Below are 57671 nucleotides of genomic sequence, written 5' to 3' on the forward strand. Positions count from 1 at the left end.
ATGTGCAGCACGTCGAACTCGCCCGTGCGCACCCACCGCCGCACCCGCGCGGCCGACAGGAAGCCGAACGACATCCTGGCCACCGACCCGTTGTACGGCACCGGCATGGCCCGGCCGGCGCCCGTCACGTACGGCGGCAGCTCGTCGTCGTCGGCCGCCGGCGCGATCACCGACACCTCGTGCCCCTGCGCGATCAGCGCCTGGGCCAGGTCGTCGATGTGCTGCTTGACCCCTCCCGGCATGTCCCACGAGTAGGGGCAGACGATGCCGATCCTCATCGCGCGAGGTCTTCCAGCCAGAGCCGCTGCAGCATGTGCCAGTCCTCCGGGTGCTCGGAGATGCCCTTCTCGAACACGTCGGTCAGCCCCTGCGCCACCGCCGCGACCTTCTCCTGCCGGGTGCCCTCGGCCGGGACCGGGACCTCCTCGTGGATGTGGATGCCCCAGTCGTCGCCCACGTTGTAGAGGATGGCCGGGAGCAGCGCGGCCCCCGTCTGCACGGCCAGCAGCGGCGGCCCGGCGGGGACCTTGGTGGTCGCGCCGAAGAAGCGCACCTCGACGCCGCCCTTGGTCAGGTCTCGCTCGGCGGGCAGGCACACGACGCCGCCCTTGCGCACGCGGGTGGCCAGCGTGCCGAAGTTGTGCCCGTCGCCGCCGGTCAGCGGCAGCACCTCCATGCCGAGCCCCTCGCGGAAGGCGACGTACCGGCGGAACAGCGACTCCGGCTTGAGCCGCTCGGCCACGGTCGCGAACGGGTGGCCCACCCCCACCAGCCAGGCCCCCGCCTGGTCCCAGTTGCCCATGTGGGGCAGCGCCAGCACCACGCCTCGCCCGGCCGCCACGTTGGCGTGGACGTGCTCGGCCCCGATGGTGTGGCTGCGGCGCACGATCTCCTCGACGTCCATCGACGGCAGCCGGAAGATCTCGTGGAAGTAGCGGAAGTACGAGCGCATGCCGGCTTTGCTGAGCTCGCGCATCTCGCGGCTGCCCGCGTCGAGCCCGGTCACCCTGGCCAGGTTGGACTCCAGCCGGCGCACGGACTTGCCCTGCCTGCTCCAGACCCGGTCGGCCAGGAAGCGGAAGACCGCGGCCGTCGGGCGCTCGGGCAGCAGCGGCACGAGCTTCCAGCCCGCCGCGAACCCCGCGGCCACGACCCGATCGCCGAAAGACGTCTTGTCGCTCATCTCTCCCTCGTCTGCCGGTAGACGGCCACCACGCGCTGCCCCACGGTGAACACGCTGGCCGCCGCGAGCAGCCACATGCCCACAGGAAGAATGTACGGAACGCCGAGCCCCGCGAAACAGGCCGCGACGAGCGCCACGACCAGCCGCTCCGGCCGCTCGGCCAGCCCCACGTCGGCCGTGAGCCCGAGCCCCTCCGCCCTGGCCTTGGCATAGGACACCAGGGAGCCCGCGATCAGGCAGACCAGCGTCACGGCGGCCATGAGCGTGTCGTGCACGGAGATGAAGTAGAGGATCAGGCCGGCGAAGATCGCCGCGTCGGCCACCCGGTCGAACGTCGAGTCGAGGAACGCGCCCCAGGTGGAGCCGCCCTTCCCGCCGAGCCGGGCCACCACGCCGTCGAGCAGGTCGAACAGCACGAACACGGTGATCACGAGGGCGCCCCAGGTCAGCAGGCCCAGGGGAAAGAAGAGCAGGGCGGAGACGACCGTGCCGAGGGTGCCGATCGCCGTGACGGCGTTCGGGCCGATCCCGCGGCCGACGAGGGCCCTGCCCAGCGGGGTGAGTATCCGGGTCATGGCCGGGCGCAGGAGTTTGAGCATCGCCGTCCGATCGTAGGCCATGGAACGCCTGACAACTTTCTTTGCCCCATCCCCCTTGTGATATCCGCCACAGGGGTATTTGGTGAACACACCGCGTCCATGCGGTTTCCAGACACCCTCCGCTTGGGCGCGGTCGTTGGAATATCCGGCGACGCGGGAGGCTGATGTGGCAGAGAAGAACACCGGTGGCGCTGCGGGAGCCGCGGGCAGGGCACCCACGGCCGACAGGGCGGATGCGATACGCAATGTCGTGCTGGTCGGCCACTCAGGAGCGGGCAAGACGACCCTCGCCGAGCAGCTGCTGGCCGCGACCGGCACCGTCCAGCGCGTCGGCCGCGTGGAGGACGGCAACACGGTCAGCGACTTCGACGAGGTCGAGGTCCGGCAGCAGCGATCGGTCAACCTCGCCGTGGCACCGCTGGTCCACAACGGTATCAAGATCAACCTGCTCGACACCCCCGGTTACGCCGATTTCGTGGGCGACCTGCGCGCGGGGCTGCGCGCGGCGGACGCCGCGCTGTTCGTGGTGTCGGCCTCCGAGGGGGTCGACGGCCTCACCCAGATGCTGTGGGACGAGTGCGCCCAGGTCGGCATGCCGCGGGCGGTGGTGATCACCAAGATCGACCACCAGCGGGCCGAGTTCGACGAGGTCCTCGCGACGTGCCAGGACGTCTTCGGCGACGGCGTCGCGCCCCTTTACCTGCCGGTCATCACCAACGGCCATGTGAACGGCCTGATCGGGCTGCTGTCGCAGAAGTTCTACAACTACGCCACGGGCGCCCGCACGGAGAAGGAGCCGGGCGCCGAGTACGCGGCGCAGATCGAGGAGCGCCGCGGCGAGCTGATCGAGGGGATCATCCAGGAGAGCGAAGACGAATCGCTCATGGAGCGCTACCTCGAAGGCGAGCCCATCGACACCAAGGTCCTGGTGGAGGACCTGGAGAAGGCCGTCGCGCGCGGCAGCTTCTACCCGGTGCTGTGCAGCGGGCTCGGCGTCGGCGCGCTGGAGATCCTCGAGCTCATGACGCAGGGCTTCCCCTCGCCCCTCGAACACCCCTTGCCGGAGATCACCGACCTGTCCGGCAAGCCGGTCAAGGGCATCGCCTGCGACCCCGACGGCCCGCTCGTGGCCGAGGTCGTCAAGACCACCAGCGACCCGTACGTGGGCCGCATCAGCCTCGTACGCGTCTTCTCGGGCACGTTGCGCCCCGACATGACCGTGCACGTGTCCGGGCACGGCCTGGCCGAGCGCGGGCACGAGGACCACGACGTGGACGAGCGCATCGGCACCCTGACCTGCCCGCTGGGCAAGCAGCAGCGCCCCGCGGCCAAGGGCACGGCGGGCGACATCGTGGCGGTGGCCAAGCTGTCGCGGGCCGAGACCGGCGACACCCTGTCGGAGGTCGAGCACCCGCTGCTGATGACCGCCTGGGCCATGCCCGACCCGCTGCTGCCCGTGGCGATCAGGGCCAGGTCCAAGGCCGACGAGGACAAGCTGTCGCAGGCCCTGGCGCGGCTGGTGGCCGAGGACCCGACCCTGCGCCTGGAGAACAACGCCGAGACCCGGCAGCTCGTCCTGTGGTGCATGGGCGAGGCGCACACCGACGTGCTGTTCGACCGCCTGTCCAAGCGCCACGGCGTCGAGGTGGAGCGGGTCGGGCTGCGGGTGCCGCTGCGCGAGACGTTCGGCGGCAAGTGCCAGGCGATGGGCCGCAACGTCAAGCAGACCGGCGGCCACGGCCAGTACGCGATCTGCCACCTCGAGGTCGAGCCGCTGCCGTCGGGCGGCGGGTTCGAGTTCGTCGACAAGATCGTGGGCGGCGTGGTGCCGCGGCAGTTCATCCCGTCGGTGGAGAAGGGCGTGCGGGCCCAGATGGAGCGGGGCGTCGTGGCCGGCTACCCGATGGTGGACGTGCGCGTCACCCTGTACGACGGCAAGGCCCACTCGGTCGACTCCTCCGACATGGCCTTCCAGATCGCCGGCCAGCTCGCGCTGAAGGAGGCGGCGTCGAAGGTGTCGACGCTGCTGCTGGAGCCGGTGGACGAACTGTCGGTGCTCGTCGCCGACGACTACGTGGGGTCGGTGATGTCCGACCTGTCGTCGCGGCGCGGGCGGGTGCTCGGCACGGAGCCCGTCGGCACGGGACGTACGCTGGTCAAGGCCGAGGTGCCCGAGCTGGAGATCACCCGGTACGCCATCGATCTGAGATCCATGTCACACGGCACCGGGACGTTCCAGCGGACCTTCCTGCGCTACGAGCCCCTTCCGCCGAACCTGGCGAGCAAGGTGGCCGACACCGCGGACTGAGGTCCGGAACGAGGCTGGACGGCGCCGGGAGGGCTTTGCTCCCTCCCGGCCCAGCCATGGCTTTTTGTCACAGAAGCATCACGAGTCGATTTCTTTTTTTCGTACCGAGCATCCCGCGGCAACTGCCACACTGGGTGGCATTATGCGAACTGGACGCCCACTCCTAGCCGCTGCTGCTCTCGCGGTCGTGACCACCTCCGCCGCCTACGTGTTCGGCCCCGGAGCCGGGGAGAGCCCAGCAGCGAGCAAGAAGAAGACGGCCATCGCCGCCGCACCCGCCGCGGCCTGCACGGCCGACGCCCGCTATCCCAAGCGCGAGCTGCGCGGGGTGTGGATCGCCACCACCCAGAACATCGACTGGCCCTCCAAGACGGGGCTCTCGCCCGACCGCCAGCGGGCCGAATACGTGAAGATCCTCGACGGCGCCGCCAAGCGCAACCTCAACGCGGTCTTCGTCCAGGTCCGGCCCGCCTCCGACGCGCTGTACAAGTCGTCGCTGGAGCCCTGGACCCAATATCTGACGGGCACGGCCGGCAAGGACCCCGGCTGGGACCCGCTGCCGTTCCTCATCGACGAGGCGCACAAGCGCGGCATGGAGTTCCACGCCTGGTTCAACCCCTACCGCGCCTCCTACGGCGACAGCGCCGCCAAGCTGCCCGCCGGCCACCCGGCACGCAAGCACCCCGACTGGACGATCAAGTACGGCGGCCGCCTCTACTACAACCCCGGCCTGCCCGCCGTCCGCGACCACGTGACCAAGGTCATCACGGACGTGGTGTCCCGTTACGACATCGACGGGGTGCACTTCGACGACTACTTCTACCCGTACCCGGCGGCGGGGCAGAAGTTCGACGACGCGGCGGCGTTCGCGAAGTACGGCGACGGCAAGAAGCTCGCCGCCTGGCGGCGCGACAACGTCAACACGCTCGTCGCGCAGGTCGACAAGGCCGTCCACGACACCAAGGGGTACGTCAAGTTCGGGATCAGCCCCTTCGGCATCTGGCGCAACAAGTCGAACGACCCGACCGGCTCGAACACGTCGGGCATGTCCGCGTACGACTCGATCTACGCGGACGCGCGCGCCTGGATCAAGTCGGGCACCGTCGACTACGTGCTCCCGCAGCTCTACTGGCCGCGCGGCCACAAGCTGGCCGACTACAACACGCTGGCGGCCTGGTGGTCCGACGAGGTCAAGGGCACCGACGTGCACCTGTACATCGGCCAGGGGCTCTACCGGGTGGGGGCCAAGGACGACCGCGCCTGGACCAAGCCCGGCGAGCTGTCCGCCGAGGTGGGCGTGAACCGGGATCACAAGCAGGTGAAGGGTGAGGTCTACTTCAGCGCCAAGAACCTGCTGGACAACCCCATCGGGTCCGTGGACCGCGTCGCCAAGAACCACTACTCCCGCCCCGCCCTGCTGCCCCTGATCAAGGGGCTGGGCGGCTCCGCCCCTCCCGCCCCGGCCGGGCTCAAGGCCGCCGGCTCCCAGCTGTCCTGGAAGCCGTCCCAGGGTGCGCGGGCGTACGCGGTGTACCAGGTGCCCAAGTCCGGCAAGGACTGCCACGGCACGGACGCCCGCAACCTGGTCGCCGTCGTGACCAGCCCGTCGTTCGCGGCCACGCCGGACGCGACGTACGTGGTCACGGCCGTCGGCCGCCTCGGCCACGAGAGCAAGGCCGCCAAGGTGAAGACCCCGGCCCCGTAAGGGCCCGATCCCGGGGACCGCGCACCATCCGCCGCAAATCCGAACGACGCACGTGATACATGCACCGCATGAGAGGGTAGTCGGGTCCGGTGGCGCCGGAACATGATCTTGCTCTACCGTGCCACGGAACCATCGATCACGGAAGGTCATCGGGATGAGGCGCGCGCTAGTCGTGCTGGCCGTGCTGGTCGGTCAGGTCCTGCTCGGCCAGGGGCTGTCCGCCGGTCCGGCCCAGGCAGCGAAAGACGCGAGCTCGGGCCGGGTCGCGCTGATCGGCGTGTCCGGCCTGCACTGGAACGACATCACCCAGGCTGACTCCCCCAATCTGTGGGAGCTGGCGAGGTCCAGCGCGATCGGCTCGCTGTCCGTACGTACCGTCGGCGGCGTGACCTGCCCCTACGACGGCTGGCTGACCGTGTCGGCCGGCACCAGGTCGGCGGCCGGATACAGCTGCGGCGCGCCCCCCATGCCCGAGCAGCAGGGCGCGGGCGCGGTCATCCCCGGCTACCGCTACCTCATCGACGTGGCCGGGCAGCGCAACGCGGGCACGCTGGGCGAGGCGCTGAAGGCGGCCGGGCAGTGCTCGATCGCCATCGGCCCCGGCGCCGCGCTGGGCCTGGCCGACCGGCAGGGCGCGGTCCAGGAGTACCGCTCCTCCCCGCTCCAGGTCCGCACGCCTGACCTCGAACGGTGCCGGATGATCGCCATGGACGTGGACGATCTCGTCCGCCCCTACCTGGCCGGCGGCAAGCTGCCCAAGGTGCCCGACCAGCTCAGCGCCGCCGAGCGGCGGGAGGCGCTGCGGCTGGCCGACGCCAAGGCGGGCGCGCTGCTGTCGGTCCTGCCCGCCGACACGGCGGTACTGCTCGCGGGCCTGTCCGACCACGGCTCCGTGCCCCACCTGCGGGTGGCCGCGCTGCGCGAGCCCGGCGCGCAGGGCCACCTGCTCGGCGCGGCCTCCACCCACCGCGAGGACATCTCGATCCTGCCCGACCTGACCTCCACCGTCCTGACCAAGCTCGGGGTGCCGGTCCCGAGCACCGTGGTCGGCGTCCCGCTGCAGGTCGGCGGGCCGGGCGCGACGTTCGCGCGGCTCCAGCGGGCCGACGCCACCGCGCAGGCCATCCGTTCGATCAAGGGCATCTACTTCACGGCCGTGGCCGTGCTGCAGGTGCTGTTCTACGTGGTCGCGTTCCTGCTGCTGCGCCGCCGCAAGGGCCTGGCCCCGGTACGTTTCGCGGCCGTCGCCCTGGCCGCCCTGCCCGTCTCCAGCTACCTGGTCAACCTGCTGCCCTGGTCGAGCCTGCCGCAGCTGGTGGCCGGGGTGCTCGGGTGGGCGGCGGTCGTCACGGCGGCGGCGTTCGCGGGGCCGTGGCGGCGCCGGCCGCTGGGCCCGCTGGCGGTGGTGGCCGGGATCACCGCGCTGACGCTGGCGGGCGACCTGCTGACCGGTACGACGTTGCAGCTCAACAGCATCATGGGCTACAGCGCGGACGTCGGGGCCCGCTACTACGGCCTGGGGAACATCCCGTTCGCGCTCCTGGCCACCGGCACCCTGCTGGCCACCACGGTGATCGCGCACCGGTGGCCGGGCAAGGTGGGGCTGGCCGCGATCGTGGGGCTGGGGACGTTCGCGATGGTGCTCGGCGGGTCCGGGATGGGCAGCGACTTCGGCGGCGTGATCGCGTTCGTGCCGGGCATCGCGGTGACCGCGCTGCTCCTGGCGGGCAAGCGGGTCTCGCTGGTGAAGCTGGGCGCGTTCCTGGTGGCCGGCGGGGTGATCGTGATGACGTTCGCCTGGCTCAACTACCTGAAGCCGGCCGACGAGCAGACGCACCTGGGCAGGTTCGTGGGGCAGGTGCTGACCGGGGAGGCGTTCGACGTCATCCTGCGCAAGCTGCAGGCCATGCTCGCCACCCTCCTCAGCCCCAACCTGATGCCGATCGTGATCGCGGCCGCCGCCTTCCTCGTGTACGCGATCCTGCGCCCCGAGCAGGCGTCGGCCGGGGTGGTGCCGGCCGCCTTCGAGCACTCGCCGGCGCTGCGCGCCGGGCTGATCGGCACGCTTGTGAGCGGCGTGATCGGGATGCTCGTCAACGACTCGGGCGCGGCGGTGCTGTCCATGGCCCTGGCGCTGGCCGTGCCCCTGCTGCTGGCCACCGGCATCGGCGTGCTGCGGCGCGACCGCGAGCCGGTCGCCGGCCCCGTGTCGTCGGACTTAGCGACCGCGACGAAGTGACGCCCCCTCCTGGGTCCTCCTGAGCGGGTCAGTCCCAGGCGTCGGCGAGCAGCTGGCGGGTGTCGCGGAGCAGCTGGGGCAGGACCTTGGTCTGGGCGACGACCGGCATGAAGTTCGTGTCGCCGCCCCACCTGGGCACCACGTGCTGGTGCAGGTGGGCGGCGATGCCGGCGCCGGCGACGTGGCCGAGGTTCATGCCGACGTTGAAGCCCTGCGCCCCGCTGGCCTTGCGCAGCGCGCGCAGCGACTTCTGGGTGAACTCCCCCAGCTCGACCAGCTCGGCCGGCTCCAGCTCGTCGTAGTCGGACACGTGCCGGTAGGGGACCACCATCAGGTGGCCGGAGTTGTACGGGTAAAGGTTGAGCACGGCGTAGACCGTCTCGCCCCTGGCGACGATCAGGCCGTCCTCGTCGCTCATCTTGGGGATCGCGTCGAACGGGCACCCGTCGTCGGGGCCGCTGCCCGTCGGTTTGTTCTCGCCCTTGATGTAGGCCATGCGATGCGGGGTCCACAGACGCTGGAAGTTGTCGGGGGACCCTGCCCCTGCCTGATCGTGCATATCTAGCAGCATAGGACCACGGACAAACGGCCCGCTCTTCCGGCACAATCCCAAGCACCGCCTTGAGGAGGCCGCGATGAGCGACGCTTTAGCCGAGCACGACGCCCTGCCGACCGCCCACCCCACCCCGCCCACCGACACCCCCGACCCCGCCGACGACCCGGTCGAAGAGTCCGGCCCCACGTCCAGCAGCGTGCCGCTCCCGGAGACGCCCTCCTTCGGCGCCGTCGTCAAGGGCCGGATCAAGGTCGCCGACGAGGTGGTCGAGAAGGTCGCCGCCCTGGCGGCCCTTGAGGTCACCGGTGTCGCCGATCTCGGTGGCGACCTGGCGCGGGCCTTCGAGTCCGTACGCGACCGCATCGGCATCGGCTCCCGGCGCGCCAACCAGGGGGTGAGCGCGCAGATCCAGGACCGTCAGGTGGCCGTGAGCGTGACCATCGTGGTGGAGTACGGCCACGTGGTGATGGATGTCGCCTCCGAGGTCAAGACGAACGTGGCCAGGACCGTCAGCCACATGCTCGGGATGCGGGTCGCGGAGGTCAACGTGACGGTCGACGACGTCCGCCTCCCGGGCGAGCCCCGCCCCCTCCCCCGCGACACCCCCGACGACGACGACCCCTCCACCCCCTGACACCCCACCGGAGCGGCAACCGCAGACCGCCCCACCCGACGCGCTGTGGGGCGATCGGCGCGCGGCCACACGACGGGTCCTCGGGGCAACCGGGCCCTCCCCCGAGGCGATCAAGCGCGCCCAGACGACGGCTCGCACGGCGATCGACCCTCCCCGCGCCAGGACGTCTCAGGGAGCGTCAGGCGCTCACAGCCGGCGATCCGTAGAACGCCCCGGCCAGGTTGTACGTGAAGCCCTCCGGCCGCGTAGGGCGGACCTTAGGGTGTGGGCCATGAGCGATCAGCTGGAGCCCATGCCCGACGACTGGCAGCGCGCCCTCGCCATCGTGGCGCACCCCGACGACCTCGAGTACGGCTGCGCCGCCGCCATCGCCACCTGGACCGACCAGGGTCGCGAGGTCGCGTACCTGATCGCCACCAGGGGCGAGGCGGGGATCGACACGCTCGCCCCCGCCGAGGCCGGGCCGTTGCGGGAGCGGGAGGAGCGGGCCAGCGCGGCCGTCGTCGGGGTGACGAGCGTGGAGTTCCTCGACCACCCCGACGGCGTGATCGAGTACGGGACCGCGCTCAGGAAGGACGTCGCCGCCGCCATCCGCAGGCACCGGCCCGAGCTCGTGATCACCCTGAACCCGGACGACACCTGGGGCGGGACGTACTGGAACAGCCCCGACCACCGCGCCGTGGGCCGGGCCGTTCTGGACGCGGCCGGGGACGCGGGGAATAAGTGGATATTTCCGGATACGGAGGCGGAGCCCTGGAACGGCGTCCGCTGGGTCGCCGTCGCGGGCAGCGACTCCCCCACCCACGCCGTGGACGTCACCGACGGCCTGGAGCGCGGCGTGCGCTCGCTCGTGGCGCACCGCGCCTACATCGAGGCGCTCACCGACGAGGATCCCGAGTCGTACGCCCGCGACCTCATCGAGGGCTTCGCCCGCGAGGCGGCCGGGCGCTTCGGCGGCCGCCCCGCCATCACGTTCCGCCTGTTCACCCGTTAAACCCGGCCCAGCCGGCCAACGGAGAACGGCGGAGCCGGAAGGCTCCGCCGTTTCGCCATCGGATCAGACCTGGACGCGGCGCTCCACGGCGTTGACGATCTCGGCCACGGCCTGCTCGATCGGGACCCCGTTCTTCTGATCGCCGCTGCGGTAGCGGAACGACACCGCGCCGTTGGCGATGTCGTCGTCACCGGCCAGCAGCATGAAGGGCACCTTGCCCTTCTGCGCGTTGCGGATCTTCTTCTGCATCCGGTCGTCGGAGGCGTCGACCTCGATCCGGATGCCGCGCTCGCGCAGCTTCTTGGCGACGTCCTGCAGGTAGGGCACGTGCGCGTCGGCGATCGGGATGCCCACCACCTGCACCGGCGCGAGCCAGGGCGGGAAGGCGCCCGCGTAGTGCTCGGTGAGCACGCCGAGGAAGCGCTCGACGGAGCCGAACAGCGCCCGGTGGATCATGACCGGCGTCTGCCGGCTGCCGTCCGCCGCCTGGTATTCGAGGCCGAAGCGCTTGGGCTGGTTGAGGTCGAGCTGGATGGTGGACAGCTGCCAGGTGCGCCCGATCGCGTCCTTGGCCTGGACGGAGATCTTGGGGCCGTAGAAGGCCGCGCCGCCCGGGTCGTCGACCAGCTCCAGCCCCGACTCGGTGGCCACCTGGTAGAGCGCCTCGGTGGCCTCGTCCCACTCGGCCGGGTCGCCGATGAACTTGTCGGAGTCGTCACGGGTGGACAGCTCCAGGTAGAAGTCCGGCAGACCGAAGTCGCGCAGCACGCTGAGAACGAACCTCAGCAGCGACTTGATCTCATCGGACATCTGCTCCCGGGTGGTGTAGATGTGCGCGTCGTCCTGCGTCATGCCGCGCACCCGGGTCAGGCCGTGGACCACGCCCGACTTCTCGTAGCGGTAGACCGAGCCGAACTCGCACAGCCGCAGCGGCAGCTCGCGGTAGGAACGCCCGCGCGCCCGGAAGATCAGGTTGTGCATCGGGCAGTTCATCGGCTTGACCCGGTATTCGATGCCCTCCAGCTCGAAGGCCGGGAACATGTCGTCGGCATACCAGGGCAGGTGCCCCGAGGTCTCGAACAGCGACGACTTGGTGATGTGCGGCGTGTTGACGAACTCGTAGCCCGCCTCCGCCTGCCGCCGGCGCATGTAGTCTTCCATCTCCTTGCGGATGATGCCGCCCTTGGGATGGAAGATCGGCAGGCCGCTGCCCAGCTCCGGCGGGAAGCTGAACAGGTCGAGCTCGACGCCCAGCTTGCGGTGGTCGCGCTTCTCGGCCTCCTCCAGCAGCTTGAGGTAGTCGTCCTGCTTTTCGCGGGACTCCCAGGCGGTGCCGTAGATGCGCTGGAGCTGCGGGTTCTTTTCGCTGCCGCGCCAGTAGGCGCCGCCCGAGCGCATGAGCTTGAACGCGGGGATCGACCGGGTGGACGGCACGTGCGGGCCGCGGCACAGGTCCTTCCACTGCAGCTCGCCGGTCTTGGGGTCGAGGTTGTCGTAGATGGTGAGCTGCCCGGCCCCCACCTCGACCGACTCCTCGTCGGCGGCGCCGCCCTTGAGCCCGATCAGCTCCAGCTTGTACGGCTCAGCCGCCAGCTCCGCGCGCGCCTCGTCGTCGGAGACGGGCCGGCGGGAGAACAGCTGCCCCTGCTTGACGATCTCCCGCATGCGCTTCTCGATGCGCTTGAGATCGTCGGGGTGGAACGCCTGCGTGACGTCGAAGTCGTAGTAGAACCCGTTTTCGACGGGCGGCCCGATGCCCAGCTTGGCCTCGGGGAACAGCTCCTGCACCGCCTGCGCCATGACGTGGGCGGTGGAGTGGCGGACGATGGCCCGGCCGTCGGCGCTGGAGACCTCGACCGGCTCGACCGCGTCGCCCTCGGACAGCGGCTGGGCCAGGTCACGAAGCTCGCCGTTGACCCTGGCCGCGATGACCGTGCGGCCGTCGGCCTCGAGTGCGTCGCCGGCCGTCGTGCCGGCCGCGACCACACGCTCGGCTCCGGCGAGGGTGATGCGTAGCTCGGCTGACACGGTGACTCCCTTGGATCGCGCCCCGGCGCTCGACACCGGAGCTGCTTCGTTGGTGAACACCGATGCTATCGCGGGTGAAACCCCAGCTTTGTCAGGTCCTGCCGGGTCCCGTGGAACACGTTGCGGTCGATCGGGCTGTGGACGTACTGATGGATGGCCCAGCCCCGCCAGGGCGGCGGCACCGCGGGCTCGCCGCGCGGCTTCTCGGGAGCGGCGATCCATAACGGGTACTCGCCCAGGCCCGCGCAGTGTCCGCCACGCGCGAACGCCTGGAAGGTGTGGACGAACGGCCGCACGCCGCCGTGCCGTTCGACGTGGTGGCACCAGCGGCGCGCGTGGCGGGCGACCTGCTCGGGGCGCAGGCCGCCGGCCGTCTCCAGGGCGAGGGCCACCAGGTCGCCGGCGCGCAGCCCGCCCGCCGCGTCGATCGCGGACAGAAAGCGGCGCGCCTGCTCGATCGGGTCGCCCTCGGGCCTGGCGCGGTGGTACGCGCCGCGGACGATCCGGCTCTCGCCCATGCCGTTCCAGTGGCGCTCGAACAGCTTGTCGACGAGGTCGCCGCCCTCGGTGGCTCTGGCGAACGCGAAGGCCACCCCGGCCTCCGCGTGGTCGGCCCAGTCGACGGTCCCCTGCCAGTCGGACACATCAATGCCATCGAGCAAGCGATCTTCACCCCGCCGGAGAATTATGGAGATGTCGTGGGGTCAGCCCTTCGCCGCGCCGATCAGCAGGGCCCGCGTGCGTTCCTTGCCCGCGAACACCGAGCCGACGAAGTCGGTCACGCCGGCCTCGCGTAGCACCTGGATCTTGGCCAGCACCGCGTCCTCGTCGCCCACGATGGCGACGTCTCCGGGGGTGGCCGCGCCTTCCCTGTCGAGCATCGCACGATAAGAGGGCAGATGTCCGTAGACCGCGAAGATCTCGTTCGCGCGATCGACGGCGGCGGCGGGGTCGTCGGTGACGCAGATCGGCAGCGCGCAGACGATCCTGGGCGCCTCGCGGCCCGCCTCGGCGGCGGCTGCGGTGATGGTGGGCGCTATGTGCTGGGCGACCGTCTTGGGGCCCGTCATCCACAGGACGGTGCCGTCGGCCACGGTGCCGGCCAGCTTGAGCATGCGCGGGCCGAGCGCGGCGATCAGCACCGGGAAGCCGCCGCCGGGCGTGGTGAGCTGGAGGTCGGCCTTGAGTGTCTCGCCCTCGTACTTGACGTGCTCGCCCCGGCTGAGCGGGAGCAGGATGTTCAGGTACTCCTTCATGTGCCGGTAAGGACGCTCGAAGCTGTGGCCGTACATGCCCTCGATGACCATCTGGTGTGACAGGCCGACGCCGAGCGCGAGGCGCCCGCCGAGCGCGGCGTTGGTGGTCATGGCCTGCTGGGCCAGCACGGCCGGGTGGCGCGGGTAGGTCGGGACGACGGCGGTGCCGAGCTCGATGCCGGGCACTTGGCTGCCGGCGGCGGCCAGGGCGGTGAGGGCGTCGAGGCCGAAGATGTTGGAGAGCCAGGCGGAGGTGAAGCCGTCCTGCGCCGCCTGGGCGATCTGGTCGCGCAACCCGCCGATCGGGTCGTCTCCTCTGGGCTCTGTCAAGAAATAACCGAATCGCATAGGAACCGAACTCCGTTCTAGTAATCGACCGAACTGTACCTTCCCACACCCTCCCGCGCTCATCCGCTGCCCCGGGGCGGATTTGTAAAGTGGCCTCCATGACGCACGAACGCGCAGGACAGCCAGCCCAGCCCGCCGACCTCGTTGACGTCGCACGGCTTGTGACCTCCTATTACGCGCTGCACCCCGATCCCGGCGACCCTGGGCAGCGGGTGGCGTTCGGCACGTCGGGGCACCGGGGGTCGTCGCTGAGGACGGCGTTCAACGAGGACCACATCCTGGCCACCACGCAGGCCATCTGCGAATACCGGCGGGCGCAGGGCACCGACGGGCCGCTGTTCCTCGGCATCGACACGCACGCGCTGTCGGAGCCCGCGCGGGTGTCCGCGCTGGAGGTGCTGGTCGCCAACGGGGTCCAGGTGCTGATCGACTCCCGTGACGGTTACACGCCGACCCCGTCCGTCTCGCACGCCATCCTGCGTCACAACCGCGGCCGCACCAGCGCGCTCGCCGACGGCGTCGTGATCACGCCGTCGCACAACCCGCCGGGCGACGGCGGGTTCAAGTACAACCCGCCGCACGGCGGACCGGCCGACACCGACGCGACCACGTGGATCCAGGACCGCGCCAACCGGCTGATGGCCGGCGGGCTGGAGAGCGTGCTGCGGGTCTCGTACGCGAAGGCCCTGGAGGCGGCGGGGCGCTACGACTTCCTCGGGATGTACGTGGACGACCTGCCGTCCGTGGTCGACCTGGACGCGGTCCGGGAGGCCGGGGTGCGCATCGGGGCCGACCCGCTGGGCGGGGCGAGCGTGGCGTACTGGGGGGAGATCGCGGAGCGGCACCGGCTCGACCTGACCGTGGTCAATCCGCTGGTCGATCCGACGTGGCGGTTCATGACGCTCGACTGGGACGGCAAGATCCGGATGGACTGCTCGTCGCCGTACGCGATGGCGTCTCTCATCGCCAATCGCGATAAGTACGACATTTCCACCGGAAACGATGCCGACGCCGACCGGCACGGCATCGTCACCCCCGACGGCGGCCTGCTGAACCCCAACCACTACCTCGCCGTCGCCGTCTCCTACCTCTACACGCACCGCGACGGCTGGCCCGCGGACGCCGGAGTGGGCAAGACGATGGTCAGCAGCGGGATCATCGACCGGGTCGTACGGTCCTTGGGGCGGCGGCTGTACGAGGTGCCGGTCGGGTTCAAGTGGTTCGTCCCGGGGCTGCTGGACGGGTCGCTGGGGTTCGGGGGCGAGGAGAGCGCGGGAGCGTCGTTCCTGCGGCGCGACGGGTCCGTCTGGGCCACGGACAAGGACGGGATCATCCTGGCGCTGCTGGCCTCCGAGATCCAGGGCGTCACCGGCAAGTCGCCCGGCGCGCACTACCGGGAGCTGGTCGAGCGGTTCGGGGAGCCCGCGTACGCCCGGGTCGACGCCCCCGCCACGCGCGAGGAGAAGGCGGTGCTCGCGAAACTCTCGGCCGCGCAGGTCAAGGCGTCGTCGCTGGCCGGCGAGCCGATCACCGCCGTCCAGACCACGGCGCCCGGCAACGGGGCCGAGCTCGGCGGGGTGAAGGTCTCGACGGAGAACGCCTGGTTCGCGGCCCGGCCGTCGGGCACGGAGGACGTCTACAAGATCTACGCCGAGTCCTTCCGCGGCCCCGACCACCTGGCCAAGGTGCAGGAGGAGGCCCGTTCCCTGGTCTCCGACGCCCTCGCCTGACCGCGCGGGCCGGTGTCCGGGCGCTCCGGCGTCCGGGCGGGGTCAGCAGCCGGGCGCTCCGGCGTCCGGGCGGGGTCAGCGGCCGGGGGCCAGCTCGGGTGCCGTGCCGGTGGTCATGCCGGTACGGCCGAGGTCGGCGCGGCGGCCCGCGGCGACCCCGTCCCGGTACCCCGTGCCGCTCGTCCTGGGCACGCTGATCCGGATGTCCGGATAGTGGACGGCCACCGCCCGCTCCACCTCGGCCCGGCGGTCGGCCAGGACGAGGGCGGCGCCCGTACTGGCCTGGGCCGCCTCGGACTCGGCCGCGCACAGCAGCCGGTACACCTCGTCCGTGAACCCCAGCAGCCACGACCGCCGGTACGCCCGCACGGCGGTCACGCCGTCGGGCACCCGCACGCGCGCCAGCCCGCCCGCCATCTGCAGCAGCAGCGACGTGGCCAGCAGGTCGGCCCGCTCCAGATCGGCCGCGAACCCGAACACGTGCACCCGCTGCCCACCGTCGCCCCGCCCGATGAGCAGGGGGCGGCAGCGCACGGCCTGCGCGACCAGGCTGACCAGCCGGGCCTTCTCCCTGGCCCAGGGGTTGGGCAGGGTGACGACCCGGTCGCCGGGCGTCTGGCGCGTGCCCGCCGGGGGGAGCGAGTCGATGCCGTGCTTGGCCATCAGCGCCGACGCGGCCGCCATGAACGTCGCCCGCTCGTGCTCGTTGTCGGTGCGTTCGGCCTTGGCCAGGAGTTTCCTGACGCGCTCCAGCGTGCGCTCCCGCAACCGCGCTCCCCCTACAACTTCGTGGTCAGCACCCGCCCGTCGTCCGCGATGGCGGGGAAGGCGCCCGTGTCGACGATGCCGTGCTGCTGGAACAGCGCCTCGATGAGGGCGTGCGCCCGCGGCTCGAGCTTCCACAGGGCACGATACTCGCGCGCCGTGGCCAGCGAGATGCCGATCTCCTGGGCGATGTCCACCGAACGCGGCACGATGCCCTTGGCGATCTGGCGGTCCCAGAACGCGCGGGCCTGGCGCATCAGCGCCGCCCGCTGCGCGGTGTCGACGACCTGCGGGGTGGTGTCGAGGACCTCGATGTCCTCGTCCTCCTCCTCGACGAGCTCGGCCAGCGCGGGCGGCAGCGCCGGACGGGCGGGCACCGGCTGCTGCTCGGGCTCCGGCTCCCACGGCACACGGGGGGCGGCGTCGATGAGGGCGGTGGTGTTGTAGAGGGCGGCGATCTGGGCCAGCAGCGCCTCCTGGCGGGCCTGGTTCACGGCCAGCCCGGTGTGCTCGACGGCCTGGTCCATGGCCTTGTCGAGCTTGGCCAGCGCGGTGCGCATCTTGCGCTCGGAGGCCCCGTTGTCGCGCAGTGCCTTGGCCCGCTTGGCGGCCAGCGCGACCCTGGTCAGCCGGCGGTGCGCGTCGACCTCGCTCGCCGTACGGTCGCTGACCTCGGCCAGCCCGACCCGGACCAGCAGCCGCTCGGGCGTCAGGCGCCAGTTGATGCGGCCGGTGCCGCGGATGCGGTGCCGCTCGATGGCCATGCCGCGCTCCCAGAGCCAGGCGGCGACCAGCGGCGCCGCGAGCCTGAACACCGCTTCGGGCAGGCTGCGCGCGTCCATGCTGGACAGTACGGCGGTCAGGCAGGTCAGCGCCCACACGGCGATGCCGTCGATGCCGGCGGAGAAGTTCTCGCGCATGTTGCGGCGGGCCCGCACCGCGCTCGTGATGATCGCGACTTCGATGAACGCGAACAGCAGCAGCCGCAGCGGCCCGTCCAGGCCGAGCACGTCGCCGGAGAAGCGCCACATGCCCTGCGCGGACACGCCGGTGGCGATGGAGGCGGCGACGATGGTCAGCACGTCCTCGATGGGACGCTGGGCGACGTACCGGGAGAACAGCCAGGCGGTGGCCCGCCAGACGATCCTCAGCACCAGGAACGCCAACGCCAGCCCGGCCAGGCTCAGCAACGCGATGACGGCGGTGGCGAGCGGCTTCTCGGTGACGAAGGCTGCTATTTCCTCAAATGTCGGCATCTGGTCACTATCCGTGGGGGCTCAAACTCCGGCTCTATGCGACGAGATCATCGCAGAATGTCGCCATCTTGTACGCCAAACGACATCTGCCGCCCCATTTTGCCCCTGTTTCACTACGGTTCCGGCATCTCCCCCCGAACCCAACGGTGACCCAGCGCGGTCCCCCAGGGACCCGGCGCACGGAGCGGAGCAGCACGCCGACCGAGCGGCGCTCACGCGCTCACGGAGGCACGAGGGCGCGCGAGTGCGAGGGCGCGAGGCCGTCGAGGGGGCGAGGCCGTGTCGAGGGGGCGAGGGGACAGCGATAGGGGGCGGCGCGGGTGGGAGGGAACCCGAAGAGTGGGCGGCGAGGGGGTGGGGTGGCGTTGGGGATAGAGGCGTGGAGTGGGGGTGGTCGGGGGGCGGGGGTGGGCGCACAATGGGCCGCGAGGAGGGGATTGTGAGCAAGCGATCACGCAGGCGCCGCGCTCTTCCCAGCGGCGCACCCGCCTGGAGGCCCGGGTTCGGGCCCGGCGAGCCGCACTGGCCCGGCGGTGAGGAGTTCCCGTTCGACGACCCGTCGGAAGGCGGCGAGGGCGGGGTGCGTGAGCCGCGCAAGCCCAAGCCCGCCCCGCCGGCGTTGTCGGCGGAGGCCCCCCTGCCCGAGCCGCCCGTGTACGCGCGTGACAGGAGCGAGCCGCCGCCCGACGAGGTGACCAGGGTTCTGGCTGGTCAGGAAGCCTAGGACGGTCCCGTGCGGGGGGCGGTGGGGGCCGCGAGGGGGAGAGGAAATTCGTCCTTTCGGAGGGCAACATCCGCTGCTCTGAATGGGACCATCTATGGAGGGATTTATCCCAAGATGGCGTGATGTATCCCAGCAGGACGGATATCGATGTCAGACAATGAGTTTCCCCTCGTCCAGTTCATGCGTGACGGGTTCGACCCTGTGGGCGAGCTCGGACGGATCCGGGCCGAACACCCCGTCTTCCCCATGGAGATCCCCGGCAGCCAGACCGTCTACCTCGTCACCCGCTGGGAGGACGTACGGAGCGTCCTGAGCGACCACGAGCGCTTCAGCAACGACTTCGCCGGAGTGATCGGCCTGGGCTCAAATCAGGAGGACCCGGGCGGCCTGGGCTTCCGCGACCCGCCCGAGCACACGCGGCTGCGCAAGTACCTGACGCCGGAGTTCACCATGCGCCGCCTGCGCAGGCTGGAGCCGCGCATCGAGGCCATGGTCGAGGAGCACCTGGACCGCATCGAGGCCAAGGGCTCCCCCGTGGACCTGGTGGAGGAGTTCGCGCTGCCGATCCCGTCGCTGGTGGTGTGCGAGCTGCTGGGCGTCCCGTACGAGGAGCGCGCCGACTTCGTGAAGATCAGCAAGGACCGGTTCGACTTCACGGCCGGGCCGGAGGCGTCGCTGCAGGCGATCAACGACGCCATGGCCTACCTGACCGACCTGGTCGCCCGGGAGCGGCAGAACCCCGGCGAGGGGCTGCTCGGCCAGTTGCTGCGCGAGCACGGTGACGAGCTGGACGACCGTACGCTCGCCAGCATGGCCGACGGGCTGCTGACCGGCGGGCACGACACCAGCACCAGCATGCTCGCCCTGGGCACCCTGTGGCTGCTGCAGAACCCCGAGGAGGCCGCCAAGGTCCGCGAGGTCGACGGGTACATCAACGACGTCGTCGAAGAGCTGCTGCGCTACATGACGGTCGTCCAGGTGGCCTTCCCCCGGTTCGCCCGCGACGACCTGGAGCTGCACGGCGTACAGATCAAGAAGGGCGAACTGGTCCTCTGCTCACTCACCGCCGCCAACCGCGACCCCGCCCTGGGCGAGGACATGGACCAGGTGCGGCCAGGCAGGGAGACGGCGGGCTCGCACATGGCGTTCGGCCACGGCATCCACCGCTGCATCGGCGCGCCGCTGGCGCAGATGGAGATGCGCATCGCCTTCCCCGCGCTGCTGCGCCGCTTCCCGGGGCTGCACGTCGCGGGCGAGGTACCGTTCAGGGAACTCGCCATCGTGTACGGGGTCAAAGAGCTACCCGTCGCCTGGTAGAGCGGTTACGTTCGCAATGTGAACGAGCCTGTCATCGATCTGACCACGATCAGCGCCGTCCTGTTCGACACCGACGGCGTGGTCACCGACACCGCTCGGGGGCACGCGGCCGCCTGGAAACACGTCTTCGACGCGTTCCTGCGCGGCCGCTCGACACCGTTCGACATCCGGGACGACTATCTGCGCCACGTGGACGGCCGCCCGCGTCTCGACGGCATTCGCACTTTCCTTGAGTCACGCGGCATCACGGTGCCCGAGGGCTCGCCCGACGACGAGCCCGGCGCGGCGACCGTGCACGGGCTCGGCCTGGCCAAGGACCGGATCTTCATGGCCCAGGTGGAGAAGTACGGGGTGGCCGCGTTCCCGTCCACGGTCTCGCTGCTGCACGAGCTGCGGCAGCGCGGGGCCCGTACGGCGGCCGTCTCCGCCAGCCTGCACGGCCGCAAGCTGGTCACGTCGGCGGGTGTGCTGCACCTGTTCGACCTGGTGGTGGACGGCAACGACGCGGCCCTGATGAACCTGCCCGGCAAGCCCGACCCCGCCCTCTTCCTGGAGGCGGCGCGCCGGCTGGCGCTGCCCGCCGTCAGGGCCGCGGTGGTGGACGCGGCGCTGCCCGGGGTGGAGGCGGGCAGGAAGGGCGGGTTCGGGCTGGTCGTGGCGGTGGCCAGGGACGGGGCCGAGGCGGCGGAGCTGCGCGCGGCGGGCGCCGAGGTCGTGGTGTCCGACCTGAGCGAGCTGGCGGTCCGCGGCAGGGTCCCACCCTTGACCGCATGAGCCGGCGGTCCGCGCCAGAGTCCCGCCCTTGACGGCATGACGCCTGGCCGGTCGGGCCCGCCCTGGGCGGCGTGAGCGCGGGTCGGTGGGAGCGGCTTTACGCTTGACGGCGTGACCGTTCTCATCGACCCGCCCAACTGGCCTGGGCCGCGCGACCTGATGTGGTCGCATCTGGTCAGCGACCGCTCGCTGGAGGAGCTGCACGACTTCGCCTCGCGGCTGGGGGTGCCGGAGCGGGCCTTCGATCGGGATCACTACGACGTGCCGGAGACCGTGCACGCCCGGGCGGTGGAGCTGGGGGCCGAGGCGGTCAGCTCGCGTGAGCTGCTCCTGCGGCTGGTCGCGTCCGGCCTGCGCCGCCGCAAGCGCCGCTGAACCAGCACAGCACGCCCCACCACCGCTGAACCGGCGCCACCGTCCCGCCGCCGGTGCCGGTGCCGGTGCCGGTGCCGGTGCCGGTGCCGGTGCCGGTGCTGCAGGACGGTCCGCCCGCTACGACACGTCGTGGTCTGCCGTGAGGGTCGCCAGTTCGCGGGTCATGTTGGCGCGTGCCCGTTCCTCCCACAGCTCGCGGGCGCGTTCCGTCCGGTAGAGGCGCGGTACGGCGAGCAGGCGGCGCAGCACCTCGGCCCGCCCCGCCCTGAACAGGTCGTCGGGCACGTGGGCGTACTCCTGCCGGATCCGGCCCGCGTAGTCGTCGTACCCGGGCATTCCGAGCACGGCCAGGTCGGCGTCGCACAGGACGGCGCCGTTGTGGTCCCCTTCGGCGAGGGTGTCGTGGGCGGCGGTGAGGCGTACCAGCCTGGCCGCCTCGGCGACCCGTCCGGCGGGCACCCCGCACCTGGGCAGCCTGGACTGCGCGAGCTGGGCGCTGCGCTCCTCGTCCAGGCCCGGCCGTCCGTCGTAGACGGCGTCGTGGAACCAGGCGGCGAGACGCACGGCGGGGAGGTCGTCCGCGAGATCGCCCCCCGGGGCCGCGAGCTGCGCGATCCCGCCGAGCACGGCGGCGAGGTGGTCGAGGTTGTGGTAGCGGCGGTGCGGCTCGGCCCAGCGGGCGAGCAACTCCGCCCCTGTGGCGAGGGAGGCGGGCGAGTCCCCCACCAACGCGGCCCAGTCCCCCGCCAGCGCCACCCGATCACCCGTCAGCAACGCCCGGTCGCCTGCCGGTGGTGTCCCGTCGTCGATCACGGTCTCACCGTACCTTTGGTAGCGTCCGAAGCATCGACGGGAATGCGCGGGAACCCAGGCGCCTGCCCAGCTGGCGGGAGCTGCGTGCCGTCGTGCCCGGGCGCCCGCGGCTGTCCAGGGCGCGGCGGGTGGCCGAGGCCGCCGACCTCGCCGATCTCCGGCTGCTCGCCAGGAGACGCGCCCCGCGCATGGTGTTCGACTACGTGGACGGCGCGGCCGAGGGCGAGCTGTCGATGGCCAGGGCGGTGGAGGCGTTCAGGCGGGTGGAGTTCCGCCCGCGGATCCTGCGCGACGTGGCGGCGGCCCCGACCGAGGTCGAGATCCTGGGCAGGCGGATCGCGATGCCGGTCGTGCTCGGGCCGACCGGGTTCACCCGGATGATGCACCGCGAAGGCGAGCGGGCCGTGGCCAGGGCGGCCGAGCGCGCGGGCGTCCCCTACGCGCTGTCCACGATGGGCACCACGACGGCCGCCGACGTGGCCGCCGCCGCGCCCGACGGGTGGAACTGGTTCCAGCTGTACGTGGTCCGCGACCGCGCGCGCAACCTGGAGACGCTCGCCATGGCCCGCGCGGCGGGCATGGACGTGCTGGTCGTGACCGTCGACGTGCCGGTGGCGGGGGCGCGGCTGCGCGACGTGCGGCACGGCCTGACGGTCCCGCCGTCCCTGCGCTGGCGTAGCGCGCTGCAGGCGCTGTGGCACCCGGCGTGGTGGTTCGACTTCCTGACCAGCGAGCCGCTGCGGTTCGCTACCATCGAGGGCGCCCCCGGCGACCTGGCCGGGCTCACGAACCTGATGTTCGACCCCTCCGTGACCATGGCCGACCTGGAGTGGATCCGCTCGGCGTGGCAGGGTCGGCTGCTGGTCAAGGGCGTGCAGCGGGTCGACGACGCCAGGGAGCTGGCCGCGCTCGGGGTGGACGGCCTGGTGGTGTCCAACCACGGCGGGCGGCAGCTCGACCGCGCCGCCACGCCGCTGGAGCTGCTGCCCCACGTGGTGGCCGCCGTGGGCGATCGCACGGAGGTCTTCCTGGACGGGGGTGTCCGCAACGGGGCCGACGTCGCCGCCGCGGTCGCGCTCGGCGCGCGGGCCTGCTTCATCGGCCGCGCCTACCTGTACGGCCTGATGGCGGGCGGCGAGGCCGGGGTGCGGCGGGTGCTGGACCTGCTGCACAAGGAGCTCGTACGCACCCTCCAACTGCTCGGCGCCGGCGGGATCGGCGGGCTCAGCCCCGACATGGTGCGCCTCAGAGATACATCAGGGCTTGATTGAAGTCCTACGCGAGCCCTACGCGATGGTGCTGACGGTTCCCTGGAAGGCCGCTCCCAGGAAGAACGGCTCCAGCACCAGCGTCGCCGCGCCCAGCGCCACCGCGTCGGGGCCGAGGCGGCCCAGCACGATCGTCTCGGGCTGGAACGGCTGGGCCTGCGTGTTGGCCGCGGTCGCCGCCCTGATCTCCGCCAGCAGCCGCCGGCCCAGCATGAGCCCCGCCCAGCCGCCGATGACGATGCGCTCGGGGTTGAACAGGTGGACCAGGCTCGACAGCCCCACACCCAGCAGGTCGACGCTCTCGGCGATGACCGGGGAGCCCTCGTCGAGCAGCCGGGCCAGCGCGGCCTCCTCGTCGGCGGAGTCGGCGACGACGCCCGCGCGGTCGAGGATCCCCTCGGCCCCGAGGTACGCCTCCAGGCAGCCGCGCGCCCCGCACCGGCAGGCCCGCCCGCCCGCGATCAGCTTCAGGTGCCCGACCTCGCCGGCGGCCTTGCCCGCGCCCCGGTAGATCTGGCCGTCGGTCACGACGGTGCCGCCGACGCCCGAGCCCATGAGCACGATGATCGCGTCGCGCGTGCCCTTGCCCGAGCCGAACCAGAGCTCGGCCTGCCCCATGGTCTTGGCGCCGTTGTCCACGAACAGCGGCAGCGACGTGCCCGCCCGTAGGAGCGCTCCCAACGGCACCGCCTCCCAGCCGAACGTCTTGGCCCGCACCAGCGCGTCCGGCCCCGGCTCGACGATGCCGGGCACGCCGACGCCGACGCCGAGCACCCGCTCGGCCGGCACCTCGCTCTCGGCGATCACCGTGTCGACGCCGGCCAGGATGTGGCGGGCGACCAGCTCCGGGTCGTGTTTGGCCGAGCGGACCGCGTAGTGCGCCCTGGCGAGCTTCGCCATCTGCAGGTCGAACAGCTCGACGCTGACCTGCGTCTCCCCCACGTCGACGCCGACCGCGTACCCGTAGGCGGGGTTGACCCTGAGCAGCACGCGGGGCCGGCCGCCGTCGGAGTCGACCTGACCGGCCTCGACGACGACGTTCTCGGAGAGCAGGTCGCCGGTCATGGTGCTGACCGTGGCGGGGCTCAGCCCGGTCGCGGCCGACAGGTCGTTGCGGCTGGCCGGGCCGCCGAAGTAGAGCGCGCGCAGGAGCATCGCCCGGTTCCCCCTGCGAAGATCCCGTACGGTCCTGCGCCCTGAGGTGCCCATTCTCGCCCCCGCCTCTCCCGCGATCGCCACGCCATGGTAGTTCACCAGCCGAAATCGCCATGAACCCGGTGTTACCGAAGCGTTTCCGACCGGCTCCTGACTTTCTTCAGAGCTTAGATTATGGTCTGGCCATCCCCCCGATGAGGAGATGACTATGAGCCGAGGACTCGTGCGAGGCGTCGTCGCGGCGGCGCTCGCGGCCGGGCTGGCCGCCTGCGGCAGCGGCGGCGGCAGTGGCGGCGACGCGGACAAGACGCTGACGTTCTGGATGTACCAGGACCGCACCCCGCAGGCCGGACAGGTCATCGAGAAGGTCCGCAAGGACTTCGAGAAGGCCAACCCCGGCGTCACCGTGAAGCTCGTCAAGATCCCCAAGGACGACTACAACACCAAGCTCGGCAGCGCCGTGGCCAGCAAGAGCGCGCCGGACGCGGGCATACTCGACCAGCCCCTGGTCTCCAAGTACGCCCTGGACGGCACGATCAAGGAGGTCCCCTCCGGCCTGGTCGACGAGGCCGGCTTCTACAAGGGCGCGCTCGACACCAACCGCGCGAACGGCAAGCTCTACGGCCTGCCGCAGGACCAGACCACGGTCGCGCTCTTCTACAACAAGAAGCTGGTCCCGACCCCGCCCAAGACCTGGGACGAGCTGAAGCAGACCGCCGAGCGGGTGCACGCCGCCGACGCCAAGGTGGCCGGCATGAACGTCCCCAAGGGCGACGGGTACGGCGCCTGGATGTTCCCCGGCGTGGTGCACGGTGCGGGCGGCCAGATGGTGGACGACGCGGGCAAGAAGGTGCTGTTCGACCAGCCGCCCGCGGTGGAGGCCCTGCAACTCTGGGTCGACCTGCTGAAGTCGTCGCCGCGGCAGATCACCGACTCGGACAAACCCTTCGAGAACGGCCTGGCCGCCATGACCATCTCCGGCCCCTGGGACGTGCCGACGATCCACGAGCAGTTCCCCGACCTCGATTTCGGCGTGGCGCCGCTGCCGTACAAGACCGAGCCGGCCGGGAACATCGGCGGCGAGGACTCCGTCGTCTTCTCCTCCAGCAAGAACGCCGACCTGGCGTGGAAGTGGCTGGCCTTCCTGGCGAACGAGACCAACAACGGCGCGGTCGCGGACGCGTTCGGCGGCTTCCCCGTCAACCTCAAGGCGCAGGTGGTCGCGGGCGGTCCCGAGCAGGCGGCCTTCCTCGAACAGCTCAAGGTGGCGCACGCCCGCCCGGCGGTGCCGCAGTGGATCCAGGTCAACGACGAGATCATCGCCCCGGCGATCGAGTCGGCGCTGACCGGCAAGGCCACGGCCCAGCAGGCGCTGACCGACGCGGCGGCCAAGACGCGCTCCCTGATCGGCTGGAACGGCTGACGTGGCGGCACCCGCACTGGCGCAAGCGCCGGTGGCGACCAGGCCGTCCCGGCGGCGGCCGTCGGCCCGCCGCCGGGACCGGCTCATCGGCTGGCTCCTGGTCGCCCCCGCGCTCGCCTATTTCCTGATCTTCCTGCTGTATCCGGCACTGTCGGCGCTCTACTACAGCTTCACGGACTGGAACCTGCGCTCCGACGCCGCCTGGGTGGGGCTGGCGAACTACGCCGACCTGTTCTTCGATGACGTGAAATATCCGCACTTCTGGAAGTCGGTCGGCGTCACGCTGCAGTACACGCTCGTCGCGGTCCCGCTGACCATGGTCTCCGCGCTGGCGCAGGCGCTGCTGCTGAACGCGATCAGGCGCGGGGCGAACCTGTTCAGGCTGCTGCTGTTCCTGCCGGTCGTCACGGCCGAGGCGGCGGTCGGTGCGATCTGGCGCTGGCTCTACGACCCCCAGTACGGCCTGATCAACGCGGTGCTCGGCCTGTTCGGCATCCCGGGGCAGAACTGGCTCAACACCCCCGAGCTGGTCATCCCCGCGCTGGCGTTCATCGCGGCCTGGCAGTGCGGCATCTCGATGATCATCTACCTGGCCGGGCTGAAGGGCATCCCCGGCGCGATCACGGAGGCGGCGGTCATCGACGGGGCCGGCCCCTGGCAGCGGTTCTGGCGGGTGACTTTCCCGATGCTCCGGCCCACCACGTTCTACCTCCTGGTGACGGGCGTGATCGCGGCACTCCAGGTGTTCGGCCTGGTGTACGTGATCTTCTCCGGCAACGGGCGCAGCGTCACCGGCGGCCCCGAGCAGTCGGGCCTGACCTACGTCCTCCACCTCTACCTGTTCGCGTTCCGCTACGACGCCATGGGGGCGGCCTGCGCGATGTCGTTCATCCTGCTCGTCTTCATCATGATCGTGACCGCGCTGCAGTTCAGGTTCGTCAAGCAGGAGGCGGCATGAGGAAGGCCCCCTTCTACGTGGCCCTGGTGCTGCTGGCGGCGGTGTCGGTGGTGCCGTTCCTGTGGATGCTGGCCACCTCGGTCAAGCACGGGCAGGACATCTACAGCAAGGTGCCCAACCTGCTGCCGCTCGACAAGAAGACCGGCGAGTGGGCGGCCACTCTGGACAACTACGACTACGTGCTGAACGTCGGCGGCCTCGGGAACGCGTTCGTCAACAGCGTCTGGGTGTGCGCGATCCTGGTGCCGGCCAAGCTGCTGGTGGACGCGCTGGCCGCGTACGCGTTCGCGCGGATCCCGTTCCCGGGCCGCGACAAGCTGTTCGTGATCATGCTGGGCGGCATGATGGTGCCCGCGATCACGCTGCTGGTGCCGCGCATCCATGTCACGCAGGCGCTGGGGATGTTCGACTCCGGATGGGGGCTCATCGTCCCGAACATCGCCTCCGTGCTGGACATCTTCCTGCTGCGGCAGTTCTTCCTGTCGATCCCGGCCGAGCTGGAGGAGGCCGCGCTCATCGACGGCGCGGGCCGCATGCAGATCTTCTGGCGGATCGTGCTGCCGCTGTCGAAGCCGGTGCTGGCGGTCGTGACCATCACCAGCTTCCTGTTCCACTGGAACGACCTGGTCTGGCCGCTGGTCGTCACCAACGACCCCGAGCTGTACACGCTGCCGCTGGCGTTGCAGCAGCTCGTCGCCAGCCCCGACGGCGGGCGGGCCTACTACATCATGGCGGGCGCCACGCTCGCCGTCCTGCCGGTCATCGCGGTGCTGATCGTGTTCCAGCGCCGCATCCTGCAGGGCATCGCGTTCACCGGACTGAAAGCTTGAGGAGACCGAACGTGCTCATCGACGGGCAGGTGCTCGTGACCGCCGACTACCCCTACTACCGCGACGATCCGGCCGTCTGGGCCGACCGGCTGCGGGCCGTGCGGGACGAGCTCGGCATCGACGTGATCACCTGCTACCTGCCCTGGCGGCACCACCAGCCGGAGCCGGGCCTGGCGCCCGACTTCACCGGCGCCACCCATCCGGCCAGGAACGTCGTCGGCTTCCTGGCGCTCTGCGCCGACCTGGGGCTGCGGGTGATCGCCAAGCCGGGCCCGTTCATCCACGCCGAGGTGGGCTACGGCGGGCTGCCCGACTGGGTCTGCCCGGACGCCGACCCCTCGATCGAGCCGCTGCTCGACTCCGAGGGGAACCCGTCGAGCTGGTGGGACGGGTCCGTCTCCCGGCCGCTGCCCGCGCCTCTGGGCGCCGCGTTCCTGGCCAGGACCACGCAGTGGCTCTCCGCCGTGGGCAAGGAGACGCTGGCCCCCGACGGCCCGGTGGTCGCGCTGCAGATCGCGAACGAGGGCATCTACACCAGCGGAGCGCGGCCGCTGACCGCCTACGACTACAGCCCGTCCGGGCTCGCGTTCTACCGCGACCGGCTGCGGTCCTGGTACGGGACCCTGGAGGCGTACGACGCGGCGCACGCGACGGCGCACGCGACGGCGCACGCGGACTGGGCCGAGGTCGAGCCGCCGCCCAGGGCCGGCGGGCCGCTCGCCCTGGCCGACTGGGGCCGCTTCCACGCCGAGTACCTGGCCGAGGTCTACCGCGTCTGGGCCCAGGCCGTCGGCTCCGACCTGCCCGTCTTCGTGAACCTGAACCCGCCGACCGTGCCCGAGCTGGACGACTGGCTGGCCAGGGTCAGGCCGCGGCTGTGGGGCGGCATCTCGTACGGGTTCACCAACTGGATGGGCGTGGTGTCGGCCGACCGCGACGCCCAGGCCCGCTACGTGATCGCCGCCAAGCTCGCCCCCGGCCCGAACCTGGAGGAGAACTGGGGCTTCTCCCGGCTCTACGACCCCGCCTACATCGACGGCGCGACCAGCTTCCACCAGTCGCTGCTGGCCATGGCGGCGGGCGCGACCGGGTTCAACGTCTACACCGGGGTCTCCACCTCGGGCTGGGCGCCGGAGCTCGACGCGGCGCACGAGGGGCCGTACCCGGACTGCGCGCCGATCGACGCGGGCGGCTCGCCCACCGGCAAGGCGCCGGTGGTGCGGGCGCTGGCTGACTTCTTCGCCGCGCACGGGGCGGAGTTCCTGGAGTGCCCGGGGACGGCGCGGGACGCGTTCGGCCTCTACCTGCCGTACGCCGGGATCGCGGCGCTTTCGGTCGGGGAGACCCCGGGTTGCGGGCAGTCGCTGCTGGCCTTCCACGAGCGGATGCGCGAGCGCGGCCTGGACTACGCGCTGGTCGACCTGGAGGCCACGACGGCCGCGGAGCTGGGCGCGTACCGGTCCGTCACCGTGCCCGGCGGGCCCTTCATGCACCGGCGCGTGCAGCAGCTGCTCGCCGAGTACGCCGCCGCCGGCGGCCGGGTGCTGGTGGACGGGCCGGTCCCCGCGCTGGACGAGAGCCTCGCGCCGTGCGCCCTCGTCACGCCGTCGGCGCCGCCCGCGGAGGGCGACGCCCCCATCGTTCTGTACGGCGCCGCCGACGCCTTCCTGCGCAGCCACCCGGACCGGGACGTCCACTACCTGATCGTGCTCGTCCAGACCGGCAACCGGGGCCCGGTCGGCGTGCGGACGCCGTACGGGACCGTCGAGATCACCGCCGCGGACGGCGGCGCGGCCGTGCTGCGGCTGACCGGCGGCGGGCTGGGCGATCTGGTGGTGAAGGGCGTCAACACCTACCTGTCGTCGGCGGTCGCGGCCCGCGTCTCCCTGAACGGCGAGAGCGTCGTCACGGCGGGCACCGGCGACCTGATCATGATCGCCGGCGTCTGACCAATGCCCGGCATTTATTGACAGAACGGGCGCGTATTTAGCCGCCCCGGTTGCCGCTCTGGTCCTTCACACGGGGACGACGTTCCCACCGGAAAGGAGAGATCGGAATGGCAACCGGAGAATTCCAGGTGATGAAAGTACCCGCCGAGCAGCTCGCCGGCGTTCTCCACGGCCAGGTTGTCGATCCCGGCGCGCAACCCACGAACGTCGTGCACCGCAACGAGGGCTGGACCGTGGACGTGAGCTGGGAGGTCGCGGGCGAGCTCATCGACTGGCTGGCGGGCCGCTGGAATTTGGAGATCATCGCCGACCTGCTGGGCGGCGGTGAGACCAGACATCCCTCACCCCCCGTCGAACTGACCTTCACACCTGGCTCGGGGAGATATACCGCTTCCGTCCCGATGCGCGGTCAGCTTTCTCCCGGCACATATGACCTGGTGGTCAATCTCACCACCACGACCGCCGCCGGCACCGCGGGGGCGCTCGGCGGTTTCGTGGTGATCAGCAAGGTGCTGGTCAAGGAATGAGGGCCGCCGCCCCGGCCCGCCCGGGGCGGCCGTGGAACGGTCCGGCCGACCGGCGTCCTGCAAGCCCGCCGTAAGTGACCCGCCCTACGCTCCTGGCTGGCGGCCACGGGGGAAAGACCGGTCGCCTGACGTATCTGACGCCGCTGGAGACCCTCTTATCTCCTTGAGGCGAACTAACGGGAGATCCCATGTCCGACACTCCGATGACCGCGGACGACGTGCTGCGCATCGCCGCTTACAAGGACCGGAGCCCGGCACTCGAAGCGATGGTCATCGCCTACAGCTACCACCGCGTCGCCGGGGACCTCGCCCAGCACCTGGGCAAGGACGCGAACAACTGGTACTGCTACGCCACCTGGACCTCCAAGGCCGTCGGAGAGAGCCTCGACCTCAGCCCCGACTCCCCCTTCATCCTGGACTTCAGCCAGAAGATGCGGGTGCCCCACCGGTTCAGGAGGGTGTTCAGGGCGGTCCTGCTCACCCTGCTCGGGCCCAGCTACCAGCTCGGGCTCGCGCTCGCCAACCGGGCCATCTTCCTGGAGACCGCCAGCCTCGCGGTCAACCTGTGGAACGACTCGCCCGACCGTTTCCTCAGGGTCAGCCCGGAGTCGGATCTGACGCCGACCCCGCCGGCGTTCCTCACGGACCTGCTGGCCGAGGCCGACCCCCGCTACCTGAAGGACGCCGCCCAGCTCCTGGTCGAGGCCAGGCAGGCCACCGACCCGCAGGCCCGCGCCGAGCTGATGTTCGGCGCCTGCGTGGCGCTGTCGGCGTATGAGCAGGCCCGCGCGCAGAAGGCCCTCGAACTGGTGCTCTACCGGCCGGTCCGGTGGCTGACGCGGGTGTCGTGGCGGTCGCTGCGCTCGCTGGTGACCCGGCGGCGCTTCCCGAGGTTCCGCCTCTACGCCGCGCGGCACGAGGACCAGCCGTGGCTGACGCGCTGGCTGGAGGAGAAGTGGTCCTCCCTCTACACCCGCCACCTGTTCGCCGTGGAGACCCCGCTCAGCGACATCAAGGTCGGCCGGCCGCTCACCGCGCCGGAGGGCGTCGACATGGACCAGGTCTGGGCGCCGATCCAGAACGAGCGGGTCCGCAAGCTGGCCGAGGAGTTCATCACGGCCGACCAGGAGGCGTCCACGGCCGGTGTGGCCGACTGGGTGTCCTACCGCGACCGCATGCGCTTCATCGTCAGCTATTTCCGCGTCTACCAGCACGTGAACGCCCTCTACGACGTGCCCTTCAGCACGGACGTCGCCGAGGGCCTCGCCCTGGAGATGGAGCGCGGGCTGGTGCCCCAGGCCGTCAACAGGATGCTCGCCCGGGGCGGCCGCAACGTCTACGAATATCCGGCGGAAAGCGACCCGGACGCCTTCGAGATGGCTCACTTCGACTTCGAGCCGTTCCTGGAGGCGATCCAGCTCGACCCGTCGGCGAAGTGAGTCAGTCGAGGAAGTCCCTGGTGATCTCGCGGGCTTGCAGGAGCCCGCGAAGCTTCGCGAACGTGCGGGCTCGGGTGGGCCCGATGCTCCCGACCGGTCTGCCCAGCCTGCGCGCCACGTCCACGTAGTGCGGCTCGGAGGTTTCCGTGAGCGCCCTGAACAGGACCCGCTGCGCTGTCGGCAGCTCCTCGACCAGCTCGTCGAGCGTGCCGGCCAGCCAGATCCTGGCCAGCTCCCTGTCCACGTCGTCCGTGCTGCCCAGCGTGTCGAGGTCGGGGGTGCAGATCTCCTTCGTCCGCTTGGTCAGCTTCAGGCACTCGCGGAAGGCGATGGTGGCCAGCCAGCCCGCCATGCGCTGGCCGTCCTCCACGCTCCTGAGGTTCTGCCAGGCCAGCAGCCAGGTCGTCTGGAGCACGTCCTGGGCGTCCTCGTGGCTGAGCCTGAACCGGCGGATGCGCGCCTTGAGCATGGGGCTGAACTCCTCGATCAGCCGCTCCCACGCCACGGCGTCGCCGTCCTGGGCGGCCGACACGAGGGTGGCCGTATCGGGTCGTTCAATGGTGTCCACGTACATGTCGATCTCCCTGCCGGGCCGGGTACTAGGGGGGCCACCATTGCCGGCCGGCACACCAACGGTGCGCCGAGTGATCGTCTGGGGCTGTCTCGCGCGTGACAGTCCCGATGTGTTCCTCATCACAATCGCGACATCCGTGACCACTTGCTGTTCCGGCACGGGATGCGGCCTAAAGTTCTTGCATGAGCGGGTTCCCGAACGATGTCCAGCCGGTGGCCTCCGTGCTGGCGGAGATCCCGCTCTTCCGCGTACTCGGAGAAGGCGGCATCGAGAGCACGGCGCGGGCCGGGATGGCGAGGAGATACCGGGCCGGGCAGATCATCATTCACCAGGGGGACCCGGGAGAGTCCCTCTACGCGCTGCTCGACGGCCTGGTGAAGGTGGTGTTCACGACCGAGCACGGCGACGAGATCGTGCTCAACATGCTGAGCCGCGGCGACACCTTCGGCGAGATGGCGCTGCTGGACGGCTCGCCGCGCTCGGCGTCGATCGTGACGGTGCGCCCCGCGTGGGTGTTCGCGCTGCCCAGGGCGCGGCTCCTGGAGCTGATGCGGGAGCACCCGGGGCTGGCCGACGAGTTCCTGCGCATGCTCGGCCACATGGTGCGCAGGCTCACCGACCAGGCGGCCGACCTGGCCTTCCTCGATCTGGGCGGAAGGCTGGCCAAACTGCTGCTGCAACTGGCCGACAAGCACGGCCAGGCCGACGGGGTGGTGGACCTGCCCGGGTTGACCCAGTCCGACCTCGCCGCGCTCATCGGCGCGTCGCGGCCGGCGGTCAACCGGGCGCTGCAGTCCCTCGTGGCGAGAAACCTCATCGCCGTCAAAGGCCGGGAGATCACGCTGCTGGACGTCGCCGCCCTGCGGAAACGGGGCGGCCTCTGACCGAAATCTGGAGTACGGGGTAGATGAACGATCACGAACGCTGGCCGGAGGAGAGGTTCCGCCAGCTCAGACAGCAGGCCGACGCGGACATCGACAAGGTCGTGGCCGCATACCTGGACGACCAGCCCGCGGGGAGCGGCCCCCTGGAGCTGGTGAAGGCGGTGATCCAGGAGCTGGCGGCGGCCAAGCGGGAGGCCAGGGCGCCGTCGGGCGAGCCGCCCGCCTCCGAGATCTTCGCGGCCATCGACTTCGCCGCGGACCTGCCCGAGTGGGGCGACGACCGCGAACTGCTGGCCAAGGGGCAGGCCGTCTTCGCCGACTACGGGCTCTACCAGTCGGCCGCGCTGTTCTGCAAGTGCCTGCCCATGGCGTATGTGGAGGTGTCCAGCGCCAAGGTGCTGGCCAGCGTCTCCCGGCTCGCCACCCACAGCCTGACCCGGCGGGTGGCCGAGACCGGGCAGATGCTCGTCGACGTGATGGGCCTCAAGGCCACCAACAGCCTGGAGCCCGGCCGCCCCGGGCACACCACGGCGATCGGGCTGCGGATCCTGCATTCCTTCGTCCGCGCCCTGGTGAACGAGCGGTTCGCCGACCACTGGGACACCGCGCGGTTCGGCCCCCCGGTCAACCAGGAGCTCCTGCTGGCCACCATCTTCGACTTCTCGGTGGTGACATGGGAGGCTCTGGAGAGCATGGGTGTGACGCTCTCCGAGGAGCAGCGTGCGGCCCATCTCTACACGTGGAGCGTGTTCGGCCATCTCATGGGCGTGGAGGCCTGCCGCGACCGGCCTCTCACGCTCGATGACGTCGAGCCGGTCAGCGAGCGCATGGGCCGCCTGTACGAGTCCAGCGACGAGGGCCGCCGGCTGATGGCCAGGCTGCTTGAGGAGATGGAGGAGTTCATGCACCTGGGGTGGCGCAAGCTGCCGCGCAGCCTGGTGCACTGGGTCTTCCGCGACGCCGCGTACGGCGCCGACCGGGTGCCCGAGCTCCTGGGCGTGCCCAAGCCCGCCTGGTGGTTCACCGCGCTGTTCGCGGCCGGCCGGGGGGCGCACCGGTACGCGGCGCTGGCCGGGCCGGTGGACGGCGTGGTCCGCTGGCTGGTGCGCCGGCTCGGGCGGCAGATCGTGGTCGCCCTGATCGACCGCCACTCCGACGGGCAGGCGGCGTTCAGGATCCCCGAGGAGCTGGCCGGCGCGTGGCGGATCAAGCAGTCGCGCACCGCCGTCAAGACGCGCGAGCTCCGCCGCACGGTCCGCAGGAAGGTGCGCGCGCCCGCGCCGGGACTGAAAGGGTCGCCCACGTGACCACTCCGCACCCGCCGGGCACGCTGACCACGGCGACCATCCTCTTCACCGACGTGGTCAGCTCCACCGCCATGCGGATCCGGCTCGGCGAAGAACGCGCGAACGTGGTCTTCCGCCGCCTCTACCAGCTGCTCCGCTCCGTCGTGACGGCCAGCGGCTCCACGTTCACCAAGAGCCTGGGCGACGGGCTGATGGCCGTCTTCGACTCGGCCACGGCCGGGCTCGACGCGGTCATCGCGGTCCAGCAGGCGGTGGCCGACGAGAACGAGCGCGCCCCGGACAAGATCTCCATCAGGGCCGCGCTCGCCGCGGGCGACGTGTGCTGGGGCCACGACGACGTCAGCGGGCTGCCGACCGTCGAGGCGGCCCGGCTGGTCGCCATCGCGGAGGGCGGCCAGGTGCTCTGCACCGACCTGGTGCGGCGGCTGGCGCAGGGGCGCAGTCGCCACGAGTTCAAGGACCTGGGGCGGCTGCCGGGCAAGGGGCTGCGGGAGCCGCTGCACACGTACGAGCTGCACTGGCAGAGCGCCGACCACCACCAGGTCGCCGGGCTGGCCCCGTGGCTGGAGGACGGCCACGTGCTGCCCTTCGTCGGCCGGGACGAGCAGTTGCGGGCGCTCGACGGGGAGCTGGCGGCGGCCGAGTTCGGCAGCGGGCTGGTGATCCTCCAGGGCGAGTCGGGGGTGGGCAAGACCCGGCTGGCCTCGGAGGTGGCCAGGCGGGCGCTCAAGCGGCAGTTCACGGTGCTGGCCGGGCGGTGCACGGATCCGGCGCGGCGGGCGTACGAGCCGATCGCCGGAGCGGTGGAGCGGCTGGCCCGCACCTCGCCCGCGCTGCTGCTGCGGGCCGGGGTCGACCAGCAGTGCGGCCAGCTCGTCCGCCTGGCGCCCTCGCTGGCCGCTCCCCCGCTGTCGCTGGAGGTGCCGCCGGCCACCGAGCCCGTGTCCGAGCGCTACCACCTGATGGCGGCGGCCCGCACGCTGATCGAGCGCCTGACCACCGTGCGGCCGGTGCTGCTGGTGATCGACGACCTGCAGTGGGCGACGCTGGAGTCGCTGCAGATGCTCAACGCCCTCATGTGGGACGCCGAGGCCCTGCCGCTGCTGGTCCTGGCCACCTCGCGGCCCCTGCAGGTCGAGTCGGCCCTGCCGGAGCTGCACAAGCTGACCGCCGACAGCCGCACGATCGAGGTCCCCTCCTTCGGGCTCGACGAGGTCACCCACGCGCTGGCGCAGGTGCGCGGCGGCGGCGACTCCGAGCTGCTGCACCGGATCACCGGCGGCAACGCGTTCCTGATCAGCGAGGTGGTCAGGGAGCTGGCCGCGGGCAAGGAGCTCGACGCGCTGACCGTGCCCGACTCGGTGACGAGGATGGTCATGGCCCGGCTGTCGCAGCTCCACCCGCACGCCAGAGACCTGGTCAACCTGCTGGCCGTCGGCGAGCGCATGGAGTCGGCCGAGCTGCGGGCGGGGCTGGGGCTCGACGAGGCCAGATTCGTGGCCGCGGTGGAGGAGGCCATGGGCGCGGGCCTGGTGACCATGTCGGACGGCGGCTCCTGCCGGTTCTCCCACGAGCTGACCAGGACCGCCCTCTACGCCAAGCTGTCCGCGCCGCGGGCGGGGCTGCTGCACGGCAAGGTCGCCGACGCCCTGTGCCAGACCGACCCGCGCGCCATGGAGTCCCGGCCGTACGTCGTGGCCGCCCACCTGGTGGCCGCCGCCGAGCACGGCCGCGACCCGGCCCGGGTCAGCGCGGCGGCCGACGCGGCCGTGCACGCGGCGCAGCACGCGCTGGCCGGGCTGGCGCACCGCGAGGCGGTCACCTGGTACCAGCGGGCGCTCGACCTGCTGGCGGACTTCCCCGGCGCCACCTTGGAGCGTCACGCGGAGCTGCTGGTGGAGCGGGGCCGGGCCATGTGGCTGGCCGGCGATCCCGACGCCAGGCAGACCCTCGTGCAGGTGGCCGACCTGGCAAGGCAGTGCGAACGCCCCGACCTGATCGTGATCGCGGCGCTGGGCGGCAACGCCGGCTCGACCTACGTCCCGGTTGTGCCCGACCAGCAGCGCATCGCGCTGGTGACCGAGGCACGCATGCTGGTCGACTCCACCGATCTGAGCACCCGGGCACTGCTGACGGCCCAGCTCGCCTCCGAGCTCAACTTGGCGCCCGACGGCGAGCGGCGCTTCGCTCTGAGCGACGAGGCCGTGGCCCTGGCCCGCAAGTCGGGCGATCCGCGCACGCTCGCCGGCGTGCTCGGGCAGCGCAGCCTGACGATCATCCCCGCCGACCCGCTGCACCAGCGCCACCGCGACGGCGACGAGATGCTGGAGGCGGCCCGCCGCACGGGGGACGACCTGGCGCTGTTCCACGCGTACGTGCTGCGCACTCCCCCCGTGCTCGACGACGGCGACGTGACCAAGGCCGCGATGCTGCTCGGTGAGGCCGACACGCTGGCCCGCCGGCTCGCCCAGCCGCACCTCACCTGGCTGATCGGCTATTCCAGGGCCGGCCTGACGCTGATGCAGGGGAATCTGGCGCAGGCCGAGTCCGAGGCTCAGGAGGCCCTGCGGCTGGGCTCGGAGATCGGCCGCCGTCTGGAGGCCGTGGCCATCTACGCGGAGCAGATCGCCGAGATCCGGCGGCTGCAGGGGCGGCTATGGGAGCTGCGCGACCGGCTCCGCAGGGCCGCCCAGGCACCGCGCGCGGACCCGGTGCACGCGATCCTGCGGTATTTGTGCGAGCTGGCCGACGAGGAAGCCGCGCCCCTGCTCGACCGCATCCTCGCCGACGGCGGCGCCACTCCGCCCCGCAACATGGCCCTCCGGCCCGCCCTGGACAACCTTGCCGTGGCCGCCTCCCGCCTGGGGCGGGTGGAGCTGGCCGAGCAGTTGTACGGCTCGCTGGCCTCCGACGGGGAGACCTTCGGCCACGGCACGGTGGCCCACCACTGCGGACATCACTACCTGGCGCACCTGTGCGTGGCGATGGGCTCGCCGCAGCGGGCGACAGAGCACTTCGAGGCGGCGGCCGAGGTGCACGAGCGGCGGGGGGTGCCGCTCATGCTGGCGGAGTCGCTGCTCGACTGGGCCGACCTGCTTGAAGGGGGCGAGGTGAGCGGGCCGAAGCCGGCTGACCTGCGCAAGTGGGGCGCCTCGCTCCTGCCGGGCCGCGGCGCGGTCCTGCTGGAGCGGCGGCTGCGCTGATCGGGCCCGGATCGGTGAAAAGCGCTTATCCGGGGCCCGCGGGGGTCAGCGGAGGTAGGAGGCGCCGTTGAGGTCGAGCACGGCACCGCTGGCCCATTCGGCGGCCGGGGAGGCCAGGAAGACGACGGCTGCCGCGATCTCCTCCGGCCGCGCCACCCGCCCGAACGGGCTCTGCGCCCGGATCGCGTCCCCTCCTGGCCCTTCGAGGTACTCGGTCGTCATGTCGGTCTCCACGAAGCCGGGCGCCACGGCCGCCACCGCGATCCCGCGCGGGGCGAGCGCGACGGCCAGCGACTGGCCCAGCGCGTTCAGCCCGGCCTTGCTCGCCCCGTAGGCGGGGCTGTCCGGCTCGCCGCGGAACGCGCCGCGCGAGGAGACGTTGATCACCCGGCCGCCGGCGGGCATGTGCTGGACGGCGCACCAGATGGCGTTGGCCGTCCCGACCAGGTTGACGTCGAGCGTGCGCCGCCAGGCGCTCTGCCACTCCTCGTACGACAGCTCCGCGAGGGGATGGTGGAAGTAGATGGCGGCGTTGTTGACCAGCACCTCGATCCCGCCCAGGGCCTCGGCCGCCGCGTCCACCATGCCGCGCACCGCCTCCGGGTCGGCCAGGTCGCCCCGCACGATCGTGTGTCCCTGGCCGGGCAGCTCGTCCAGCAGGTCCTGCGCCTCCTTCGCGGAGTCCCGATGATGGATCGCGACCCGGTCGCCCTGCGCGGCGAACGCCGCCGCGACCGCCCGCCCGATACCCCTCGACGCACCTGTGACAAGAACTCCACGCCCGCTCATACGACCTCCTCCGTCGGCCGCATGAGCGAGACCCGGCTGTGTTGGATTGATCGCTCGCTGCGCTCGCTCATGTCGCCGCACGCTAGCAGGTGGCCGATCATGGGCGGCGTTCGGGCTCCCGGGCCGGTGGCGCCCACAGGGGCGGGGTGACGGCCGGGTCGGCGGGCAGGCGGACGGTGAAGGTGGCGCCGGCGCCCGGCCGGCCGTCGGCGGTGATGGTGCCGTGGTGGCCCTCCACCACCTCCCGTACGAGCGCCAGCCCCAGCCCGAAGCCCGCCCCCACGAACCGGGTGAAGAGGCGTTCGGTGTGCGCCGGGTCCAGGCCCACCCCGTCGTCGCGCACGGTCAGCCGGACCAGGTCCCGGTCCCTCGACAGGGTCACCCAGATGTGGCCGCCCACGCGGGTGTGGCCCAGGGCGTTGTCCAGGAGGGCCGAGACCACGCGGCGCAGCGCGGACTCCACGCCGCGCACCACGTGATCGCCCGGCCCCTCGCAGCGGACCTCGATCGTCACCCCCTTGGCCTCCGCGCGGGCGCTCTCGGCCACGGCCAGCCCGGAGGCCACCAGCGCGAGGTCGACGGGCCCGAACGGGCGGCGCAGCTGCTGGAACTCGGCCGACCGGAGCAGGTCCTCGACCACCTCGCCCAGCTGCCTGGTGCCGGTCACGAGCTGGTCCACCTCGTCGATCAGCAGGATCGGGTCCGTGCCGCCCCGCAGCCGGCGAGACAGGAGCTGGGCGCGGGTGTGCAGCCGGGTCAGCGGGCCGCGCAGCTCGTGGCTGACGTCGGCGGAGAAGCGGCGCTGGCGCGCCAGGGCCTCGCCGAGCGGCGCGATGGCGCGGCGGGAGATGACCTGGCCCACCAGCAGCGCGGCCAGCAGGCCGCCGATCTCCACGCCGCCGAGCGTGTGGAGCAGCCGCCGGCGTTCGGCGGCCTGGTAGCGCAGGTCCAGCACGGCCTGGAAGGTGGCGTCGCCGCGCCGCTGGGTCCGGATGAGGTACGCGCGCCCGTCCACCTGGACCTCCTCGACCCGGGGAGGCCGGCCGGTGGCGACCTGGTCCATGGCCGCGCGCACCGGAAGCGCGACGGGCGCGCCCGGGGAGCTCTCCACGGTGCCGTCGGGCCGCAGCGCGTAGAGCCACAGGCAGGGAGGAGGGTGGGCGATGGGGGAGCGCTGCACGGCGGCGGTCAGGTCGCGCTCGGCGGAGGCGGCCTGCTGGTGCACCATGAGGCAGTACACCAGCACGCCGGCCAGGGCCAGGACCACGGAGATCGCGCCGGCCACCTGCGCGGTGATGCGGTGGCGGGCCCGCTTCAGCAGCCGCCGTTCCAGCTCCGGCCGCGCGCCTTCCCGCGCCGGCAGGCTCATAACTCACCCAGGCGGTAGCCCACGCCCCGCACGGTGTACACGACCCCTGATCCCAGCTTGTTGCGCAGGTAGTAGACGTACGTGTCCACGATCGATTCCTTCTTGGCGCCGTCGAAGACCCGCTGCCGGAGCGACGTGCGGGTGTGGACCTGCCGCGGGCGCGCCGCCAGGGCGCTGAGCAGCCGGCATTCCTGCCCCGACAGCTCGATCTGCTCCCCGCTGGGCAGCCGGACGATGTGCGACTCGGCGTCCAGCCAGCCCGCGCCGAGCGGCAGCAGCGTGGCCTGGTCGAGGTTCCTGCGGTGCAGGGCCCGCACCCTGGCCAGCAGCTCGTCGATCTCGAACGGCTTGACCAGGTAGTCCTCCGCGCCCGCGTCGAGCCCCGCGACCCGGTCGGCGACCGAGCCGAACGCGGTCAGCACCAGCACGGGCGTGGTGACCGCCTGCCGTCGCAGCCGCCGCATGAGGTCGATGCCGTCGAGCGCCGGCAGGCCGCGATCGATGATCAGCACGTCGTACGAGCGGCTCAGCCCCAGATGCAGCCCCCGCTGCCCTTCCAGAGCCAGATCGACCGCGTATCCCTGCTCGATGAACAGGTCGGCGAGCAGGCGCCCCAGCTCGCGGTCGTCCTCGATGAGCAGCAGCCGACGGGCTGTACCCGATGTTCCAGCCACCTGACCACGGTTACACCACGGTCGGTGCGAATACCAGGTCCACTCCGGCATTCGCCGGTCGAGAACCGGGCGCACCACGGCCCACCTGCGCGATCACGACGGATTGGACCTCACCAGCTCCGAAACTTCCGTGGTCTTGGTCCGGGTCTCCAGACGCTCGGGCAGCGCCAGCTTGTAGAGGGGCAGGGCGCCGGCCGTGGTCAGGACGGCCACGAGCACCAGCATCGCGAAGAGCTCCTGGGTGATCATGCCCTGGGCCAGGCCGATGTTGATGAAGATGAGGATCATCAGCCCGCGGGCGTTCATGAGCGCCCCCACCGCGTACGACTCCCGCCAGCCGAACCCCATCCCCCGCATCGCCAGCGCGCACCCGAAGTACTTGCCGCAGAACCCGGCGAGCAGGATCAGCCCGAACGCCAGCAGCATGGCGCCGCCCGCGATGCCCCCGAGGTGGGTGTTCAGCCCCGAGAAGGTGAAGAACGCAGGCAGCAGCAGGGTCGAGACGATCTCCATCATCCGGCCGTGCAGGGCCTCGCGGAACTTGGGGTCGCGGGGCATGGCCAGGCCGGCCAGGAAGCCGCCGAAGACCGAGTAGACGCCGATCCAGTCCGTCAGCCAGCCGGCCGTCAGCGGAACGAGGATGACGACGTACATGGCGGTGGGGCCGAGGCGGCCGGTGCGGGCGACGTTCGCTCCCATGGGGCGCAGCAGGGGGGCGACCACCTTGAGCATGACGACGGCGAACGCCGCGGTCAGGCCGATGGTGGGCAGCGCGTCGCCGGCGCCGGTGCCGAGGTGCATGGCCGACAGGACGGCCAGGATGCACCAGGCCAGGGCGTCGTCGATGGAGGCGGCGATGAGGGTGAGCCGGCCGACCGGGGCGTTCTCCAGGCCGCGCTCGTACAGGATCCTGGCCAGCATGGGGAACGCGGTCAGCGACAGCGCCCCGCCGACGAACAGGGCGAACTGGAAGGGGCTGACGTCCGGCAGCGAGAGCAGGTCGTACAGCAGGAGGCCCGCGCCGAAGCCGAGCAGCAGCGAGGGGACGATCCCGGAGACGGCCAGCACGGAGGCCTTGCGGACCTCGCCGGGCGTGCGCGCGCTGTGGTCGAGCCCCGCCCCCACCAGGAACATGTAGAGCGTCAGGCCGATGGTGCTCAGCACGTACAGGACCGGTCTGACCTCCTTCGGGAACAGGGCCGCCTGCGCGTCGGGGAAGAGCCAGCCGAAGAACGTCGGCCCGAGGAGCACGCCGGCGACCATCTCGCCGAGCACGCGCGGCTGCATCACCATCTGCGCCAGCCGGCCGCAGATCGCCGCGACGATCAGGATCACGACGAGGGCGGGCAGGACCTTGAGTATGAGGGCGAGGTTGGGGTCGGGAGAGGTGAGGTGGGCCAGTGCGGTCATGTTCGGTTCTCCGCTGGGTGATCGAAGTGGCGCTCGCAGAGCCGTTGCCGGCGGGCGTCCCAGACCATGTACGTGCCGAGGACGAGTTGCACGAGACTGCGCCAGACGTCCTCCCAGCGGTCGCGGACCCGCATGAGGACGAGCGCGGCGCGGGGCGGGGACTCGTGCGGCGGGGTGAGCAGGCACGGCCCCCGGTTGGGCAGGGACCGGGTGTGGGCGGCCGAGGAGTGCAGGGCGTACCGGTGCAGGATCTCCCGCGCCGCGACCCGCATCGCGATCGGCGCCAGCCGCCAGGCCGGGCAGGGGCGGTTGGCGGCGACGCCGAACGGGATGTGGTTGAGATCCTTGGCGGGCCGCTCGAAGCGACCCGGGTCGAAGTGGCCCGGCTCCTCGAACCCGGCGCGGTGGAACTCGGGATAGTTGAAGCACAGCACCGACCCGGCCGGGATCGCGGCACCCTCGCCGAGCGGGATCTCGCCGGTGGTGATGCGGTGGGCGATGCCGAAGAGCGGGTAGAGCCGCAGCGTCTCGGAGATCACGTGGTCGAGGTAGCGGTCGTCCGCCGTACGGGCCCGCTCCTGTACGCCGGGATGCTGTGCGAGGACCATCAGCAGGTGGGCCATGGCCTCCGACATCTGGACGACGGCGGTGTTGAAGAAGGCGCCCTGGAGGTAGAACGCCTGCTCCCGGGGCGTCAGGCCGCCGGGGAGCGGGATCCGCACGCGTGACAGGCGGCCGAGCAGGTAGCGGGTCAGGCGGTGGCGGCGTTCCATGTGCCGCAGGCCCGTGCACTTGAGCGAGGTGACCACGTCGTTCGCGTTGCCCACGATCAGGTCGCGGGCCTCGCGCGGGCACGGCTCGGCGAACACCAGCTCGTAGGAGAACTCGGCCCACAGCGGCATCGTCAGGTCGCGCAGCCGTACCAGCCCTCCGGCGCCGGCCAGCGTGCGGGCGGCGCAGCGGCGCGTGAGCTCCTCGGCCTCGGTGCGCGGCACGGCGAGCAGCCCGCGCGTCGCCCCGGCCACCGCGTCGTAGCGCTCGCCGGCCTCCAGGTGCTCCTGGTGCATCTCGGGGCCGGGCGCCAGCCAGTACCAGAACAGGTCCGACAGCGCGGCGCCCTTGCTGCGCCCGTTCGCGGCCGGGTGCGAGTAGACCTCCTTGAAGCGGTCGATGTCCACGAGGTCGCCGGGGACGGGGATGCTCTCGTCGCCGCTGACCCGGTTGAAGACGCGTACGCGCAGCGCCACGACCCGCGCCGGGAGCCACCACGGCAGGCTCACCAGGACCGCCGACGCGAGCGTCAGGATGATCAGCCCAATGGTCAGCATGGCCGCCGCACCATGCCCCGGTCGAGGTCGCCGATGGAGGCGCAGCCGCACAGGGTGAGCGCGTGCTCGACCTCCGCGCGCAACAGGCCGAGCACGCGGGCCACGCCCCGCTCGCCGTCCGCCGCCAGCCCCCAGATCACCGGACGGCCGACGGCGACCGCCGTGGCGCCGAGCGCCAGCGCCTTCAGCACGTCCGTGCCGCGCCGGATCCCGCCGTCCAGCAGCACGGGCACGGCGCCGCCGACGGCCGCGGCGATCTCCGGCAGCAGGTCGATCGAGGCGGGAACGGTGTCGAGCTGCCGCCCGCCGTGGTTCGAGACCATGATCGCCGAGACGCCGTGGTCGAGCGCGATCCGGGCGTCGACGGGGTGCGTGACGCCTTTGACCGCGATCGGCAGCGTGGTCATCTCCCTCAGGCGGTCGATGTGCTCCCACGACAGCTCGGGCGACATGAGGATCGGGCGCACCCGGTCGCCGTCGCGCAGGTTCTCGCAGCACAGATGGTCGGGCAGGTCGTGGAAGCCGTTGCGCAGGTCGCGTTCGCGCCGCCCGAGCACGGGCGAGTCCACGGTGACGACCAGCGCCTTGCACCCGGCCGCCTCGGCGCGGCGCACGACGGTCTCGGTGAAGGCCAGGTCAGGCTGCACGTAGAGCTGGAACCAGAGCTCGGCGCCGGGCGCGGCGGCCGCCACCTCCTCGATCGCGACGGTGGCGGCCATGCTCACGATCATGATCGTCTCGGCGGCGGCCGCCGCGCGTGCCGTGGCGCGCTCGCCCTCCGGGTCGGCGAGGCGGTGGAACGCGGTCGGCGCCACCAGCACGGGCATGGCGGCGCGGCTGCCGAGCAGGGTGAGGCCGGTCCGCGGCCTGGCCGCGCCGCGCAGCGCCCTGGGCAGCAGGCCGATCCGGGCGAACGCGGCCTCGTTCGCCCGCACGGTGACCTCGTCACCGGCGCCGCCGGCGAAGTAGTCGTAGTGCGCGGGGTCGAGGCGGACGCGGGCCTCGGCCTCGAACGCGCGCAGGCTCCACCGCTCCATCAGACCGGCGCGGACGTCAACTGCTCGGCGAAGAAGGCCCGGAGGGGCTCGACGTGGATCTCCTTGGAGGTCCACTCGTTCTCGAGGTTCTCGGTGATGTGGTGGGCGACCGGGGGCCGGCCTGGCACGTGGTGGCGGACGATGGGGTGCAGGTAGTGGCCCTCGTGAGCGCGGGCCGAGTCGCTCTGGCTGATCCGGCCCACCTCGATGTCGAAGGGGTCGATCTTGTCGTGGTTCGGGCCGTAGTCCAGGGTGATCGCGAAGTGGCCGCGGTCGCCGATCGGCGGGCCCTGCAGGTCGTACGGCACCTCCTCCAGGTAGCGGGCCGTGTCGCCGTCGGGCACGATGACGTCGGCCAGCAGCCCGAACTGCTGCCACAGCGCCGAGGCGCGGTTGACGCGTTCGACGACGGCCGCGGCGAGCGCCTCCGGGTCGGCGGGCAGCACCCTGGCGGGCCAGGGCACGCCGTGGTGGCGGGACTCCAGGACGCGGTGCAGCGCGCGCACGCCGTACCGGAAGCCGTGGATGAAGCCGCTGGTGCCGTGCTTGAAGTCGCGTGACTGCGTGATCGTGCCGGCGAAGTGGAGGTCGGGCACGTTGACGGACTCGTAGGCCGGGGTGAGCGACGGGAACCTGCCGTCGATCACCAGCTCCGGGCGGCAGGAGTCGCCGAAGATCGAGGCGTCGAAGCGGAAGCCGGTGCAGAGGATCACGCTGTCGTACGGGATGTCCTTGGTGACCTCGTTGACCCGGGCGAAGGAGACCGTCACCAGGTACGTGCCGTCCGGGTTGCGCTCGACGCGCTTGACGTCGCCGTCGAGGATCGCGTTCTGCGACTTGAGCTGGTACGTGTCCAGCAGGCCGTTGTTGACCGCCCGCAGGTGGCCGACGTAGTGGGTGCGCCAGGCCATGCGGATCGAGTGCGGGCCCGCCACGTGGATGACCGCGGCGGTCTCCATCAGGTTGTCGGCCGTCTCGAAGGCCGAGTTGCCCTTGCCGATGATGAGCACCCGCTGGTTGACGTAGTCGGCCGGGTCGGTGGAGTGGGTGCCGTACAGCTCGGCCGCCTCGATGCCCGGGATGGGCGGGATGTTGGGCCTGGTGACGCCGGCCGCGACGACGACCCTCTTCGCCTCGTACGTGCGCCCCGACTCGTCCGTCACCCGGAACGACGAGCCGGGCCGGTCCACGCGGACCACCCGGGAGTCGTAGGCGACGCGCAGGCCGTTCTTCTGGGCGAAGTCGCCCAGGTAGCGGACCATGTCGTCGGCGTGCGGGAAATACCGGTCGCTGTAGCGGGTGAACAGCAGGCCGGGGTCGTCTGACAGCAGCGAGTTCCAGTCCATCCGGAGGTTGAGCTCGGGGTCCTCCCACCCGGTGTGCTTCTTGTTGATCGAGATCAGCGTGCGATGGCGCGGGAAGGTGTGGAAGAACCGGCCCGGAGCGGAGCCCGCCTCGAGGATCAGGTAGTCCCGCCCCTGCTCGTGCAGGAAATACCCCAGTTGCAGGCCCGCGGGGCCCGCGCCGATCACCAGGTAGTCCAGGGTCTTGTCCGGCACTGGGGCCTCCGTCACGGCGATGTGATTGAACGGACAACCTCAGTGTTGGCGGGCAATTCTCAGAATTTGCTCAGAGAGGGCGCGCTTGTCGGGCTTTCCGCTGGTGGCGAGGGGGACGGCGGGCACGATCGTGATCGTCTGGGGGACGCTGTCCGCGCCGAGCTGCGCCCGTACCAGTGCCCGCAGCGCGATCCGGCCGGGGGTGCGGCCCGGCGCCGGGACGACGAACGCGTGCACGGCCTCGCCCGTGCCCTCGTCGGGGGCGCCCACGACGTACGCCTCGTCCACGTCGGGGTGGCCGGTCAGGGTGCGCTCGATCGGGCCCGCGTACACCACCATGGCGTTGACCATGATCACGTCGCGGGAGCGGCCGGCCAGGTGGAGGAAGCCGTCCTCGTCCACGTGGCCGAGGTCGCGGGTGCGCAGCCAGCCGTCCTTCAGGGTGTCGCGGGTCTCCTCCTCCTCGCCCCAGTAGCCCCGCATCAGGTACGGGCTGCGTACGTGGATCTCGCCCGTCACTCCCGGCGGCAGCTCGCCGTCGTGCTCGTCGCGCACGCTGATCTCGACGCCGGGATGCGGGCGGCCGACGGGCTCCAGCACGCCGGCGGCGATGTGGTCGGGGGTGAGCATGGCGATGTTGCCCGCCTCGGTCTGGCCGTAGCCCTGGTAGACGACGGGGCCCAGCTTCTCGGCGGCCTCGGCCAGCCGCCGCGCGCTGATCGGCGAGCCCGAGACCATCAGCGCCCGCAGGCTCCCCACATCCACCTTGTCCAGAAATTTCAACATCTGGAACAGCCGGGGCACCGTGATGATCGAGCCGGTGATCCGGTGGCGCTCGATCGCGTACGGGAACATCGGACGCCCGTCGTCCTCGGGGATGACCGCCGTGCCCCCGCCGAGCAGGCACGGCGCCACGAACTCCATGACGACCATGCTGGCCAGGGTGCCGAACAGCAGGTACCGCTCGAAGGCCCGCGCGAGCCCGCCCGCGACCGGCGACCACCCGCGCGGCTGCCAGGCCCAGTGCTCGCCCAGCGCCCCGTACGTGATCGCGCACCCCTTCGGGCGGCCGGTGCTGCCGCTGGTGAAGGTCAGGGCCGCCACGTCATCGGGCCGGGCGGACACGGTCAGCGGCCGTCCGTCGTCGGGGTGCGCCAGCAGGTCGCCGGCGCCCGCACAGGGGCCCAGGGACAGCGCCGGCCGGGCCTGAAGGTGGCGTGCGGCGGCGCGGCGCAGGTCGGGCGTGGCGGTCGTCGGGTCCACGAGCAGGGCGTCGATCCCCATGCCCAGCACGTGGGCGAGCTGCCCCTCCGGGTAGCCGGGCCGGATGCCGACGACCCGGCAGCCCAGCGTGTGCGCGGCCATGTGGGCGGCGAACGCCTCGGGGGTAACCGCCGTACGCACCGCGACGGCCCGCCCCGGGCCCAGGCCCGCCGCGCTCATCGCCCCCGCCAGCCGCCGGATCAGCTCCAGCAGCTCGCCCCGGGAGACCGTCCTGTCGCCGTGCTCGAAGGCGGGGCTGTCCGGCGCGTCGCGCAGCGCGTCGAGCAGAGGCTGCGGAAAGGGCATGTGCGCCTCCTCTGTGCTTTCATATTTCCGGATTTATCGCGACATTAGACGGCACAGATCAGAGACCCATCAGAGACGTGCGGGTGGTGAGCGCGAGGTGAAAGTGATCGGCGCGGGGTTCGGGCGCACGGGCACGCGGTCGCTCAAGGCGGCACTCGAGATCCTGGGATACGGCCCCTGCTACCACATGTCGACGATCATCGCGGAGCCGTACCGCGTCCGGCAGTGGCTCGACGTCGGCGAGGGCCGCTCCCGCGACTGGGACACGCTGTTCGCCGGCTTCCGGTCGGCGCTCGACTGGCCCGCCTCCGCGTACTGGCGCGAACTGGCCGAGCACTATCCGGACGCCAAGGTCGTCCTCACCGTCCGCGACCCCGCCCGCTGGTACGACAGCGTCAGCGAGACCATCTTCCGCAGCGCCCTGGAGGAGCGCCGGCTGCCCCTGCGGCGCCGGATCACCCGCTGGCTGGTGGCCCGCCGCGCACCGGACTTCGCCCTGTACCCGCGCATGGCCAGGGCGACCGTCATGGACCGCGTCTTCGGCGGCCGCATCGACGACCGCGCGCACGTCATCGACGTCTACGAACGGCACGCGGCCGAGGTGAAGGCGGCGTTCCCGGCGGGCCGGCTGCTGGTGTTCGAGGTGCGGGACGGGTGGGAGCCGCTGTGCGCGTTCCTCGGCGTGCCCGTGCCCGAGGTGCCGTTCCCGCAGGTCAACGAGCGGGCGGCGTTCCGCGCGAAGCGGCCGCGCCGGCTGTTCCGGCTCATCGTACGCGGGCGCTGACCGGCCCCGGGGCCGCGCATGGCGCGCGGTTCCCCGCTTCGGCCACCCGGAAAGATCACGAATGCGTAGGGTGGTACGGCATGAACCTGGACCTTTCCGACTACCGCGCCAAACTGCTGTCCGCGACCCCGGAACGTGCCTGGAAGTCCCTGCGCGAGCTCGCGCTCCGCGGCCAGGGTGACGCGCTCGCGCTGGCCGCGGAGTTCGCGGAGATCGCCGAGCCGTCGTCCGAGAAGCTGCTCAGGCTGTGGCCCCAGGCGCTCGACCCCGACGCCTTCGCCGAGCACCTGCTCGTGCCCGCCTTCGACGACGAGGGCCGTACCGAGCTGGAGCTGCGCCGGCGCGACTCGCTCGCCGGGCTGCGCCACCTGACGATCCTGCGAACGCTGGTCCTGGACCACTGCAAGGGCCTCACCGACCTGTCCGAGCTCGCCGCGCTGACCGAGCTGCGCGAGCTCAAGCTGGACGGCTGCGCGGCCGTCAGCGACCTGCGACCGCTCGCCGGACTCATCGCGCTGCAGGTGCTGGAGGTCACCAGCGCTCCCGGGGTGTCCGACGTCTCCCCGCTGCTCGGCCTGCGCAACCTGCGCCGTCTCAGCCTGCGCAGCAGCGGGGTGGCCGGCGTCGAAGGGTTCGGCGAGGCGTTCCCGTACCTGGACCGGCTGAGCCTGGACAACTGCCGGTTCATCGAGGACATCCGGCCGCTGTCCGGGCTGCGCCGGCTGACCGAGCTGGAGGTGAGCCGTACCAAGATCACAGGCATCGACGGCCTGCGCGGCCTCGACTCCGTGGCCGAGCTGCACATGCACTGCGCCCGCCTGACCAGCCTCGACGGCATCGCCGCCATGCGCGCGCTCGAACGGCTGTATCTCAGCGGCTGCACGAAGCTGAAGAGCCTCGACGGCCTCGGCCACCACCCCCGCCTGACGAACCTCGGCCTGCCCAGCGCGCCGCTGCCCGACCTGCGCCCGCTGTCGCGGCTGCCCGCCCTGACCGGGATCACCGTCGAAAGCTTCAACCGGCTCGCCTCGCTCGACGGGCTCGAAGGGCACCCGTCGATCAGCGAGGTGTACCTGGCCTACACCGAGCTCATGACGGACTTCTCCGCGCTCGCGCGCATGCCCGCCCTGCGCACCCTGACCGTGCAGGGCCTCGACCAGCTCTCCGACCTCAGCCCGTTCGCGGGGCTGCTGAACCTGGAGGAGCTCCACCTCGCCTGCACCGGCCCCCTGACCACCCTGGACGGGCTCGAACGCCTGCCCTCCCTGCGCGCCCTGCACCTCTTCGACTGCCGCTCGCTGAGCGACCTGGGAGAGGTCACCGGCTTCCCGTCACTCAAGGAGGTCACCGTGAGCCGCTGCCCGGTCCTGCCGCCCGACCTCCTGTCCGACCTGCGTGCCCGTGGCCTGCTCAGCGCCTGACCGCGGGCTCAGACCGACGTCGTGATGAGCTCATCGGCCGGACCGCGGAAGCGGGCTCAGGCCGACCTGGTGATGAGCTCGTCGGCGACCCACCGTGCGACGTTGGCGGGGTAGGGCGCCGACAGTCCGAGGACGATGTGCCGGAAGCCGGCGTCGATCGCCTCGCCGATCGAGTCCCGGGTGAGGTCGGGCTGGTCGTAGGAGACCGGCAAGTGGATCGAGCGGATGATCGAGGCGGGGTCACGACCGAGCTCGGCGCAGTAGCCGTCCAGCAGCCGGCTGCGGCGGACGACGTCGTCGATGTCGCCTCCGGGGATGTTCCACAGGTCGGCGTGCTCGGCGGCCACGCGCAGCGTCGGGCCCGAGCGCCCGCCGACGAGGATGGGCGGGTGGGGGCGCTGGACGGGTTTGGGGTTGCAGAACGCGCCGGTGAGCTGGACGTGCGTGCCGTGGAAGTCGAACGGTTCGGCCTCGGTCCACAGCCGCCGGATCACCGTGCACGCTTCGGCCAGGCTCTCCACGGCGTGGGCGGCGTCGTGGAAGGGCAGGCCGTGCGCGTCGTACTCGCGCCGGGCCGAGGGCCAGCTCGGTCGCGAGCCGGCGCCGATGCCGAAGTCGAGCCGGCCGCCGGAGACGATGTCGACGGTCGCGGCGATCTTGGCCAGCAGCGCGGGCGGCCGGAAGCGGTTGCTGGTCACCATCACGCCGAGACGCAGCCGCCGGGTCTGCGCGGCAAGGGCCGCGAGGAGCGTCCAGCCTTCGTGGGTCGTTCCGTTCGGGTCGCCGAAGATGGGCAGGAGGTGATCGAACAGCCACGCGTGTTCGATCTCCGGGATCGTGTCCGCCTCGCGCCAGACCCGCAGGATGTCCTGGTAGTCGACCTGTGACGGCGCGGTCATGATCCCGAAGAGGGGCCGGGAGGTGTGCAACATGGAGAGCCTTTCGGATGGTTAACCGGAACGCAGTTCCGTGATCAGCGACGCCGCAGCGACGGGGCGAGGAGGGCGGGCGGGGTGTCGTACTTCTCCTCCGGGGCCAGGTCGACGCCGGGTGCGACGATCGCGTCGACGGCGTCGAGCACGTCGGCGGAGAGCACCGTGTCCGCGGCGGCGAGCTGCGCGCGCAGGTGGTCCGGCGTGCGAGGGCCGATGATCGCGCTGGTCACGGCCGGGTGCGCGGTCACGAAGCCGAGCGCGAGCTGGATCATCGTCAGACCGGCCTCGTCGGCGACCTTCGCCAGCCGCTCGACCGCGTCGAGCCGGGCGCGGTTGGACGGGAGGGAGAGGTCGAACCGCTCCGGCCTGATCGCCGAGCGGTGGGTGGCGATCTCCCGGCCCTCGCGAACCGCGCCCGACAGCCAGCCCGACGCCAACGGGCTCCACACCAGCACGCCGAGCCCGTACTGCTCGGTCGCGGGCAGGACGTGGGCCTCGACCCCGCGCTGCAGGATCGAGTAGCTGGGCTGCTCGGTGACGTAACGGCTCAGGCGGTGGTCGCGGGCGGCCCATTGGGCCTGCACGATGCGGTACGCGGGGAAGGTCGAGGACCCGAAGTAGCGGATCTTCCCCGCGCGCTGCAGGTCGGTCAGGGCCGACAGCGTCTCCTCGTCACCGGTCTCCGGATCCCACCGGTGGACCTGGTAGAGGTCGACGTGGTCGACGCCGAGGCGGCGCAGGCTGTTGTCCAGCTCGGTGACCAGCCAGCGGCGCGAGCTGCCCCGCTGGTTGTGCCCGTCGCCCATCGGCAGGCCCGCCTTCGTGGCCAGCACGACGTCGTCGCGGCGGCCGGCGATGGCCTTGCCGACCATCACCTCCGACTCGCCGGCGCCGTACATGTCGGCGGTGTCAATGAGGTTGATCCCGGCTTCGAGGGCGGCGTCGACGATGGCGGTGGCCTCGTCCTGGGTGGTGCGCCCGATCGCGCCGAAGTTCATGGCGCCGAGCACGAGGGAGCTGACCTGCACACCGGTGCGGCCCAAGGTGCGGTACTGCATGAGCGTGTCTCCTCCGCTGCGGGTGGAACGTGGTGATGATGCGCGGCTTTGGCCGCCGGCTCCTGCTCTGACATCATGAGCAAGAGGAACCTCGTTCCGATTACGATAGGGAACGTCGTTCCGTTTTGGCAAGCGCGGGCCTTGGCAAGCACGGGCTTCGGCAAGCGCAGGCTTCGGCAAGCGCGGGCGTTGGCAGGAGCTGGCTTCGGCAGGAGCCGGCCCTGACAGGAACTGGCCCTGACAATCGCGGACTTTGGAGGAGTGGACATTGGCGGGAGTGGAGGGAACGGCGCGGTGAACGACAGCGACGACGGCGGCGACAGCGGCGGCAGCGACAGCGGCGGCGGCGGCGCGAGGCGTGCGGCCCCGCGCAAACGGGCGGACGCCCGGCGCAACGAGAGGACGCTGCTCGACGCCGCCGCGGCGGTCTTCGTGACCTCGGGCGTCGAAGCGCCGGTGCGCGACATCGCGGCCAGGGCGGGAGTCGGGGTGGCCACGATCTACCGCCACTTCCCGACCCGCTCGGACCTCATCATCGCCGTCTACCGGCACCAGGTCGAAGCCTGCGCCGAGGCCGGCCCGACCCTGCTGGCGAGCGGCATCACCCCGCACGCCGCACTGGGGCGATGGATCAACCTGTTCGTCGACTTCCTGGTCACCAAGCACGGGCTGGCCGCCGTACTACGGTCCGACGACGCCGGCTTCGACACGCTGCACACGTACTTCCTCGACCGGCTCGTACCCGCGTGCGCCCAGCTGCTCGAAGCCGCGGCCGCCGCCGGCGAGACCCGCTCCGACGTGGACGCCTACGAGCTCATGCGCGGCGTCGGAAACCTCTGCATCGGCGCGGACAACGATCCCCGCTACGACGCCCGCCGGCTGGTCGAGCTCCTCATCGCCGGACTGCGCCTGCCGCACCGCTAGCTTCGCTCAGCACTTCCCATAGCTTCGCTCAGCACGTCCCGCTCATGCGCCGTACGACGACACCGAGGACCCACTCCCCTGACCGCCCGGCCATCGGAGGGGTCTCCCGTGACCACGCCGGCCTCTACTACTGATTCGTCCACGAACCGCCGGCACTCGGAGGAGTGCCCGGACTCCTCATGGACGCCCCTCCCGGCCTGTTGCCCAGCATGAAGGCCACGTTGACCACGGCGATGCCGATCCAGATCGCCAGCACAGCCCCCTTGGCCTCCGCACCGAGGGCGGCGACACTCGCCACGACGCCGAGCGTCAGCGAGACGATCGCCAGCGCAAGCCGCTGCCCCGAACCCGCCACCGGCTGAACCTCACGCACCTGCCGCTGCTGGGCGAGCCGGTCTTCCACCCGCCGGTCGACCTCCTGATCCATCTTCTGCAGGAAGGACTCTATGAGGGCGTCCTCGTACTCGGGACCGAGATCCTTTCGGGCCTGATATGCGGCGCGTAATTCATCACCGGAAGCCGTCATGTCTGGTTTCTCCCTTCTCTGGCAGAAATCACGCTTGCCACCGGAGGCCAACACCTTGACCCTACGCGCGAGAAGTCGCCAACGCGCAGACGTAAGCCACCCACACCCGCCACTCGATGCCGAGGCACCAGGACTCAGCAAACGCATTTTTACGACACCGCAATCCGGCACTCACCAATAAACCGACATCAAATAACGCAGCAGCACCGGCCACCCAAGCCGATGCGCACGAAGGATCTTCGCCCGCTGCGCCGTAACCGCGAGTGGACCTAGGATGAAGCCGACCCGATCAAGATCCTCACCCTCCCGTACGCCGACCCCGAGGACTCCTGACAGAAGTGGACTCCGAAAGGACCGACACCGTGACCTCTCACCAGTGCGTCCGCCCGGACTCCGGCACCGACGACCAACCGTGGCGATGCCCCAAATGCGGCTTCCTATGGGAACCACTCCCGCCGACGGCAGCCCGCCCCGAACCAGCACGGATCCGCATCAACCGAAACGCCGCCTTCATCGTGGCCGCCATCATTACCGGCATCACATGCCTGGGTGCGCTGGCCGTAAGCCCTGAGGCGTTCACGGTCGCGATTTCCATTGTGATGTTCGCCTGCCTTGTGTGGGCGGGCTGGCATGTCAGTCGCCTATAAGACGATTACTGTCGACATGATCAGGTTTACGCGCGCTCTTGCCTGGCCTTAGCAGGCTGTTACCTCGCTCGAACTCTCGCCGGCCGCTTCTTCACCAGCTCTCCTCGCACGCAGCACCCAAGTTCCGGAGCTGGGGAGTCCCAATCTGACCCATGCCCGAGGTAGAAAAAGTCGCCGATGGATGACCCCTGCGTTGTGGGGCGGGAGCCCTTCCTGTGATCAATGCTGGGGGCGCCAGTCCAGATTCGCCTGCCCGACTTCCGCGACAGAGATATAGAAATTCCTCGACATGAAGCCCGGCACCACATAGCCGTCATATTCCGCGACGATGACGCCGGTTTCATTCCATCTCTCCGAATAGTCGTCGCTCATGGTCTGGAAAGAAGTCATGGCCGGCACCACGAACACACCAGCAGGCTGATATTCCTTCGATACTTCTTCCCGTGAGCGTACCGGCCTCCTGAGATCAATGAAGAAATATTCATATTCACCATCCCATGGGAGGGGTTCGTTGATCTCAAAATCTATACCGCGCAGCGAAACCACCTGTCGCGGCTGGATGTTCCAGTCCATGGCATCACGGACAAGCTTGAATAGGGTTTCGCTGTCCTCGGGAGTGAGCGTGTACCCCTCGGTGGCAGCCCAGATCCGGTAGCAATAGGTCTTATTGTCCTGAATATCATCGTCGTAGTCCATGCGGATAAGAGCTGCCCGCTTCACCTCTGCCGGATAGTCCTCCCGCCCTTTGCCGATCAAGCCGTCCACAACGCTCTGCGGATCGTCCATGATTCATGCCCCCTTCCCCTGTTGGAGCCCCGCACGCGCGAGGCGATCCAGTCATTGCCATCGTCCAGCAGGACGGGCGCGCGCTCAAGGGGTGAAAACCCGAAGCGGCTACCGCGATCCAGCCGTCCATCCCGCCTGCCGTCGACCCACCGCGGAGCGGCAGCGGGCCGGCGACGGAAATGCAAGCCAGGCTTGAATCACACGCCCCACTCTCCCCCGCCCCCGCTAGCTGCCCAAAGCTCTCGACTGTCGCCCCGGTCCTGTCAAGGCAGGCTTCGTGTGCACAGGAACCCGCGAGGTTCCAGGCCCGCCATTCTTGCGACGGCCGCAGGTTCCGGGTGCCGCGAATTATTGGTCAGCGGGAGGGAGAGCCACCGCGTTTCCACAGTCGTCTGCTTCAGACGCCGGCCACGAGCAACCGGACTCGCGACCGCGCGCGCGTGCGCTGACCGATTCGTCCCCTGTCCGGAAAGTGCGCTCCCTGTGATCACTCTGTACTGTCGTAGCGGCCCACCCACTCGTTCGCGCCAGCGGTCCGGCGTTTTTGCGCCGTCCACAGGGAGCGAAGCGAGAGGCAGCGGCGTGCGCCGAGACGGCGACGCGTGCGGCCCACTGAGCCGCCTTGATCCTCAAACGGGCCATCACCACGGCACAAGCCCGCGACAAGGTCAAACGCAACGCCGTCTCGCTCTGCGAGTTGCCGAAGGGAAAGCCGGGACCGCCATCAAAATCCCTGACGCTCACGCAGAACGAAGCGGTGCTCAAAGCCACCGAGCAGGCCAGAACCGTGGCTCTGGGCATACGCGTCGCTGTCGCTACTCACAGGCACCCGAACGGAGGAGCTGCGTGAGCTCACCTGATCGCATGTCGTTGCCTACGACAAAGAACGCCAGGAGTGGCGGCCGCGATTGAGGCCGGTTGGGAGCATGACAACTTCACCGTGTACTTCTGGCGGCCGGTCCGTACCGGCGGGGACACCAAGATCCCTAGGTCACGTCGTACGCTTCAACTGCCTCACCGCAGTGTTAGCTCTCTGGGAGCACCAGAGCGGCCGTGGAAGCGCACCGAACTCGGACGGTCAGGATCGCCTGCCGTTCACCACACGAAACGGCACCAAGATGAGCACAGGTAACGTCCGGCGTTGGTTTATCCTGATGAATTTCTCGACAGCCTCATCCCGGGTCCATCCGGCAGCCAGAAAGACGCAGTGATCATCTCCTCGTCGGGCAGGCACAGCCATACCGGGCCGACGCACCAGGGTAAGCCGCGATCGCATGTACATGTGTCCCGGTGGACTTTCTCGCGCGCTGATTGCCCTGCCTGAAGTCGGCGGCTCACAAGGTTCGGGAAGTGCCGCTTGCCGGCACGCGCGCCGCCGCTGGGGGACCGGCCGGAGAGCTGCCCCATGCCACGCTGTTGCCTTTTCGTCCCGAAATCTCGGCAGCGAGATCGCTACAGGTTGTTTGCGCTGCTCGCAGGGTCATTAACGACCGCTCAAGGTCGCCCGAATATGGCGCGGTTGCTGCTCCGGTTTCCGCCCCCGGCCCACCGCCGCGCCAGGGGCCAGATTCTCGGAATCATGGCATATCTGCACGAGTCGGATCTTTCGGGAGCTACACGTCAGGATAATATCCATTTTAATGGCGGATATTCAGACATAAAGGACACTCCCTCTTTTCGCTCCTTGCTGATTATTTGCTCGCTTATAAACGTACGTACGTCTTTCATGATTGACGCTGGGGTATCCCCCTTGTCGCACTATCGCAGCGGTGCGGGCGTATACGAAAAAGAACAACTCCGGCATCCGCGCTACCGCGACACCATTCACAAGCTCGATCTGACGCAGGTCAACGAGCCTCAGGAAATTACCTGACGTTCTCGCCGGGAATGCTCACCACGGAAAGGAATGCCCTGTGCCATTCATCATGCGCAACACACTCCCCAAGCTGGCCGCACGTACACTCGCCGCCACCGTCCTCACCGCAGCAGTCATGACCCCCGCGGTCGCGGCATCCTCTGCCCCCAACCCGGCCGAGGCATACATCTCGAGCGTCAGTGCGAACGGAAACGGGTGCCCGCCCGGGACATGGGAGGCGGCGATCAGCCCCGACGGGAAGTCGTTCACCGTTACATTCAGCTCATACGAGACGCTCATCGAACCTGGCGGTAATGCTTCGGACAAGGAATGCACGCTCTCGCTGAACGTGCATACGCCGCCGGGGAGCTCGCTTTCCACCGCCAAGTTCTCCTACCAGGGCTACGCGCTCATGGACCAAGCAGGGATGAGCGCGACGCAGAGCGCAAGCTACGACTTCCGCGGTGCTCCCGTCCCGGCTCAGTCGGTTCGCTCGCAGATCTCGGGGCCACACGACGACACGTACCTCTTCTCCGACCGGATCTTGCTTCACGACGACGTGGCGTCGGCGCAGGGCGAAACCCGCGCGCTAAACGGGGGAACGGGCCTAGTCCTCACCAACAACCCCGCAGAGACCGGCAGCGGCTTCTTCAACACCAACAGTGTCGACGGGACGCTCCAAAACGGACCGGGCTGCACCATCGACCGGCGCACCGCCACCTCGGGGCAGACCATCGTCGGCACCTCGGGCGCCGATGTCATCTGCGGGTCACCGTTCGCCGACCGTATCGCCGCGCTGGGCGGCGACGACGTCATCCTCTCCTTCGCGGGCAACGACCGGGTCGCCGCCGGTGGGGGCAACGACACCGTCTTCGGCGGCAACGGCGACGACGACATCAGCGGCGACGCCGGCAACGACACCCTCGACGGCGAAGCCGGCAACGACCGGATCCTGGGCGGGCCGGGCACCGACACCGCTAACGGCGGGCCGGGCACCGATTCCTGCGTAGCCGAGACGACCACCTCCTGCTGAGTCAGGTCGACGCTCCGGTGATGTGGCTTCGGGACGAATCAGTCGAGGTCGGAGCCGGGCGACCTGCTTTACCCGCCTTGGCCGCGCCGGGTCCCGAAGCGAGGGGACCCAGGTCGGACGCTTGCGGGCAGGAAGGAACCTGCGCGACCCGCCGGGCCAGCGTACGGGCCCCTTCGCTCACGGCCCGGCCAAGGACACCGGGCGAAAGCCGGCCGCCCTTCACCATCGCCCGGGAGCCGATCCGGCGAAGGAGTGCCAACCGTGTGCGACCAGCGTGCGATCCGCCGCGGTCAGCTTCGGTGAGCAGTGGCGACCCAGAGTCCAACTTCTGAGCGGGGGCAAGGCCCCGATCAGGGCACAAAATCGGGTTCCTAAGCTGACATACCCATATTGGAAGGTATCGGCTGACCCAGGCGGTGCGAATCAGCCGCGCAGCGTAGGTCGTGGCGCCGCACTCGTGGAGCCGGGCGAGGTCGTGCGGGTGGATACATCGATCCAGGGTGCCGGAGGTTTCGGCGGCTTTGTGGACCATTTCACGGACTACAAGCCTGCGACCATCACATACCTGGCATACATTCGGTGCTACTCGCGTGTTTGAGCTGGGTGAGCAACGGGCTCGTGGTCACGACCAAGCACGGCACGCCGTACGAACCCCGCGGCACTTCCATGCCGCCTGCCGGCAAGCCGACGTGCGGCTGATCAAGGTTCACGACACGCGTCGCACGTGCACCTCGCTCCTGGTCGCACTGGAGGTGCATCCTCATGTCGCGATGCAGATCCTCCGGCACAGCCGGATCGCCGTAACGATGGATCACAGCGAAGTGCCGACCGAGGCCACCGGGAACG

At 70.8% G+C, this 57671-nt stretch carries 50 protein-coding genes (1 of these 50 only partly in view); 26 read left to right on the forward strand and 24 right to left on the reverse strand.

Going from position 1 to position 57671, the window contains the following annotated elements:
- The 3 genes in view from ABZS69_RS24610 to pgsA are tightly spaced (each overlapping or abutting the next) and all read right to left on the reverse strand, a layout consistent with a single transcriptional unit that may run on beyond the window.
- Positions 1 to 278, reverse strand: partial view of a glycosyltransferase family 4 protein gene (locus tag ABZS69_RS24610; protein ID WP_355376584.1) — the beginning only. It extends 853 nt beyond the left edge of the window; only the first 278 of its 1131 coding nucleotides appear in the window; it begins with the start codon at positions 276 to 278; the stop codon falls past the left edge of the window.
- On the reverse strand, positions 275 to 1183 hold the full coding sequence (locus ABZS69_RS24615; RefSeq protein ID WP_355376586.1) for a phosphatidylinositol mannoside acyltransferase: 909 nt from the start codon (positions 1181 to 1183) through the stop codon (positions 275 to 277). The genes ABZS69_RS24610 and ABZS69_RS24615 overlap by 4 nt, the downstream gene beginning before the upstream one ends.
- Complete coding sequence (pgsA, locus tag ABZS69_RS24620; protein ID WP_355376587.1) at positions 1180 to 1803, reverse strand: phosphatidylinositol phosphate synthase; 624 nt, start codon at positions 1801 to 1803, stop codon at positions 1180 to 1182. Before pgsA ends, ABZS69_RS24615 begins: the two co-directional genes overlap by 4 nt.
- A 145-nt stretch (positions 1804 to 1948) precedes the next feature.
- On the opposite strand from pgsA, the gene ABZS69_RS24625 reads away from it, so the two are divergent.
- The 3 genes from ABZS69_RS24625 to ABZS69_RS24635 all read left to right on the forward strand — a co-directional run bounded on the left by ABZS69_RS24625 (position 1949) and on the right by ABZS69_RS24635 (position 8034).
- Positions 1949 to 4090, forward strand: coding sequence for an elongation factor G-like protein EF-G2 (locus ABZS69_RS24625; protein WP_355376589.1), 2142 nt, complete (start codon positions 1949 to 1951; stop codon positions 4088 to 4090).
- Between the two features lie 187 nt (positions 4091 to 4277).
- Positions 4278 to 5795 (forward strand): family 10 glycosylhydrolase, encoded by a 1518-nt coding sequence (locus ABZS69_RS24630; RefSeq protein WP_355376591.1) that lies wholly within the window; start codon positions 4278 to 4280, stop codon positions 5793 to 5795.
- 154 nt (positions 5796 to 5949) lie between these two features.
- Entirely contained in the window at positions 5950 to 8034 is a 2085-nt protein-coding gene (locus tag ABZS69_RS24635) for a hypothetical protein (protein WP_355376593.1), read from the forward strand.
- Between the two features lie 28 nt (positions 8035 to 8062).
- Here ABZS69_RS24635 and ABZS69_RS24640 read toward each other — a convergent pair whose 3' ends face one another.
- Complete coding sequence (locus ABZS69_RS24640) at positions 8063 to 8593, reverse strand: HIT domain-containing protein (protein WP_355376595.1); 531 nt, start codon at positions 8591 to 8593, stop codon at positions 8063 to 8065.
- 76 nt (positions 8594 to 8669) lie between these two features.
- On the opposite strand from ABZS69_RS24640, the gene ABZS69_RS24645 reads away from it, so the two are divergent.
- Complete coding sequence (locus tag ABZS69_RS24645) at positions 8670 to 9224, forward strand: Asp23/Gls24 family envelope stress response protein (RefSeq protein WP_355376597.1); 555 nt, start codon at positions 8670 to 8672, stop codon at positions 9222 to 9224.
- 271 nt (positions 9225 to 9495) lie between these two features.
- Positions 9496 to 10218 carry a PIG-L deacetylase family protein gene (locus ABZS69_RS24650; protein WP_355376599.1) on the forward strand — a complete coding sequence of 241 codons (723 nt, stop codon included), beginning with the start codon at positions 9496 to 9498 and terminating at the stop codon, positions 10216 to 10218.
- Positions 10219 to 10281: 63 nt separating this feature from the next.
- Here the strand turns inward: ABZS69_RS24650 and thrS are convergent, their stop codons facing one another.
- Genes thrS through ABZS69_RS24665 form a run of 3 tightly spaced genes read right to left on the reverse strand, consistent with a single transcriptional unit; the run spans position 10282 to position 13850 of the window.
- A complete protein-coding gene (gene thrS, locus ABZS69_RS24655; protein ID WP_355376880.1) occupies positions 10282 to 12282 on the reverse strand; it encodes a threonine--tRNA ligase in 2001 nt (666 codons plus the stop codon).
- A gap of 29 nt (positions 12283 to 12311) precedes the next feature.
- Positions 12312 to 12908, reverse strand: a complete 597-nt coding sequence (locus ABZS69_RS24660) for a GH25 family lysozyme (protein ID WP_355376601.1) — start codon at positions 12906 to 12908, stop codon at positions 12312 to 12314.
- 42 nt (positions 12909 to 12950) lie between these two features.
- Complete coding sequence (locus tag ABZS69_RS24665) at positions 12951 to 13850, reverse strand: TIGR03564 family F420-dependent LLM class oxidoreductase (protein ID WP_355376603.1); 900 nt, start codon at positions 13848 to 13850, stop codon at positions 12951 to 12953.
- Positions 13851 to 13948: 98 nt separating this feature from the next.
- On the opposite strand from ABZS69_RS24665, the gene pgm reads away from it, so the two are divergent.
- Positions 13949 to 15580, forward strand: a complete 1632-nt coding sequence (gene pgm / locus ABZS69_RS24670) for a phosphoglucomutase (alpha-D-glucose-1,6-bisphosphate-dependent) (RefSeq protein ID WP_355376605.1) — start codon at positions 13949 to 13951, stop codon at positions 15578 to 15580.
- 75 nt (positions 15581 to 15655) lie between these two features.
- Here the strand turns inward: pgm and ABZS69_RS24675 are convergent, their stop codons facing one another.
- Both ABZS69_RS24675 and ABZS69_RS24680 read right to left on the reverse strand, forming a co-directional pair.
- Positions 15656 to 16348 carry a DUF2786 domain-containing protein gene (locus ABZS69_RS24675; protein WP_355376607.1) on the reverse strand — a complete coding sequence of 231 codons (693 nt, stop codon included), beginning with the start codon at positions 16346 to 16348 and terminating at the stop codon, positions 15656 to 15658.
- An 11-nt stretch (positions 16349 to 16359) separates the two neighbouring features.
- A complete protein-coding gene (locus ABZS69_RS24680) occupies positions 16360 to 17601 on the reverse strand; it encodes a hypothetical protein (RefSeq protein WP_355376609.1) in 1242 nt (413 codons plus the stop codon).
- Positions 17602 to 18040: 439 nt separating this feature from the next.
- Here ABZS69_RS24680 and ABZS69_RS24685 point away from each other — a divergent pair, with 439 nt between their 5' ends.
- The 4 genes from ABZS69_RS24685 to ABZS69_RS24700 all read left to right on the forward strand — a co-directional run bounded on the left by ABZS69_RS24685 (position 18041) and on the right by ABZS69_RS24700 (position 20791).
- Positions 18041 to 18325 (forward strand): hypothetical protein, encoded by a 285-nt coding sequence (locus tag ABZS69_RS24685; RefSeq protein WP_355376611.1) that lies wholly within the window; start codon positions 18041 to 18043, stop codon positions 18323 to 18325.
- A gap of 147 nt (positions 18326 to 18472) precedes the next feature.
- The gene (locus ABZS69_RS24690; RefSeq protein ID WP_355376613.1) at positions 18473 to 19642 is read left to right on the forward strand and encodes a cytochrome P450; all 1170 of its coding nucleotides are present in this window, start codon (positions 18473 to 18475) and stop codon (positions 19640 to 19642) included.
- 18 nt (positions 19643 to 19660) lie between these two features.
- Positions 19661 to 20416, forward strand: a complete 756-nt coding sequence (locus ABZS69_RS24695; RefSeq protein WP_355376615.1) for an HAD family hydrolase — start codon at positions 19661 to 19663, stop codon at positions 20414 to 20416.
- A 111-nt stretch (positions 20417 to 20527) separates the two neighbouring features.
- Complete coding sequence (locus ABZS69_RS24700) at positions 20528 to 20791, forward strand: DUF4031 domain-containing protein (protein ID WP_355376617.1); 264 nt, start codon at positions 20528 to 20530, stop codon at positions 20789 to 20791.
- 117 nt (positions 20792 to 20908) lie between these two features.
- Here the strand turns inward: ABZS69_RS24700 and ABZS69_RS24705 are convergent, their stop codons facing one another.
- Positions 20909 to 21547, reverse strand: coding sequence for a metal-dependent phosphohydrolase (locus tag ABZS69_RS24705; protein WP_355376882.1), 639 nt, complete (start codon positions 21545 to 21547; stop codon positions 20909 to 20911).
- A 149-nt stretch (positions 21548 to 21696) separates the two neighbouring features.
- On the opposite strand from ABZS69_RS24705, the gene ABZS69_RS24710 reads away from it, so the two are divergent.
- A complete protein-coding gene (locus tag ABZS69_RS24710) occupies positions 21697 to 22875 on the forward strand; it encodes an alpha-hydroxy acid oxidase (protein WP_355376618.1) in 1179 nt (392 codons plus the stop codon).
- A 15-nt stretch (positions 22876 to 22890) separates the two neighbouring features.
- Here the strand turns inward: ABZS69_RS24710 and ABZS69_RS24715 are convergent, their stop codons facing one another.
- Positions 22891 to 24111 (reverse strand): ROK family protein, encoded by a 1221-nt coding sequence (locus ABZS69_RS24715; protein ID WP_355376620.1) that lies wholly within the window; start codon positions 24109 to 24111, stop codon positions 22891 to 22893.
- A 124-nt stretch (positions 24112 to 24235) separates the two neighbouring features.
- Here ABZS69_RS24715 and ABZS69_RS24720 point away from each other — a divergent pair, with 124 nt between their 5' ends.
- The 6 genes from ABZS69_RS24720 to ABZS69_RS24745 all read left to right on the forward strand — a co-directional run bounded on the left by ABZS69_RS24720 (position 24236) and on the right by ABZS69_RS24745 (position 31153).
- Entirely contained in the window at positions 24236 to 25450 is a 1215-nt protein-coding gene (locus ABZS69_RS24720; protein ID WP_355376622.1) for an ABC transporter substrate-binding protein, read from the forward strand.
- A 1-nt stretch (position 25451) separates the two neighbouring features.
- Positions 25452 to 26408 carry a sugar ABC transporter permease gene (locus ABZS69_RS24725; protein ID WP_355376624.1) on the forward strand — a complete coding sequence of 319 codons (957 nt, stop codon included), beginning with the start codon at positions 25452 to 25454 and terminating at the stop codon, positions 26406 to 26408.
- Positions 26405 to 27238 (forward strand): carbohydrate ABC transporter permease, encoded by an 834-nt coding sequence (locus ABZS69_RS24730; protein ID WP_355376626.1) that lies wholly within the window; start codon positions 26405 to 26407, stop codon positions 27236 to 27238. The genes ABZS69_RS24725 and ABZS69_RS24730 overlap by 4 nt, the downstream gene beginning before the upstream one ends.
- An 11-nt stretch (positions 27239 to 27249) precedes the next feature.
- Entirely contained in the window at positions 27250 to 29187 is a 1938-nt protein-coding gene (locus ABZS69_RS24735) for a beta-galactosidase (protein WP_355376628.1), read from the forward strand.
- Between the two features lie 107 nt (positions 29188 to 29294).
- Entirely contained in the window at positions 29295 to 29714 is a 420-nt protein-coding gene (locus ABZS69_RS24740) for a hypothetical protein (protein ID WP_355376629.1), read from the forward strand.
- Positions 29715 to 29902: 188 nt separating this feature from the next.
- Positions 29903 to 31153, forward strand: coding sequence for a hypothetical protein (locus ABZS69_RS24745; protein ID WP_355376631.1), 1251 nt, complete (start codon positions 29903 to 29905; stop codon positions 31151 to 31153).
- 1 nt (position 31154) lies between these two features.
- Here ABZS69_RS24745 and ABZS69_RS24750 read toward each other — a convergent pair whose 3' ends face one another.
- Positions 31155 to 31727 carry a sigma-70 family RNA polymerase sigma factor gene (locus ABZS69_RS24750; RefSeq protein ID WP_355376633.1) on the reverse strand — a complete coding sequence of 191 codons (573 nt, stop codon included), beginning with the start codon at positions 31725 to 31727 and terminating at the stop codon, positions 31155 to 31157.
- Between the two features lie 182 nt (positions 31728 to 31909).
- On the opposite strand from ABZS69_RS24750, the gene ABZS69_RS24755 reads away from it, so the two are divergent.
- From ABZS69_RS24755 to ABZS69_RS24765, 3 genes are read left to right on the forward strand one after another with little or no spacing between them, the layout of a single operon-like run.
- Positions 31910 to 32611 carry a Crp/Fnr family transcriptional regulator gene (locus ABZS69_RS24755; protein WP_355376634.1) on the forward strand — a complete coding sequence of 234 codons (702 nt, stop codon included), beginning with the start codon at positions 31910 to 31912 and terminating at the stop codon, positions 32609 to 32611.
- Between the two features lie 23 nt (positions 32612 to 32634).
- A complete protein-coding gene (locus ABZS69_RS24760; protein WP_355376635.1) occupies positions 32635 to 33918 on the forward strand; it encodes an oxygenase MpaB family protein in 1284 nt (427 codons plus the stop codon).
- Positions 33915 to 37121, forward strand: coding sequence for an AAA family ATPase (locus ABZS69_RS24765; RefSeq protein WP_355376637.1), 3207 nt, complete (start codon positions 33915 to 33917; stop codon positions 37119 to 37121). Before ABZS69_RS24760 ends, ABZS69_RS24765 begins: the two co-directional genes overlap by 4 nt.
- A 45-nt stretch (positions 37122 to 37166) precedes the next feature.
- Here the strand turns inward: ABZS69_RS24765 and ABZS69_RS24770 are convergent, their stop codons facing one another.
- From ABZS69_RS24770 to ABZS69_RS24805, 8 genes are all read right to left on the reverse strand, one after another.
- The gene (locus ABZS69_RS24770) at positions 37167 to 37910 is read right to left on the reverse strand and encodes an SDR family oxidoreductase (RefSeq protein ID WP_355376639.1); all 744 of its coding nucleotides are present in this window, start codon (positions 37908 to 37910) and stop codon (positions 37167 to 37169) included.
- 97 nt (positions 37911 to 38007) lie between these two features.
- Positions 38008 to 39279 carry a HAMP domain-containing sensor histidine kinase gene (locus ABZS69_RS24775; protein ID WP_355376640.1) on the reverse strand — a complete coding sequence of 424 codons (1272 nt, stop codon included), beginning with the start codon at positions 39277 to 39279 and terminating at the stop codon, positions 38008 to 38010.
- Positions 39276 to 39953, reverse strand: coding sequence for a response regulator transcription factor (locus ABZS69_RS24780; RefSeq protein WP_355376642.1), 678 nt, complete (start codon positions 39951 to 39953; stop codon positions 39276 to 39278). The genes ABZS69_RS24775 and ABZS69_RS24780 overlap by 4 nt, the downstream gene beginning before the upstream one ends.
- A gap of 93 nt (positions 39954 to 40046) precedes the next feature.
- On the reverse strand, positions 40047 to 41363 hold the full coding sequence (locus ABZS69_RS24785; protein WP_355376644.1) for a cation:proton antiporter: 1317 nt from the start codon (positions 41361 to 41363) through the stop codon (positions 40047 to 40049).
- The gene (locus ABZS69_RS24790; RefSeq protein ID WP_355376645.1) at positions 41360 to 42691 is read right to left on the reverse strand and encodes a cytochrome P450; all 1332 of its coding nucleotides are present in this window, start codon (positions 42689 to 42691) and stop codon (positions 41360 to 41362) included. The genes ABZS69_RS24785 and ABZS69_RS24790 overlap by 4 nt, the downstream gene beginning before the upstream one ends.
- Positions 42685 to 43728, reverse strand: a complete 1044-nt coding sequence (locus ABZS69_RS24795) for an alpha-hydroxy acid oxidase (RefSeq protein ID WP_355376646.1) — start codon at positions 43726 to 43728, stop codon at positions 42685 to 42687. Before ABZS69_RS24795 ends, ABZS69_RS24790 begins: the two co-directional genes overlap by 7 nt.
- A complete protein-coding gene (locus ABZS69_RS24800) occupies positions 43728 to 45287 on the reverse strand; it encodes an NAD(P)-binding domain-containing protein (protein ID WP_355376648.1) in 1560 nt (519 codons plus the stop codon). Before ABZS69_RS24800 ends, ABZS69_RS24795 begins: the two co-directional genes overlap by 1 nt.
- Before the next feature lie 39 nt (positions 45288 to 45326).
- Complete coding sequence (locus ABZS69_RS24805; RefSeq protein ID WP_355376649.1) at positions 45327 to 46856, reverse strand: AMP-binding protein; 1530 nt, start codon at positions 46854 to 46856, stop codon at positions 45327 to 45329.
- Between the two features lie 97 nt (positions 46857 to 46953).
- Between ABZS69_RS24805 and ABZS69_RS24810 the strand changes: the two genes are divergently transcribed.
- Together ABZS69_RS24810 and ABZS69_RS24815 are read left to right on the forward strand one after the other, a co-directional pair.
- Positions 46954 to 47640, forward strand: a complete 687-nt coding sequence (locus ABZS69_RS24810; protein WP_355376651.1) for a sulfotransferase family protein — start codon at positions 46954 to 46956, stop codon at positions 47638 to 47640.
- A gap of 80 nt (positions 47641 to 47720) precedes the next feature.
- Positions 47721 to 49061, forward strand: coding sequence for a hypothetical protein (locus ABZS69_RS24815; protein WP_355376653.1), 1341 nt, complete (start codon positions 47721 to 47723; stop codon positions 49059 to 49061).
- Between the two features lie 56 nt (positions 49062 to 49117).
- Here the strand turns inward: ABZS69_RS24815 and ABZS69_RS24820 are convergent, their stop codons facing one another.
- Complete coding sequence (locus ABZS69_RS24820; RefSeq protein ID WP_355376654.1) at positions 49118 to 49960, reverse strand: LLM class flavin-dependent oxidoreductase; 843 nt, start codon at positions 49958 to 49960, stop codon at positions 49118 to 49120.
- 74 nt (positions 49961 to 50034) lie between these two features.
- The gene (locus tag ABZS69_RS24825; protein WP_355376655.1) at positions 50035 to 51054 is read right to left on the reverse strand and encodes an aldo/keto reductase; all 1020 of its coding nucleotides are present in this window, start codon (positions 51052 to 51054) and stop codon (positions 50035 to 50037) included.
- A 405-nt stretch (positions 51055 to 51459) separates the two neighbouring features.
- On the opposite strand from ABZS69_RS24825, the gene ABZS69_RS24830 reads away from it, so the two are divergent.
- The gene (locus tag ABZS69_RS24830; RefSeq protein ID WP_355376884.1) at positions 51460 to 51978 is read left to right on the forward strand and encodes a helix-turn-helix domain-containing protein; all 519 of its coding nucleotides are present in this window, start codon (positions 51460 to 51462) and stop codon (positions 51976 to 51978) included.
- A gap of 127 nt (positions 51979 to 52105) precedes the next feature.
- On the opposite strand, the gene ABZS69_RS24835 is transcribed toward ABZS69_RS24830, so the two are convergent.
- Both ABZS69_RS24835 and ABZS69_RS24840 read right to left on the reverse strand, forming a co-directional pair.
- Positions 52106 to 52555, reverse strand: a complete 450-nt coding sequence (locus ABZS69_RS24835; protein ID WP_355376657.1) for a hypothetical protein — start codon at positions 52553 to 52555, stop codon at positions 52106 to 52108.
- A gap of 815 nt (positions 52556 to 53370) precedes the next feature.
- The gene (locus tag ABZS69_RS24840; protein ID WP_355376659.1) at positions 53371 to 53937 is read right to left on the reverse strand and encodes a hypothetical protein; all 567 of its coding nucleotides are present in this window, start codon (positions 53935 to 53937) and stop codon (positions 53371 to 53373) included.
- Positions 53938 to 54559: 622 nt separating this feature from the next.
- Between ABZS69_RS24840 and ABZS69_RS24845 the strand changes: the two genes are divergently transcribed.
- The 3 genes from ABZS69_RS24845 to ABZS69_RS24855 all read left to right on the forward strand — a co-directional run bounded on the left by ABZS69_RS24845 (position 54560) and on the right by ABZS69_RS24855 (position 56825).
- Positions 54560 to 54787 (forward strand): hypothetical protein, encoded by a 228-nt coding sequence (locus ABZS69_RS24845; RefSeq protein ID WP_355376660.1) that lies wholly within the window; start codon positions 54560 to 54562, stop codon positions 54785 to 54787.
- Positions 54788 to 55516: 729 nt separating this feature from the next.
- The gene (locus ABZS69_RS24850; RefSeq protein ID WP_355376662.1) at positions 55517 to 55810 is read left to right on the forward strand and encodes a hypothetical protein; all 294 of its coding nucleotides are present in this window, start codon (positions 55517 to 55519) and stop codon (positions 55808 to 55810) included.
- Positions 55811 to 55850: 40 nt separating this feature from the next.
- Positions 55851 to 56825 carry a DUF4360 domain-containing protein gene (locus ABZS69_RS24855; RefSeq protein ID WP_355376664.1) on the forward strand — a complete coding sequence of 325 codons (975 nt, stop codon included), beginning with the start codon at positions 55851 to 55853 and terminating at the stop codon, positions 56823 to 56825.
- The last annotated feature ends 846 nt before the right edge of the window (positions 56826 to 57671 follow it).

The sequence above is a fragment of the Nonomuraea sp. NPDC005650 genome (assembly GCF_040605375.1).
GTDB lineage: Bacteria > Actinomycetota > Actinomycetes > Streptosporangiales > Streptosporangiaceae > Nonomuraea.

Bases quoted from the DNA above. Each gene is read 5' to 3' on its own strand.
- ABZS69_RS24720 (WP_355376622.1), top strand. From the start codon at position 24,236: ATGAGCCGAGGACTCGTGCGAGGCGTCGTCGCGGCGGCGCTCGCGGCC.
- ABZS69_RS24690 (WP_355376613.1), top strand. From the start codon at position 18,473: ATGTCAGACAATGAGTTTCCCCTCGTCCAGTTCATGCGTGACGGGTTC.
- ABZS69_RS24740 (WP_355376629.1), top strand. From the start codon at position 29,295: ATGGCAACCGGAGAATTCCAGGTGATGAAAGTACCCGCCGAGCAGCTC.
- ABZS69_RS24680 (WP_355376609.1), bottom strand. From the start codon at position 17,601: ATGCCGACATTTGAGGAAATAGCAGCCTTCGTCACCGAGAAGCCGCTC.
- ABZS69_RS24615 (WP_355376586.1), bottom strand. From the start codon at position 1,183: ATGAGCGACAAGACGTCTTTCGGCGATCGGGTCGTGGCCGCGGGGTTC.
- ABZS69_RS24665 (WP_355376603.1), bottom strand. From the start codon at position 13,850: ATGCGATTCGGTTATTTCTTGACAGAGCCCAGAGGAGACGACCCGATC.
- ABZS69_RS24760 (WP_355376635.1), top strand. From the start codon at position 32,635: ATGAACGATCACGAACGCTGGCCGGAGGAGAGGTTCCGCCAGCTCAGA.
- ABZS69_RS24850 (WP_355376662.1), top strand. From the start codon at position 55,517: ATGGCATATCTGCACGAGTCGGATCTTTCGGGAGCTACACGTCAGGAT.
- ABZS69_RS24785 (WP_355376644.1), bottom strand. From the start codon at position 41,363: ATGACCGCACTGGCCCACCTCACCTCTCCCGACCCCAACCTCGCCCTC.
- ABZS69_RS24795 (WP_355376646.1), bottom strand. From the start codon at position 43,728: ATGGAGCGGTGGAGCCTGCGCGCGTTCGAGGCCGAGGCCCGCGTCCGC.
- ABZS69_RS24805 (WP_355376649.1), bottom strand. From the start codon at position 46,856: ATGCCCTTTCCGCAGCCTCTGCTCGACGCGCTGCGCGACGCGCCGGAC.
- ABZS69_RS24745 (WP_355376631.1), top strand. From the start codon at position 29,903: ATGTCCGACACTCCGATGACCGCGGACGACGTGCTGCGCATCGCCGCT.
- ABZS69_RS24820 (WP_355376654.1), bottom strand. From the start codon at position 49,960: ATGACCGCGCCGTCACAGGTCGACTACCAGGACATCCTGCGGGTCTGG.
- ABZS69_RS24790 (WP_355376645.1), bottom strand. From the start codon at position 42,691: ATGCTGACCATTGGGCTGATCATCCTGACGCTCGCGTCGGCGGTCCTG.
- ABZS69_RS24775 (WP_355376640.1), bottom strand. From the start codon at position 39,279: ATGAGCCTGCCGGCGCGGGAAGGCGCGCGGCCGGAGCTGGAACGGCGG.
- ABZS69_RS24650 (WP_355376599.1), top strand. From the start codon at position 9,496: ATGAGCGATCAGCTGGAGCCCATGCCCGACGACTGGCAGCGCGCCCTC.
- ABZS69_RS24645 (WP_355376597.1), top strand. From the start codon at position 8,670: ATGAGCGACGCTTTAGCCGAGCACGACGCCCTGCCGACCGCCCACCCC.
- ABZS69_RS24640 (WP_355376595.1), bottom strand. From the start codon at position 8,593: ATGCACGATCAGGCAGGGGCAGGGTCCCCCGACAACTTCCAGCGTCTG.
- ABZS69_RS24840 (WP_355376659.1), bottom strand. From the start codon at position 53,937: ATGGACGATCCGCAGAGCGTTGTGGACGGCTTGATCGGCAAAGGGCGG.
- ABZS69_RS24755 (WP_355376634.1), top strand. From the start codon at position 31,910: ATGAGCGGGTTCCCGAACGATGTCCAGCCGGTGGCCTCCGTGCTGGCG.
- ABZS69_RS24635 (WP_355376593.1), top strand. From the start codon at position 5,950: ATGAGGCGCGCGCTAGTCGTGCTGGCCGTGCTGGTCGGTCAGGTCCTG.
- pgsA (WP_355376587.1), bottom strand. From the start codon at position 1,803: ATGGCCTACGATCGGACGGCGATGCTCAAACTCCTGCGCCCGGCCATG.
- ABZS69_RS24730 (WP_355376626.1), top strand. From the start codon at position 26,405: ATGAGGAAGGCCCCCTTCTACGTGGCCCTGGTGCTGCTGGCGGCGGTG.
- pgm (WP_355376605.1), top strand. From the start codon at position 13,949: ATGACGCACGAACGCGCAGGACAGCCAGCCCAGCCCGCCGACCTCGTT.
- ABZS69_RS24750 (WP_355376633.1), bottom strand. From the start codon at position 31,727: ATGTACGTGGACACCATTGAACGACCCGATACGGCCACCCTCGTGTCG.
- ABZS69_RS24825 (WP_355376655.1), bottom strand. From the start codon at position 51,054: ATGCAGTACCGCACCTTGGGCCGCACCGGTGTGCAGGTCAGCTCCCTC.
- ABZS69_RS24815 (WP_355376653.1), top strand. From the start codon at position 47,721: ATGAACCTGGACCTTTCCGACTACCGCGCCAAACTGCTGTCCGCGACC.
- ABZS69_RS24770 (WP_355376639.1), bottom strand. From the start codon at position 37,910: ATGAGCGGGCGTGGAGTTCTTGTCACAGGTGCGTCGAGGGGTATCGGG.